Raw genomic sequence first — 57671 nt, forward strand, 5'->3', positions numbered from 1 at the left:
GCCTCCCATTTCTTGTGTCCAAGAAATGGGAGGCAGTTCAGAATGGGCTGTGGGGTTTTCCTTTACCCGTCGAGCTAATTCACGCAACAAAAAGGACTGCTCCGCATCTCATCCTAAGAGAGATACGGAGCAGTCCTGCAATTACATCTAATAGCAGAAGCGTAGATTAGCGACGGGCAGCCTTCACAAGCTCGGCGACCTTGGCGACGACCTCGTCGATCGCCACATCCTCGCGCTCACCCGTGGCACGGTCCTTGAGCTCAACGGTGCCATTCTTAAGGCCACGCTTACCCAGAACGACCTGAAACGGGAAGCCCATAAGGTCGTTGTCGGCAAACTTAAAGCCGGGACGCTCGTCGCGGTCGTCGACGACAACCTCGATACCCTCGGCGCACAGGCCATCAACGATCTGCTCGCAGACGGTAGCGCACTCCTCCTTCTTGGGATCGAGCGGAATCACCGCGACCTCGTACGGGGCAACGGAGACCGGCCAGACGATACCGTGCTCGTCGTTGTGCTGCTCCACGACGGCAGCGAGCGAGCGGGACACACCAACGCCGTAGCAGCCCATGATGAGCGGCTTCTCCTTGCCGTCCTCGTCCATAAAGGTGGCACCCATGGCCTCGGAATACTTGGTGCCCAGCTGGAAGACCTGGGAGACCTCGATGCCGCGAGCAGCGGAGAGCGGCTTGCCGCAGTGCGGGCAGGGATCGCCGGCCACAACGGTTACCAGGTCGGCCCACTCGTCGACGGTAAAGTCGCGCTCGGGGCAGGCACCGGTAAAGTGATAGTCGACCTCGTTGGCGCCGCAGGCCCACTGCTTAGACTCACGCAGGCTCTCGTCACACACCAGGCGGATGCCCTCGGGCAAGTTAACCGGTCCGATAAAGCCCTTATGCAGACCATAAGTCTGGAGCTCCTCATCAGTCATCATTCGATAGCCCTTGCCAAAGACATGCTCGGCCTTGCAATCATTGAGCTCGTGGTCGCCCGGAACAATGGCCACGACTGGCTTGCCCTCGGCGTCAATGAGAGCCAAGGACTTGCGTGTACCGTTCTCGGGGAAGCCGAAGAACTTTGCAACGGCCTCGATGGTGCCCATGCCCGGAGTCTCGACCTTGGTAAGCGTACCGTCGCCAGGACCCTCGGTCACGACGACCTTGGTGCTTGCCGCCTCGTCATCGGCAGCAAAGCCGCAATCGTCGCAGTAGACCAGCGAAGCCTCGCCAGCGTCGGCCAAAGCCATGTACTCAACGGAGGTATCGCCACCGATCTCACCAGAGTCGGCAACAACAGGCAGGGCCTTGATGTAGCAGCGCTCGCAGATGTTAGCGTAGGCCTGCTTCATCTTGTCATACTCCTCCTGCAGGCTCTCCTGCGTGGCGGAGAAGCTGTAGGCGTCCTTCATGATGAACTCGCGACCGCGCATCAGGCCAAAGCGGGGACGGAACTCGTCGCGGAACTTGTCCTGAATGTGGTAAAGGTTGACAGGCAGCTGCTTATAGGAGCGCAGCTCGTTGCGCACCAAGGCCGTGACGGTCTCCTCGTGCGTGGGGCCCAGGACGAACTCGCGACCATGACGGTCGTCAAAGCGCACAAGCTCCTTACCATAGGCGTCGATGCGGCCGGACTCGCGCCACAACTCGGCGTCGACCATGATAGGCATCATAAGCTCCTGGGCGCCGGCGGCGTCCATCTCGTCGCGCACGATGTTCTCGATCTTGCGAATCGAGCGCCAAGCAAGCGGCAGGTAGGAATATAGACCGGCGGCCTCCTTGCGGATCATGCCGGCACGGAGCAGCAGACGGTGGCTGGCGAGCTCAGCGTCCGCCGGATCCTCTTTAAGCGTCGGCGCATAAAGCTTAGACATATACATTGCTCGGGTCATTTATTTCTCCTCAATAAGCTTGTCGACCTCGGCCATAAGCGCGTCGACAATTTGGTCCTCAGCTACTTTACCAATGATCTGGCCATGCGAAAAGAGCAAGGCCTGACCACGTCCGCAAGCAACGCCCAGATCGGCATCAGAAGCCTCGCCGGGGCCATTAACGGCACATCCCATCACAGCGATCGAAAGCGGCGCGGAGTAGTTCTTAAGCCGCTCGGTAACCTCCTCGGCAATGGGAATAAGGTTAACCTGGCAGCGGGCGCATGTGGGGCACGAGACAATCTCGGGGCCACGGCGACGCAGGCCCAACGACTGCAGAATACCCCAGGCAACCGGCGGCTCCTCAACCGGATTGGCTGTGAGCGACACACGCATGGTGTCGCCAATGCCTTCGGAAAGCAAGATACCCAAGCCTACAGAGCTCTTGATGGTGCCCTGGAGCTTGGTCCCCGCCTCCGTCACGCCCAGGTGAAGCGGAACGTGGGGAATCTCACGCGACAGGGCTCGATAGGTATCGAGCGTCGTCTGTACGCTATGGGCCTTGGCGGAAAGCACTATGTTGGTAAACCCACGATCCTCAAAGTGCCGCACAAAGCGCTCGCTCGACATCACGAGCTTTTCGGGCTGCGTGAGGTCATCGCGCTCGGCGATATCCTGCTCAAGCGAACCGGCATTGACGCCGATACGAATCGCACAGCCCGCAGCACCCGCAGCATCAATCACCGCGTCGACCTTAGCCCAATCGCCGATATTGCCGGGATTGATGCGGAGCTTGGCGGCACCGGCCTCCACAGCGCCAATGGCCAGCTTGTGGTTAAAGTGGATATCGGCAACGATTGGCACCGGAGACTCGGTACAGATGGTGCGGAAACCCTCAAGCGCGGCCTCAGTGGGCACGCTCACACGCACGATATCGCAGCCAGCCTGCGCCAACGCGCACACTTGCGCAAGTGTTGCCTGGGCATCAGCGGTATCGGTGCAGGTCATGGATTGGACCACCACCGGCGCACCGCCACCGATCTGCACACCGCCCACATGCACGGGGCGCGTCAAATCGCGAGGCAAAGGATGGGATAAAGACAATCCAAACACTCCCCTACAGAATAAATCGAAGGATGTCGGAACGAAGCATATAGACAAACAGCAGCGCAAAGAGCGCGATGCCCACATAGCTCACAATCGTCTGGACCTTGAACGGAAGCTCGCGGCCAGCAATCTTTTGAATGATCTCGATGACCAGCTTGCCGCCATCGAGTGGTGGGATGGGCAGCAGGTTCATAAAGCCAAGCGAGAACGAAATGAGGGCGGCAAACGAAAGGAACGTGGCAGGGCCGGCAGCAGCAGCCTGTGAAGACATAACGCTAATGCCCACAATCGAAGAAGACTGATCGAGAATCTCCATCGTATGCTGCGGCTGGAGCAGGCGCATCACGCCCTCCGCTGTCTGCACGACATAGGAGAACGAAAGGCGAGCCGACGTGATGGGGTCTAAACGGACCACCTGCGTAGAGGCATACACACCTAGGCGCTCGTCCTCTTTGAGCGCAACCGAGGTCGAATGCTGCTTGCCGTCGCGCTCATACTCAATGGCGATATCGTCCTTACCGGCGGCCTTGCCGATAGCATCGTAAACGTCCATCCAGGTAGAGCACGATACTCCGTCAACCGAAAGGATCGCGTCGCCGCCCTCGATACCCGCCTTGGCGGCAATAGACCCCTCGTCAACCTGACCAATCACGTTGGTATCCATCGGCACGGTGACACCCGCAATAGAGTAGATGCTCATAAGCAGCAAAAAGCCCGTCAGGATATTGACGAGAATGCCCGCGAGCAGCATAAAGGCGCGCTTGAGAAAACCCTGGCCCAGATAAGTGTGCGAGCGCTCTTGCGCCAAGAAATCAGCCTCGCCGCACGGCAGCTCCCACACATCGCCCTCGGTAGTCGCATGTTCTCGATCGAAACGGCGGCCGTCAAAGGTGGTGTAACCCGCCGCGTCTCGCGGCAGCGTCTGATACTTGGTGGGATAGTAGCTCGGCGAGGGCTTCTCCCCTTCCTCATACCAAGGCGCGATAGAGCCCCAACCCAAGAGCAAGGCGCATGCCTCGAGCACAACCTCCTCGGATAGCTCGAGCTCGACAGCAAGGTCGGCCACGGTCACGCGACCATGACGATAGATAGCCGCGAGCACGCGATCGGCGCAGGAGACGTCGGTCGGATCCATACCGCAGATGGCAGCGTAGCCACCCAGCAGCAGCGGGGTCACGCCAAACTTGGTTCCAATGCGACGCGACGTGTAATGGATGTCAAAGCGGCACGGCAGGCCCAAAAAGAACTCGGTCACACGGACGCCGCAGGCACGCGCCGCCAAAAAGTGGCCGCCCTCGTGCAAAAACACGAGGACGGAAAGCATCAGCAGGCCCCAAAAGACCGATGAGAGAACGCTCAGAACAGTATCCATAAAACGAAAAAGCAATCCTTATGGGTTAGGAACGGGTTGCGGCGAGCACCTGCGCAGCCTTTTCACGCGCCCACGCATCGATGTCGCGAAGCTGCTCAAACGAATCGACCGCCTGCATATCGTGGGCATCCATGCAGGATTCTACAATGCGATCGATATCGGTAAAGCTGCAGCCATCGTGCAGGAAGGCATCGACAGCGACCTCGTTGGCGGCATTGAGCACGCACGGCATGGTGCCACCCGTCTTGCCGGCACGCTCGGCCAGTGCCAGACAGCGGAAGGTATCCATGTCGGCAGCATCAAACGTGAGCTGCCCCAGCTCGCGGAAATCGATACGAGGCGCCGGGGTATCCCAACGCTCGGGATACGAGAACGCGAACTGGATGGGAATACGCATGTCGGAAGCACCGAGATGCGCCATCACGGAGCCGTCGGCGAACTCGACCATAGAGTGAATCTTGGACTGACGCTGCACGACCACGTTAATGAAATCGAGGCCGCAGTTAAACAGATGCATGGCCTCAATGCGCTCCAGGCCCTTGTTCATGAGGGTAGCGGAGTCGATGGTGATCTTGGCGCCCATGGCCCACGTGGGATGTGCGAGGGCATCGGCACGCGTCACGCGATTGAGCTCGTCGCGCGTGCGGCCAAAGAACGGACCGCCCGAGCAGGTGAGCCAAATACAATGAGCCTCGCGCGGGTCCTCCCCCAGATAGCACTGGTAGATGGCGGAGTGCTCAGAGTCGACTGGAATAAGCTGGCCCGGTTGCGCCAACGGCATAAGCAAGTCGCCACCGACGACGAGGGACTCCTTGTTGGCAAGGGCAAGGCGCTTATTCGAGGTCAAGGCCGCATGGCTCGCCTCGAGACCGGCGGCGCCCACAATAGCAACGAGCACGCAGTCGACATCGTCGCGACGCGCGAGCTCGCAAACCGCCTGCGCGCCAACGCCGAGCTTCGTTCCCTCGGGCAACTCCTGCAGCACGGCGTCATCGCCATGAGCGACATCGGCCACGGCAACCGCCGGAACCGAGAACTCGCGGGCAGCGGCAACGAGCTCGGAGGTACTGGAGTTAACGGATAGCGCCGTCACCTGCAGGCGATCGGCATGCTGGCGGCACACATCGAGCGCCTGGGTGCCGATAGAGCCCGTACAACCCAGGATGGCAACACGGAGACGTCCATCGGGGCCATACGTCGTCTGGAAGGACATTACAGCACGCCTCCGATCATCAAAAGCAGCTGCGCGGTAATGCAGCCAAAGATAAGCGAATCGCTACGATCGAGCATGCCGCCGTGGCCCGGGATAAGGTTACCGGAATCCTTAACGCCCACACCGCGCTTGATGCGCGACTCGATGAGGTCTCCGATAACGCCCAGGACGGACACGACCACGCCGCACAGCAGCGCATAGGGCAGGCTGAGCTTGTAGAAGTGCGTCGCCCACAGGATGAGCCAAATCAAAACCGAGCCCAGGATGCCGCCGACAAACCCCTCCCAGCTCTTTTTGGGAGAGATCTTGGGAACCATCTTGTGCTTGCCGATACGGCTACCCACGATGTAGGCAAACGAATCGGAGACCCAAAGGGACGCGCAAACGCCCACCGAAAGCAGGGCGCCGGCAAAACCGGGCACGGCATCGCGCAGCAGCACGATAGCCGACAGCATAAAGCCAGTGTAGATGGGACCCATGAGCGTCACGGCCACATCAGAGATGCGGGTACGCGGCGACCAAACATACCAAATGCCCACAGCGAGCATCAGGGCAAAAAGCAGGGCATTCAGCAACATCGAATCGCCCAACGCCGACAGCGGAAAGAGTACGGCGGCAGCGATACCCATGCGCTCGTTAGCCATCTTGCCATCGAGCCTCGTCATACGGAAAAACTCATAGCAGCACAGACCGCTCATGACAGAAACAAAGATGGCCGTGGGCACAATACCCAAAACCAGGCACAGGATAAAGACAACGGCATAGACGATACCGGCGGCGGCACGGGTGATAAAGCCGGCAAGCCACGAACCGGTGCCATTCTTCGCTGCGGGCGCTCCCGCAGCGACAGCCTTGCGCTCAGATGTCTTGGGAGCAATTGCCTTGGGACGATCGGACACGATTAAGCCTCCTCGGTCTTGCTCAGACCACCAAACCTACGGTCACGGCCCTGATAGGCCAAAATGGCGTCGACAAGGCCCCAACGATCAAAGTCGGGCCAATAGGTATCGGTGACGTAGAATTCGGAATAAGCCACCTGCCACAGCAGATAGTTCGAAAGGCGCAGCTCACCAGAAGTGCGAATCACAAGCTCAGGATCGGGAAGGCCAGCGGTATAGAGGTGGGAAGCCACCATGTCGTCATCAATTGCGCCAGGATCGATCTTACCGGCGGCAGCGTCGAGTGCGATCTGACGGACAGCGCGGGTAATCTCGGCACGCGCGCCGTAGTTGACGGCAAGCGCCAGCGTCATGCCGGTGTGATTGGCGCACTCGGCAAGACCTCGCTCAAAGACATCGCGGGTCTTCTTAGGCAGTGCGGAAATATCGCCCAAAAAGACAACGCGAACGTTTTCGCGCTTAAGCAGCGGCAACTCATCGATAAACGTCTTGGCAAACAAATGCATCAAAACGTTGACCTCGTGCTGCGGACGATTCCAGTTTTCGGTGGAAAACGCATAGGCCGAAAGGACGTCGACACCCAAGCGCACGCATGCGGTAATGATCTCGCGCAGGGAGACGATACCCGCCTTGTGGCCCTCGGTGCGTGCAAGACCGCGCGACGTGGCCCAACGACCGTTACCGTCCATGATGCACGAGATATGGTGCGGAATGTTATTAAGGTCAAGGTCGGAAAAACCGACGCCCGCAGGGGCGTCGGCAAAGTACTCGACCAGTTTATGCTCGTCGTATTGCACCTTAGATCTCCATGACCTCGGCTTCTTTTTCCTTCAGAAGCTCCTCGACCTTGGCGACATACTCATCAGTGTGCTTCTGGACCTTGGCCTGCTCGCGACGGACATCGTCCTCGGTGAGCTCCTCATCGCGCTCGAGCTTGTTGTTGAAGTCGCGACGGATGTTACGGATAGACACCTTGGCCTGCTCGGCGTACTCGCGGCACTCCTTGACGAGCTCGCGACGGCGCTCCTCAGTGGGAGCCGGGAACGGAAGACGAACGACGGTGCCATCGGAGTTGGGGGTAATACCCAGATCGGAAGCGCCGATGGCCTTGACGATAGCATTGATGAGTGCCTTGTCCCACGGCTCGATGAGCAGCATGTGGGCCTCGGGGGTCTTGACGGCGGCAACCTGCGTGACCGGCGTGGGAACACCGTAATAATCGACGGTGATGTCGGACAGAATGTTGGCATTGGCACGGCCGGTACGGACCTTGGAGAAGTTATGCTTGAGGGACTCGAGCGACTTGTCCATATGGGCGGTGATGTTCTCTGCCATGCTTAATCCTCCTGATAGACGAGCGTGCCGACGGGCTCACCCGAAAGCGCGCGCTTGACGGTGTCCTCGCCATCGATGTTGAGGACCAAAATCGGCATACGGTTATCCTGGCACAGTGCCGTAGCCGTGGAATCCATAACCTGCAGACCGCGGACAAGAACCTCGTGGTAGGTAATCTTGTCAAAACGGACAGCATCGGCGCACTTGACGGGATCTTTGTCGTAGATGCCGTCAACCTTGGTGGCTTTAATCAGAATCTCGGCGCCGATCTCGCACGCACGAAGAGCCGCGGCGGTGTCGGTCGTAAAGTACGGATTGCCCGAACCGGCAGCAAAAATAACGACGTTGCCCTTGGAAAGGTGGTTGATGGCGCGACGACGAATATAGGGCTCGCAGATCTCGTTCATCTGGATAGCGCTCATCACGCGGCAGGGAACATCGTTGTGCTCGAAGGCATCCTGCAGGGCGAGCGCGTTCATAACGGTCGCGAGCATGCCCATATAATCGGCCTGAGCACGCTCCATGCCACCGGCAGCGCCGGCCATGCCGCGGAAAATATTGCCGCCGCCGACAACGACGCCGACCTCATGGCCAACGGCTAGCAGCTCCTTGACCTGCTTGGCAAGATGGTCGGTAACCTTGGGGTCGATGCCATATTGGCCGTCGCCCATCAGTGCTTCGCCGGAAAGCTTAAGAAGCACGCGTTTATATCGGATGTCGGACAAAGCGATCCTCCTTTAATTAGACTCTCAATATGATATCAAAGGCTCTGATAAGAGCCATGAAAAAGCAGGCTGTGAGTAAAACCCACAGCCTGCTCATTACCAGCTACAAGAGCTTATTTACTCGCCACGGACCAGACGGTCAAAGGCAACGACGGTAATGGTGTCGCCGAGCTCCTTGGAGACCTGCTCAGCGTACTTCTTGATGGTGAGGGAGCTGTCCTTGATGAACTCCTGCTCGGTGAGCACGGACTGCTTGTAGAACTTCTCCAGACGGCCGACAGCCATCTTCTCCTGGATAGCCTCGGGCTTGCCGGACTCGGCAGCCTGGGCCATGTAGATCTGCTTCTCGTGCTCGACGGTCTCGGCCGGAACCTGATCGCGGGTAGCGCAGATCGGGGCGACGGCAGCAACCTGAAGGGCAACGTCGTGAGCGAAGGTCTTGAAGGACTCAGCCTGAGCGGTCTCGGCCTTCTCGAAGGCGAACTCGACGAGGACGCCGATCTTACCACCCATGTGGATGTAAGAAGCGAGCGCGCCGTTCTCGGCCTTGCGGGCAGCGAAGCGGGAGATCTTCATGTTCTCGCCCATGATGTGAATCATCTCGGTGAGCTCGGAGGAAACGGTCTCCTCGCCCATCGGCTTCTCGAGCAGAGCGTCGACGTCAGCAGGCTCGGTGGTAGCGACAACCTCAGCGACCTTGGAAGCAAAGCCGGTGAACTTGGCGTTGGAGCCAACGAAGTCGGTCTCGCAGGAGAGCTCGAGCAGAGCGCCGGTCTTGCCATCCTCGGAGACGAACGCGGCGACAGCGCCCTCGTTGGTCTCACGGCCAGCCTTCTTGGCAGCCTTGGCAAGGCCGTTCTTACGCAGAACGTCGACAGCGGCGTCCATGTCGCCGTCAGCCTCGACGAGAGCCTTCTTGCACTCCATCATCGGGGAGTCGGTCATCTCGCGGAGCTGCTTGACCATAGCGGCGGTAATCTGGGCCATTGTGGTTCCTTTCAAAGAGATGAAAAAGAATTAACTAAGACTGATTTACTCGGCCTTGGGCTCAGCGGCCATCTCGGCCTCGGAGACCTGCTCCTTGCCGGAGCCAGCGAGGCAGGCGTCAGCCATGAGCTCGCACATAAGGGTGACAGCGGAGATAGCGTCATCGTTGCAGGGGATGCCGTACTCGACCTCGTCGGGATCGGAGTTGGTGTCGATCAGGGCGACGACGGGGATGTTCAGGCGCTGAGCCTCCTTGATGGCGTTCTCCTCGCGCTTGGTGTCGATGACGAAGAGAGCCTGGGGCAGACCCTTCATGTCGCGGGCGCCACCGAGGTTGGTCTGGAGCTTGGTGAGCTCCTTGCCGAGAACAGCCTGCTCCTTCTTGGGCAGAACAGCCATGCGGCCGTCCTCGACCATGGCCTCGAGCTCCTCCATGCGGTTGATGCGGGAGCGGATGGTGACGAAGTTGGTCAGCATACCGCCGAGCCAACGCTGGTTGATGTAAGGCATGTTGGCGCGCTCAGCAGCGTTCTTGACGGCCTCCTGAGCCTGCTTCTTGGTGCCGACGAACAGCACGTTGCCGCCCTTAGCGACGTTCTTGACGAATGTATAGGCCTGGTCGGCGTCGAGGATGGTCTGCTTGAGGTCGAGGATGTAGATGCCGTTGCGCTCACCAAAGATGAACGGCTTCATCTTGGGGTTCCAGCGACGGGTCTGGTGACCGAAGTGGCAGCCGGCCTCGAGCAGGGTGCGGATATTAATCTTGGTAGCCATGTTAAACCTCCTGTGGTTTGCCTCCGCGCGGGGTCATCCTCCAAAACCAACCCGGACATGTGCTACCAAAGCCCGGGCACCACGGTATGAAGTAGCCGCGCGTGCGTGATAAAAACATGTTGCCGTGAAGCAACCCGATGAATGATAGCAGGAATGCTTCTTTCTGCCAACCCGCAATCAAAACCACACACCTGAGTGCGGCGCGGGACGTCCCAGCCACTATTCGCCGCGGGGATGGGCTTGAGCCACGGCACGCTTGAGCCGATCGGGCGTGAGATGCGTGTAGATTTGCGTCGTGGACAGGCTCGCATGACCCAGCAGCTCTTGAACCGAGCGCAGGTCCGCACCGCCCTCAAGCAAGTCGGTCGCAAAGGTATGGCGCATCGCATGCGGGGCGATGTCGGCCGGAATGCCGGCGAGCGTCGCCAGCGTATGGAACCGCCGCCGGAGCATGGCGGCGCTCATGCGATTGCCACGCGCCGATATAAGCAGCGGATGCGGCCCAGTAGCGAGGTCGCGGCGCTTTGCCTGAGCGAGCAACTCCGGCCTCCCCTCCTCAATATAGAGACGCGTCACATCGAGCGCACGACGATACAGAGGGACGATACGCTCCTTGCTCCCCTTGCCCCAAAGTCGCAGCGTTCGCTCGGACCAACCAATAGACTCCACGTTGAGCGCCGCGAGCTCCGAGATTCGCGCGCCGGAGGCATAGAGCAACTCAAGCATCGCCGCATCGCGCAGTCCCGCGGGCGTCGAGGTATCAGGCGTCTTGAGCAGCGCCTCAACCTGCTGGGTCGTAAGGACACCCGGCAGGTCACGCGGCAGCCTGGGCGATGCGATCGCCGAGACCGCATCGCCCTCGACAATCCCCTCGGCAGCCATCCAGCGATAGAGAGATCGAATAGCCGACAGGTGCGCCGCAAGCGTTCGGGGAGCCACCTGCTCACGCGAAAGCTCGGCAAGATAGCGACGAATGGTGCGCACGTCGGCAGCGAAAGCATCGATATCCTCGCGCTCGCACCAGGCAGCGAAGCGCTCCAGCCTCGAGCCATAGGCCGTCACCGTGTTGGGAGAAAGTCCCTCGACGCGTGCGATATAGGCGATAAACGAGTCGACGGTGTCGTACAGGTCAAAGGCTATGACCGGTCGCCTCCAAACAAGTCGGAACGCGTGGCCAAGTAGGCATCGAGGGCCTCGAGCGCACGGTCCGCATAGGCCTGGTAGCGGTCGCGCTTGCTGCGGCGCTTACCATCCTCGAGTGGCGGCACCAGGCCAAAGTTGACATGCATGGGCTGATAGCCCACGGTGGCAGGATCGGTCGCATAGCCCACGAGCGCACCTAGGGCGCCCACACGCGGCAACTCGACGCCCGCGGCACCGATAGCCTCGGCATAGGTGTTGAGCGCCGCGAGAAGACCGGTCGCCACGGCTTCCATGTACCCCTCGGTGCCGGTGATCTGACCGGCCAGGCGCACACCGGTACCGGGCACGGCAAAGGTGCCATCGAGCACATGCGGGGCGTCGACAAAGGTATTGCGGTGCATGACACCGTAGCGGAAGAACTCAGCGTTCTCCAGGCCCGGCACCATATGGAAGACGCGCTTCTGCTCGCCAAAGGTCAAGTTGGTCTGGAAGCCAACCAGGTTATAGGCGGTCTTCTCCTTGTTCTCGGCACGCAGCTGAATTGCCGCCCAGGGGCGACGTCCGGTACGCGGGTCGGTGAGGCCGACGGGCTTCATGGCGCCAAAGCGAATGGCGTCCTTGCCGGTGCGCGCAACTTCCTCGGCAGGCTGGCAGGCCTGGAACAGATCGCCGCCCTCAAAGTCTTTGAGCACCACGCGGTCGGCCGTGGTAAGCGCCTCGATAAAGGCCTCGTACTCTTCCTTATTGAGCGGAGCGTTGAGATAGTCGCCGCTCCCCTGCTCCTCGTAGCGCGACTGCGAGAACAGCACGTCCATATCGAGCGTGGAGGCATCGACGATCGGCGCCGCGGCATCGAAAAACGCAAGGGCGTCGCCGCCGACGAGCTTCATGACCTCTTCGCTCAGCGCCGGTGAACACAGCGGGCCCGCGGCAATGACCACCTGGCCCTCGGGAATCTGCGTGACCTCGCCGTGCACGACCTCGATATTGGGACGAGCGGCAACCTCGGCCTCGACAAGCTCGGAAAACTTGACGCGGTCGACCGCCAAGGCGCCACCGGCGGGAACAGCCGCGCGATGGGCGCAATCGAGCAGGACTGAACCCATGCGCTCAAGCTCGGCCTTCAGCAAACCAGCCGCGGAATCCGGACGGGTCGACTTAAACGAATTGGAGCAGACGAGCTCTGCCAGGTGATCGGTATGGTGGGCCGGGGAGCTCACCTGGGGGCGCATCTCGCACAGCTTTACGGCAAACCCGCGATCTGCCAGCTGGATCGCGCACTCCGAACCCGCCAGACCGCCACCGATAACTGTCACCTGATCGAACTGCATCTGCAAACACCTTTCTAATTGACACGTTTTCCATTGTGACCGAAGGGCGTCTGGGCGTGAAGGGCAAACTTGGAGGGCGCATACCTTCCATCCATCATGCGCTCGATAAGGCCCTCGAGTTCAAGCGAACCCAAGAGTTTGAGTACGCCAACTGCATCGAGCGAGACGAGCGCCGCGATGTCGTCGACCTTGAGCGGAGATGCGATGAGCGCATGCATCACGGTCTGCTGCGTTGGATCCAGGTCGGCAATGCCGGGAGCATCGGGGCGCGAGTAGCGCAGGGTTCCGTAGATGCGTGAGATAGCCATCTCGATAGATTCCTCGTCGATGATGCAGCAGGCACCGTTCGCAATGAGGTAATTCGTGCCACGCGACTCGGGCGATAGGATCGACCCCGGCACGGCAAGAAGTTCGCGCCCCAAATCCATAGCAGCCTCGGCTGTAGAAAACGTCCCAGAAGGCATACCCGCCTCGGATACAAAGAGGGCTTGCGACAGGGCCGCGATCACGCGATTGCGGCGCGGAAAGGCGAACTTGCGCGGACCCATGCCCCACGGAGAGATCGACACGACCGCGCCACCCGTATCGAGCGTGCGAGTAATAAGCCCCGCGCTCGAACGCGGGTAGACCACGTCGGCGCCCGTCCCCAGCACCACGACGTGTTTGCCGCCGGCGTTGACCGCAGCCCAACCCGAGGCCTGGTCACAACCGACCGCGCCGCCCGAAACTACCGTCACTCCCGCCTCGACCGCCACCTTTGCCGCAAGCTCTGCCACGGCAAGACCATACGGCGAGGCCTTACGCGCGCCGATGATGGAGAGCGCGGGCGTCGAAAGCACCTCGGGGTTGCCACACACATAGAGCGTCTGGGGTACATCAGAAAGCTCCAAAACGGTCTCGGGATACAATGCATCACCTGGATGCAGCTCAAAGGTCCCCTCGGCCATCATTGGTCCCTCCTTCCCTGGTACATCGCCGCCTCGAGCACGTGGTCCTGCGTCACTTGCTCGCTCTCGGCGACGTCAGCGATTGTACGCGCGATACGCACCAGGCGTACGATGCCGCGGCCCGTGAGATGCGTGCGTTTGGATAGGCCGAGTACGCATTTCTCGGCAGCATCATCGAGCTCGAAGGTCGAAACGACGCCGTCAATGGACCGCGTCTCGTCATCCTCGGCCTCGGCATCCGCATCGTCCATACGGGACTCGCGCCAAGCGCGAAAAGCGCGACCGCGCACAACGTAGTCACGTAACTCGGCCGACGACATACCCTCTGCGCCCTCGATAATCACTTGAGGGTCGGGACGGGTCACATCGATCATCATGTCGATACGGTCGGCCAAAGGACCGCGCAGTTTAGACCGATAGCGCTCGACCATCGCCGCCGAGCAGCGACACGGTACCTCGCGATCGCCCAAAAAGCCGCAGGGGCAGGGATTGCTCGCAGCCAGCAGCTGAAAGCGCGACGGGAAGGTAAAAGCCCCATCGACGCGTACGATCCTCACGTAGCCGCGCTCGATAGGCTGTCTGAGCGTCTGCAGTACACCCGTGGGAAACTCGGCAAGCTCGTCCAAAAAGAGCACGCCGCCATGAGCAAGGCTGATCTCACCCGGGTGCACCGGGCGCCCGCCGCCGATAAGGCCTGCGGTCGAAATACTGTGGTGGGGACTGCGGAAGGGGCGGTGCCCCGCCAACAAGCCATCAATGTTCTCACCCAAAACCGAATGGATGCACAGTGCCTCCTGCTGATCCTCAACGGAAAGCTCGGGCAGGATGCCGGTCATACGGCGTGCGAGCATCGTCTTGCCCGATCCCGGAGACCCGATCATGAGCAAGCCGAGTTCTCCTGCCGCCGCAAGCGCCATGCCGCGTTTAGCGACTTCCTGCCCCAGCACGTCGGCATAGTCGAGCTCAGGCTCAAAGGTCGCTTCGACGCCCTCGGAATCCAAGTAGTGCCGCGCGGCATCGCCCATACCATGAGCAAGCTGAGACAAATGATCGATGAATCCGCAATCCACGCCCGCGAGTGGCACATGCTGGTCTGACCTGCCGGCGATAAAGGACAGCCCCAAATCACGCGCCAATAACTGAAACGCCACCTCGCCCTTGACAGGAAGCACCGTACCGTCCAAGCCAAGCTCACCAGCGATAAGACAACGATCGAGGTTGTCGCGGGGAATCTGCCCATCGGCCGCCAATACCGCGATGGCGATGGGCAGATCAAAGCCGCTACCGGTCTTGCGGATATCGCCGGGCGCCAGATTGACCGTAATGCCCGAGCGCGGGATCTCGAACCCGGCGGAGCGCATCGCGCAGCGAATACGACCGCGCGACTCCATCACCTCCATACTCGGTATGCCGAGCATCTGGATGCCCGGAACGCCGCCGGCAAGCGAGACCTCGACCGTGACGGGAATCGCCTCGACGCCGCGGATGCAGGCCGCGTGAACGGCAAACGTCTCGAACGCCATCACGACACCTGCCAATCGAACGCGTTGTACTGGTGCTCGATCTCGGCGATATGCCCGCCGCGAATGGTAACGCCCACGGCATCGAAGCGAATCGCCTTGAGCGGATAATGCTCCATGAGATAGCAACTTGCGATGCGGCGGTAGCGACGTTGCTTTTGGGCGTCCACGGCCTCCTCGGGAAAGACCCGCGTGCTGCAATCCAGCGCAACGCGTCTGGTCTTGACCTCGGCCATCACCACGACATCGTCGAGCTCATCGAGCAGCACCAGGTCGGCCTCGCCCTCGGTGCAACGATAACCCTGCTCCAGCAAGGTGTAGCCGCGCTCGTTAAAGTAGTCGATGGTGATCAGCTCGCCCAGCATGCCCAGCTCGCGAGGACTGAGTCCCTTGATAAACTCGGGCGTCATCGCCCCGCAGTCGAGCTTGCCGTTTTCCCAACACTCCTTGAGCTGCTGCGTCTTACTCTTTTTGCTTGCGGCACTCATGGGGTCTCCTTTCCCGCACACTGCATTGCCCCGATGATGAGAGCACCTTTCATGCGGGTAAGTACCGGAAGCAAACCAAAAGCTGACCAAATGCCGTCAAAAAACGGGCCGTACGCAGCAATGGTGTTGCATACGGCCCGCTACCAGCAGGTTTATAAAACCCCAGAGGTCCCTGTCTCCACAATTGACCTAGAAAAGGCGCTCAGTCTGCAGAAAGTTTCCGCAAAAGCTCACGCGGTGCAGCGGACAAAGTCCATGTTTGCGAATGGCCTCGATGTGCTCGGGGCTCGCATAGCCCTTCGACTCGGCCAGATGGTACTCGGGGTACTCGGCGTCGTACTCGACCATCATCTCGTCACGCGTGACCTTGGCCATGATGGACGCCGCGGCGATACAGGCGATCTTGGCATCGCCCTTCACCACGTCGCGCTCATTGGGAACGGCGCCCAAGGGGTTGCCATCCATGAGGACGCAGTCGGGTTCAAGTCCCGTATCGGCCACGGCGCCCGCGACGGCAACGCGGATGGCGCGGGCCATACCCATCTCATCGATATCCTTAGGCGCGATATGGCAAAAACCAATCGCCGTCGCCACCTCGGCAATCTTCACAGAGAGCAGCTCGCGGCGCGCCGGCGTGAGCTTTTTGGAATCGTTGATGCCCCAGACGCGCGGCTCCATGGGAAGGCACACGGCACACACGGTTAAGGGACCCGCTACCGAGCCACGGCCCACCTCGTCGACACCAACGACCACCCCATCGCCGCCAAGCTCATGCATAAGCTCGTACATGCCATTGACGCGCTCGCGCTCGGCAACCTCTTTGGAATGGCGTTTGAGGGCGCGTTCACAAGCCTTGATCACCTGCTGGCGCGGGTCCTCGCGATAATGCTCCACGAGGGCGGGGATCTCCTCAAACGTTGCGCTCGCCAGCTCTCCGGCAACCTGCGATGCCGAAACCGAGCTCGTCATATTGGCCATACCAGGCCCTCCTTGCATGCAAATCAGATAAAAAGAAGGGCCACCCGAAGGTGACCCTTACGTCCAAACGAGTGGACAGACGCTGCGATCTTCTTAGCGCTTCTCGGGGATGCGAGCAGCCTTGCCCACCTTGTCGCGGAGGTAGTACAGCTTGGCGCGACGGACGCGACCGTGACGAACGACCTCGAGCTTGGCGATCTTGGGGCTGTGAAGCGGGAAGGTACGCTCAACACCGACACCGAAGGACATCTTGCGGACGGTGAAGGTCTCGCGGGCACCGGCGCCGGCCATGCGGATGACGTCGCCCTGGAAGACCTGGATGCGCTCGCGGTCGCCTTCCTTAATGCGGTAGTGAACCTTGACGTTGTCGGCGACGCGAACCTGAGGAATGTCCTCGCGGATCTGCTGACGCTCGATTGCGCGGATGTAATCCATGTGCAATTCCTTACTCTTCTAGAGGTGCCGTACCACTCTGGCCGGCACGTAGTTGAACAAACGTATTCGAGTATACACGCGCGGGTTTCTGCTGCAAGAACAATTTTTTACGCAGACAAAAAGACAAAACCCGCACATGATAACCGTCCGCCTCACGAATGAGACGGACGGCATGAAGGGGGGCTACGTTAGGCGTCTGAACCCAAAACGTTAGGCGGAGCGCTTCGCCTCGAGCTTGGCCTGGGCGGCAGCCAGGCGTGCGAGGGGCACGCGGTAGGGCGAGCAGGACACGTAGTCCACGTCGGCCACATTAAACAGACCCTTGATGGACTTGGGGTCGCCGCCGTGCTCGCCGCACACGCCAAAGTGCATGTCGGGGTTGGTGGCGCGGCCCTTCTCGACGGCCATGCGCACCAGCTCGAGCACCGCCGTGTCAATGGTCTCGAAGGGGTTGTCCTTCAAGATCTTCTTGTGCATGTACAGCGGGATGAACTTAGCCTCGGCATCGTCACGAGAGAAGCCGAAGGTGGTCTGGGTGAGGTCGTTGGTGCCAAAGCAGAAGAAGTCGGCATGACGCGCGATCTCGTCAGCGACCATGCAGGCGCGTGGCAGCTCGAGCATCGTGCCCACGGGAATATTGAGCTCGACGCCCTCCTCGGCAGAAACCTCGGCGATTACCCGCTCGATGACCTCGCGGGTCTGGACATGCTCCGCCGTGATGGAGACGAGCGGAACCATGATCTCGGGTCGCGGGTCGACGCCCTCCTTGATAAGGCGGGCAGCAGCCGTGGCGACGGCGCGAACCTGCATGAGTGGCAGATCGCTAAAGACGACGGACAGGCGAACGCCGCGCAGGCCGAGCATGGGGTTCGACTCGACCATGCCGTCGATACGACGCAGGCGGGCGCGCAGGGCTGCAAGCTCTTCCTCGCTGGCGCCGGCGGCTTCCTTCTTGGTGATGGCGACCTCGAGCTCGCGAGGATTATCCAGGAACTCATGAAGCGGCGGATCGAGCAGGCGGACGACCACATCGCGACCGGACATGGTCTTGAACATCGCCAGGAAGTCCTCGGTCTGAACCTTGAGCAGGTCGGCCAGGGCCTGCTGCTTCACGGCCTCATCGTCAGACAGGATAAAGCTCTGGATGATGTTCTTGCGGTCGCCCAGGAACATGTGCTCGGTGCGGCACAGGCCGATGGCCTCGGCGCCAAACTCGAGCGCAAGCTCGGCATCCTCGGGATTGTCGGCGTTGACGCGCACATGGTTGGCATGGCCACAGGTCTCGTCCAGGCGAATCTCGTCGGCCCAGGACAGGATGGTGTCCAGATCGCCGGTAAGCTCGGCGGAGACCAGGTCGACGGCGCCGTCGACGACGATGCCCTGGGTGCCGTCGATGGAGATGACATCGCCCTCGCGCAGCACGCGGTCGCTGCCCTCGATGCGCACGACCTTCTCGGCGGCGTCGATATGGAAGCGCTCAACGCCACAGACGCAGGGCGTACCCATGCCGCGGGCGATAACGGCGGCATGACTCGTCTTGCCACCGTGGCTGGTCAGGATGCCCTCGGCGGCGACCATGCCCTTCAGGTCGTCGGGGTTGGTCTCCCAACGAACCAGAATGACCTTGTGGCCCTCGGCGGAACGCGTGACGGCGTCGTCGCTCGAGAACACGACCTCGCCCACGGCGGCACCGGGGCTGGCGTTCAGACCGCTGGCCAGCGCCTCGTACTTCTTGGAGGCGTCAAACTGCGGGTGCAGGAGTTGGTCGAGCTGCGCGGGATCGATGCGGCTCACGGCCTCCTCGCGGGTGATCAGGCCCTCCTCGACCATTTCGATAGCGATGCGCAGGGCGGCGGTGGCGGTGCGCTTGCCCACGCGGGTCTGGAGCATCCAGAGCTTGCCCTGCTCGATGGTGAACTCGATATCGCACATATCGCGATAATGATCCTCGAGCGTCAGGAACACGCGCTCGAGCTCCTCACCTGCGGACTCGAGGCCCGGGGTGGTCTTGAGGTCGGCAATGGGCTCGGTGTTGCGGATGCCGGCGACGACGTCCTCGCCCTGGGCGTTAACCAGAAAATCGCCGTAGAACTCCTTGGTGCCGTCGGCCGGATTACGCGTAAAGGCGACGCCCGTCGCAGAGGTCTCGCCCTTGTTGCCAAAGGCCATGGCCTGCACGTTGACGGCGGTGCCGAGGTCGTCGGAAATGCCATGCTGCTTGCGGTAGATGCAGGCACGCTCGTTCATCCAGCTGCCAAAGACGGCCTGGATGGCAAGGCGTAGCTGAAGCTCCGGGTCGTGCGGGAAGACGGGCTTGCCGTCAGCGACCTCGAGCTCGGGATACAGGGAGGCATCGACGTTCTCGGAGAAGATGCCCTTAAAGGTCTCGACGAGTTCCTGCAGGTCCTCAGCCGAAAGCTCGGAATCGACGCGAACGCCGGCGACCAGACGGGCCTGGGTCAGGGCGTTCTCGAACAGGTCGGCGTCAACGCCCATAACGACGTTGGAGAACATCTGAATAAAGCGGCGGTAGCTATCCCAAGCAAAACGCGGATTTTGCGTCTGGGCGATGAGCCCCTGAACGGAGTCGTCGTTGAGGCCTAAGTTGAGGACCGTGTCCATCATGCCGGGCATGGAGAACGGAGCGCCCGAACGAACCGACACGAGCAGCGGATCGGAGGCGTCGCCGAGCTTCTTGCCGCAGCGGGCCTCGAGGTCCGCCTCGGCAGCAACGATCTCATCGAGTGCGCCCTCGGGCCACACGTTGCCGGCACCGGAGTACTCGACGCAAGTCTGGCAGGTAATGGTAAAGCCACCGGGAACCGGCAGGCCGATGCGGCTCATCTCGGCAAGGTTTGCGCCCTTGCCGCCAAGCACGAAGTTCATGGACTTGTCGCCCTCAGTGACACAGGTGCCCTGGGCGTCGGTTCCAAAACGGTAAACCCTCTTGCAATCGCTCACGATACTTCCCCTTTCATGCACTTACGCGCACGACCGTGGTAACGAATCGACCCGCCAAATGCGGGCCGTGAGGGAACTATACGGCGGGTTTTGAGCGGGCTTAAGCAGAGGATGCGCGGTTTGGTAAACGTGCTAAAACTGGCGGTAAACGGTAGGTAAAGGTGGTTACCTTATGAATATACCACTGTAAGAAAGTGCAGGTCAGATGCGATATTTTTGCTAAATCGCTTTATCAAAATGCTGCTACTATTAGGCTCGACGGGCGGCGCGGCGGGCACGGGCTTCTTGGATTTCCTCCAAGTGGCTAATGATCTCGGCTGCGCTTTCCTCGATGGCCTTGCCGTCGGTACGCACCACAAAGCAGCCTAGGCGCTTCATGAGCGCACGGGCTTCCTCGAGCTCGCTGTGCACGCTCTCAGGCTCGGCATAGGAGCCGGCAACGGCACGAGCGTAGTCATCGCCCAAGCGGCTATCGCGAATTTCGGAAATCACATCGACGGTCGAAATCAGGCCGAACAGGCGCATCGGGTCGACCTCGTAAATCGACTTGGGCGGCTCCATGCCATGCGCCAGTGGGACATTGGCGACCTTGTAGCCCTGATAGGCCAAATACATCGACAGCGGCGTCTTGGACGTACGCGATACGCCCAGCAGCACGATATCGGCACCCGACAGATCGTCGCAGCCGCGCCCGTCATCGTGCTCAACGAAATACTCCATGGCCTCGATACGATGGAAATAGCGGTCATCGGTCTTGTGAATCACGCCCGCAACGCCCTTGGGCGGCACACCGATGAGCGACGACAGCACAGCGAGCGTCGGGCCGATCAGGTCGACCGAACGGATATGCAGCATGCCCAGGTAATCGAGCACACGGGCGCGAAGCGCCGGATCGACAATGGTGTGGAACACGGCAATATCGCGATGATCGGCATCGACGCGCGGACCCACAAACGACTTGACCTGCTCCACCGAGTTCACCTTGGGCAGGCGCAAGAGACGAAAAGCCCCTTCATCAAATTGCCCGGACGCCGCAAGCACCACCTCACAAGCGGTATCACCGAGCGAGTCGGAGATAACGATAACGGTGGGACGAGCGGTGACCGGGCAATCCATGCGGGGCTCCTTTTGCGCTTACACGCAGGCTGGCTTACTTTTTACGAGCAAGCTCACCGATGTTGGCGATGCCGGAGAAAACGGCCTCGAAGCGGTTGAGCAGCTTAAGGCGATTATCGCGGAGCTGCTCGTCCTTGTCCATGACCATGACCTCGTCGAAGAAACGGTCGATGGGCGCGCGCAGGGCGGCGAGGGCAGCAAATGCGGCCGGATAATCCTCGGCAGCAAGGGCGGCGTCGACAGCGGTCTGAGCAGCCTCGGAGGCATCGGCAAGCGCGAGCTCGACCTCGCCCATCAGGGCGCGGTCGTACTCCGCGCCCAGCTCGGGCTTGGAGATGTGCGCGGCGCGGGCATAGGCGGTCGCCAGGTTATCGAACGTCTCAGCGTCGTTCTTGCGGGCCTCGTCGAGGGCGGCGCAGCGGGCGAAGAAGACGGACGGGGCGATGATGTGCACCGCGGAGACGGCGGCAACGGTATCGGCCGGGATCTTTTCGTCGCGGGTCATGCTCACCAGACGGCCGTGGAAGAAGTCGCGAACCTGCTGAGCGACCTCGGCGGCGTCGAACTCGATACCCTGCTCGCTATAGAGCTCAAGGGCAAAGTCGATAAGCGACGTGGGATCGATCGGCAGACGGTCGCGCAGGATGTTGATGATGCCGATAGCGGCACGACGCAGCGCGTAGGGATCGGAGGAGCCGGTCGGGGGCTCGCCAATGGCAAAGATACCGGCGATGGTATCGAGCTTGTCGGCGCAGGCCACGATGCAGCCAGCGGTGCCCTCGGGCAGCTCGTCACCGGCAAAGCGGGGACGATAATGATCGCGAATGGCGTGGGCGACCTCATCGTTCTCCCCCATCGCGGTGGCGTAGTAACCGCCCATCACGCCCTGCTGGCTCGTGAACTCGACGACGGCGTTGGATACCAAGTCGGCCTTGCACAGGTGCGCGGCGCGAGCGGCATCGGCTGCCAGGTGAGCACCCAGGTGTGCCTCACGGGCAATAGCGAGCGCGAGCTGCTCGATGCGCTCGGACTTGGCGAGCACGCTACCGAGCTTCTCCTGGAAGGCGACCTTGGCCAGACGCTCGCGGAACTCGTCGAGGGAGATCTTCAGGTCCTCCTCGTAGAAGAACTTTGCATCGTCCAGACGGGCACGCACAACGCGCTCGTTGCCGTCGATCACGCGCTCGGCGTTCTCGGGCTTGCTGTTGGAGACGACCACGAACTCACGCGTGAGCTTGCCCTCGCCGTCATAGATCGGGAAGTAGCGCTGGTTGGTGAGCATGGACTCGCAGATGATCTCGTGCGGGACCTTGAGGAACTCCTCATCGAAGGTCCCGACGAGCACCGTCGGCCACTCGCAGAGGTTGATGACCTCCTCAAAGACCTTCTTGGGCGTATCGACATGGCAGCCGGGACGGGCAGCCTCGACCTCGGCGATACCGGCAAGGATGGCCTCGCGACGGCGCTCGGCAGAAAGCACGCCGGCGTCCTCGAGCACCTGCTCGTAGACGGCGGGGCTGGCGACCACATGGTCACCGGGGCCAAGCACGCGATGACCACGCGTGGTGTTGCCACTCGTCACGTCGGCAAACGACACGGGCACAACGTCCTCGCCCAGAAGGCAGCAGATCCAGCGGACCGGACGAACAAAGGTCGCATGCTCGTGACCCCAGCGCTGAGAGCGGTAGTTGGGCCACTGCAGGCCAGCGATAGTCTTCTCGCACAGGGCCGTCAGGATCGGGGTGGCCGGGGCGGAAGGGATGTTCTTCTCGGCAAAGACATACTCGCGACCGTCGGTGTCCTCGCGACGAACCAGATCCTCGGCAGCCACACCGCACTTGCGGGCGAAGCCCTGGGCGGCCTTGGTGGCGTTACCATCGGCATCGAAGGCGATGTTGGCCGCGGGGCCGCGCTTGACCTCGTGAACCTCGTCGGTCGCGGTGGCGACGTCGGCAACGAGCGCAGCCAGGCGGCGCGGGCTCGAGATCACACGGACCTCGCCGTGGGCCAGACCGGCCTCGTCGAGACCCTTGGCGATCATGGTGCCAAGCTGCTTGACGGCATTGTTCAGCGGTGCGGAGGGCATTTCTTCCGTACCGATCTCAAACAGGAAATCCTTAGCGTCTGCCATGGCTTACGCCACCTCGCCTTCCTGATCGGCATTCTCGTTGACTCCGGCGACCTCGGCCATGTAGGCCTCGCAGCACGCCTTGGCGACGGCGCGGACGCGCAGGATGTAGTTGGCACGCTCGACCGCGGACAGGGCGCCGCGAGCATCGAGCAGGTTGAAAGCGTGGCTGCACTTCATGACGCAGTCATATGCCGGCAGCGGCAGCTTGCGCTCCAGGCAGGAATGGCACTCGGCCTCGTAGTCGTCAAACTTCTGACGCATCATCTCGACGTTTGCGACCTCAAAGTTATAGGCACTGAACTCGCGCTCGTTCTCGAGGAACACGTCGCCATAGGTCATGGGCGTGCCGTCGGGCAGGTAGCTCCACACCAAGTCGTAGACCGAGTTAACGCCCTGCGCATACATGGCAATGCGCTCTAGGCCATAGGTGATCTCGACGGGCACGGGGTCGACCTCGATGCCGCCTACCTGCTGGAAGTACGTAAACTGCGTGACCTCCATGCCGTTGAGCCAGACCTCCCAGCCAAGGCCCCAGGCGCCGAGCGTCGGGCTCTCCCAGTCGTCCTCGACAAAGCGGACGTCATGGTCGTTGGGGTCCAGACCGATAGCGGCAAGAGACCCCAGGTAAAGCTCCTGGGCGTTGACCGGTGAGGGCTTGATGAGCACCTGGAACTGATAGTAGTGCTGCATGCGGTTGGGGTTCTCGCCGTAGCGGCCGTCGGCGGGACGGCGGCAAGGCTGCGCATAGCAGGTGTGCCACTCGGCGGGACCGAGCGAGCGCAGCGTGGTCGCGGTATGGAAGGTACCGGCACCGACCTCGGAGTCATAGGGCTGCATGATGACGCAGCCCTGCTCGCCCCAGTACTGCTGGAGGCGCAGGATGATGTCTTGGAAGGAAAGCGATGAAGCGTTCATGCCTCTAATATCCCCTCGTCGAAACGATTACACGGTTAGGTACTGTACTATAGCGGTTTTTAGTCGATAGCGCCCAGACGGTTGAGCGGCCAGTAACGCACGAGCGCCACGGCGATCAATTCGGAGCGGTCGACCGGGCCAAAGTAGCGGGAGTCAGCAGAGTTCTCGCGGTTGTCGCCCATCACCCACACGCACCCGTCGGGAACGGTGTAGGGATAGCTTACCTGAGCGCCGGGCGCTTGGACCGAAAGTGGCCAGCTCATGCCCGTCGTATAGTCCTCGTCGAGCGCTTGGCCGTCAACGACCACCTTGCCATCCTGCAGGTCGACCGTCTGCCCGGCCGTGGCAATAACACGCTTGACAAGAACATCATGCTCGGAGGTGCCATCGGGGTTGTGAAACACCACGATATCGCCCTGCTTGACGGGCTGACCGAGCTCGAGGCTCACCTTTTGTGCCAGGATCTGGTCGCCAATCTCGATCGTGGACTCCATGGAACCGGTGGGTACCACAAAGGGTTCGACCACAAACGAGCGAATCAAGAAGGTAGCGACCAGTGCGATCGCGACGACCACGATCCACTCAAACGCACCCTTTAGCACGGAATGCTGCGATGGAACCATCCTCACTCCTCGCTCTGCGAATACGAAGCGTCCAGAATCTCCTGCGCGTAAGCGCGCTCCTCGGGCGTGAGCCGCGCCGTCTCAATCAGATCGGGACGCCAACGACAGGTGCGCTCGATGGCGTTCTTACGACGCCACGCATCGACCTTAGCATGATCGCCGCTCACAAGCACCGGAGGCACGCCCTCGCCGTTGAACTCGGCAGGACGGGTGTACTGCGCGTACTCGAGCAGGCCTCCATCCTCGGCGGTCGAGAACGACTCGTCCACGTTGCTCATCTCGTCGCCCAGGGCGCCGGGAATCAGGCGTACGACGGCATCGGCAACGACCATAGCGGGAAGCTCGCCGCCCGTAAGCACGTAGTCGCCGATCGACAGACGCTCATCGGCATACGCATACGCGCGCTCGTCGACGCCCTCGTAGCGACTGCACACAAACAGCAGGCGCTCACTTTTGAGCAGGCGCTCGGCCACATGCTGCGTAAAGGGCTCGCCACAGGGGGTGAAGAACACAACCGTGGGCTTGGGACCCTCTGCGCTAATGGCCTCGATGGCCTCTGCGATAGGCTCGACCTTCATGAGCATGCCCTGCCCGCCGCCGTACGGCTCGTCATCGACGGTACGATGGCGGTCGTGCGTCCAGTCGCGCAGGTTATACGCCTTAAAATCAAAAAGGCCGGCCTTGCGGGCGCGGCCCAAAATCGATGTGGACATGACGGGCTCAAACATCTCGGGAAAGACCGAAAGGGTCTCGATCAGCATGTTGTCCTCCCTACTTGTCCATATCGATCAGGCCGTCCATAACATGGACGGAAATTGTTCCTGTGTCGGGAAGATCGAGCACGACCTGCTCGATCACGGGAATCAGTACCTCGCCGTACCGATCGCCCTCGACAACCCAAACATCGTTAGCGGGCGTCGACATGATCTCGACGATCGTGCCGAGCGAACCGAAGCGCTCGTCGACCACCTCGCGACCCATCAGGTCGGTATAGGCAGCGTCGAGCGAATCGAGCTCAAAGTCGTCACGATTTGCCAGCACGTAGCATCCCGTGATGCCCTCGGCGGCCGTCAAGTCGTCAATGCCCTCAAACGAGACCAGATCGCCATCGCCCGTATCGGTGACGGACACGACCGTGCAAAAGCGGTCGCGCTTGAGCGCCGGCGGCGTCAGGGCGACGCGCATACCCGGCTCTAATACAGAAGGAAGCCCCCGCAGCGGCTGCGCGAGGACCTCCCCCTTCCTTCCGTGCGGCTTGACCACACGGGCGATGTTTTTGTACTGGGACCTCAAGGTCCTAGCCCAGAACCTCTACCTCGACAGCAGTGTCGAGGCGAGCAGCCAGTGCACGGGCGAGCGTGCGAATGGCCTTGATGGTACGGCCACGACGGCCGATGACCTTAGCGACGTCATCCTCGGCGACCGAAACCTCAATCGTAGAGGCGTCATCACCATCGATGACCTCAAGGCTCACGGAATCCGGGTCGTCGACGATCTGAACAACGAGATATTCGACGAGATCGGCGATGCGATCTGAGAGCATTGCCTCACCCTCGAGCTGTGCAGCGTCAACCTCAGGCACGATTTACTCCTCGGCGCCCTCAGCGGCCTCAGCGGCAGCCTTAGCGGCCTCGGCCTCTTTGGCGAGCTGCTTCTTGGACTTCTTGACGACGGTCTCGGTCTTCTCGCCCTCGTTGGCGGCCTTGACCAGAGCGGCGACGGCGTCGGTGAGCTGAGCGCCCTTGGACTGCCAGTCGGCGATCTTCTCGAGGTCAAGGTTGATGGTCTTGGGGGCGGTCATCGGGTTGTAGCGGCCAACCTCCTCGATGATACGACCGTCACGCGGGGCGCGGGAATCGGCGACGACGACACGGTAGTACGGACGCTTCTTAGCGCCGTGACGAGCAAGGCGAATCTTGACTGCCAAAGGAAACTCCTCCAACCAAGCAGCTTTAGGCTGCAACTACAAACAAACAGTTGAACATAATACGCCATCGACGCGGGCAGGTGAAGTCCGTGAGACCAACTTCTTCGGTGTAGTCGAGGGCAAATCCATATCTTAGACAAGAATTCGGGATTTGCAAGCACATACACGCACCCCACATGAGCTGCGCGGTATACTCATGACATGGAAAGACGCGAACATACATACGGTTATGAGGATGCCATGGGCGTCACGCCGCCTCCCTGGACGGGTCCGGCGGTGGGTCTGATGGACCTTGATGCGTTTTTTGCGAGCGTGGAGATGCTCGATCATCCCGAATGGCGCGGAAAGCCGCTCATCGTGGGCGGAGACGCCGATTCGCGTGGCGTCGTGTCCACGTGTTCGTATGAGGCACGTCGCTTTGGCGTGCACTCCGCCATGCCCTCAGCCGAGGCGCGGCGCTTGTGCCCGCAAGCCATTTGGACGCACGGGCACTTTGATCGCTACCGCGAGGTGAGCGCGCACGTTATGGCAATTCTCGCCGACGAGACCCCGCGCGTTGAGCGCGTATCCATCGACGAAGCCTTCATCGATATCACACCGGGTCGCTTTGCGCCCGAAGACCCGCTGCTGGTTGCGCGGCGTATAAGCGGTCGCGTGGCAGAGCTGGGAGTGACGTGCTCCATTGGCGTGGGCTGCAACAAGACGGTCGCAAAAATCGCAAGCGAGCGGGATAAGCCGTTTGGGCTGACCATCGTGCGCCCCGGAACCGAGCAGCGCTTTTTGGCCGCGCTGCCAGTATCTGCCATGAGCGGCATCGGGCGCTCGGCCGAGGAGCGACTGCGCCGCATGCGCATCTACACCCTCGGCGAGCTATCACGTGCACCGGAATCCACCTTGGCCTCTATTTTTGGCGTCAACGGCGAACGCATGCGCCAGCGTGCGCAAGGACTCGAAATCTCCGAAGTCACGAGTCTCGATGAAGAGCGCGAGGTCAAATCGGTCAGCAATGAACGCACCTTTGCGAAAGATTTGACTGAGCGTGGGGATATTGAGGCGGCGATTGCGCTGTTGGGAGAGTCAGTGGGACGCCGCCTGCGCCGTCAGGGGCTGACGGGTGCCACGGTAACGCTCAAGCTTAAGTATTCGTATGGCAGCGGGCGTACGGCACAGCGCCGGCTGCCTCATCCGACCGACGATGAGAACATCTTCGTGGCGGTTGCACTCGAACTGCTCGACAACATCTGGCAGGATGGCATGCATGTTCGCTTAGCGGGCATCGGCATGAGCGACTTCGACCACCAAGGCGGCATCCAGACTGACCTGTTCTGCGAGATCGATGACCGCGGAGCCCAATCCAGCGACCGCCGCGACCTCTCCGTCGCCATCGACGCCGTCCGAGACAAATTCGGCGACACCGCCCTTTCCTTCGGCCGCCAATCCCGCTTCAACGATTAACCGCCTTTGGGCAAAAAGAAAGCCGGGCAGGTGCGGAAACCGCACCTGCCCGGCGATATGCGTGAGGGTAGCTAAACCCCGTCTCAAATGAGCTACTAGAGGAGGTTGAGGGGGAGCTGGGGGGCGTCACCCCAGAGCTTTTCGAGACGGTAGAAGTCGCGCGCCTCGGGAGTGAAGACGTGGACGACAACCGAACCGTAGTCCATGAGCATCCAGGTCTTCTGCTCGCGGCCCTCGATGGAGAACGGATGCTCGCCGCAAGCCTCGGCGACCTTCTCCTCGATCTCGTCGACGATCGAATCGACCTGGCGGTTGTTGGTACCGGTGGCGAGCACAAAGTAGTCGCACACATCGGAAAGCTCGGTCAGGTCGAGCACCTGAACGTCCTCGCCCTTCTTGTCGTAGGCGGCCTGCGCGGCGGCGCGGGCGACATCCTCGGCGGCGACACCGCTCGCGGACAGCGAGGCGGCAGTGCGGTCAGACGTGGCGGCGAAGCTCTTGTGCTCCACACCTTCAAGAATCTGCTCGTCGGTCATGGTCTCGTCGGCCATGGAATACCTCTTTCTAGTCAGCCCGAGCTAGCGCAGCTGGGCGTAATGGTTGTAAATCGAAATAGCCGTGGGATAAAGATAGCGCCCGGACTGGATCACATAGACCAGACCCTGCGCAAAACAGGAGAAGAACAACTCGTCGAGTGAGGACTTCCCCACCATCTTGCGCAGCGCATGGGCATAATCGCCGTGGCGGTTGGGTTCGATGGCATCGGCCACAAAGACCACCATATCGAGCGGCGTCATGTCGCAGTCACCCACGGTGTGACGGTCGACAGCCTGGAAAACGGCCGGCGACAGTTCGGGAAAAAGCTGCGGAAGTTCATAGGCGGCAACAGGGCCATGCAAAAGCGGCGTCGCGGCGGAAGGAGAGCCGGCAATCTTAATGCCGTAATGCAGAGCGCGCGTGACCAGCTCGTCGTCGGAGAGCACTTTGTCCCAGTCATGGATCAGGCCGGCGGCAGCGGCATCAAAGCGGTCAACGCCGTAGACCTCGGCCAGATGAAGTGCGGTCTCGGCAACACCCAGCGAATGCACATAGCGCTTGCGCTTATCCTTCATGCGAACATCGAGCAGCTCTTGAATGCGCTTGAGCAGCGCGCGCTCATCGCCCTCAAACTGATCCTCTACCGACAACGTAGACCCCCATCACTCAAAATCTTCTTGGCCCAAATCGGCATATAGCCTGCGTTTGCGAATGTAGCCGAGCACGGACTCGCTCGTAAGATAGCGCACGCTCATACCGCGGGCAACACGCTTGCGAATGTTCGTCGAGCTGATCGCCAGCGCCGGAATCTGAATATAGCGCACGTCGAACGGCAGCCCCGACTCTTTGATTCGGGCACGCGCCGTATCGATATCAAAGCCCGGTCGCGTCGCCGCAATAAAGGTAGCAAGCTCAGCGATTCGTTCGGCATCATGCCAAGTCACAATATCGATAATCGCGTCGGCGCCCGTAATAAAGTAGAGCTTTACCTGCGACGGGTAAAAGTCGCGAAGGGCATGAAGCGTATCGGCCGTATAGGTTACACCCGGACGGTCGATCTCGAACCGGCTCGCCAAAAAGGCCGGGTTCGCGGCGGTGGCGAGGACCGTCATGGCATAACGGTCCTCGGCAGGCGTCACCGGCTTGTCAAGCTTAAAGGCAGGAGAGCCCGCCGGCATAAAGAGCACAGCGTCCAAGTCGAGCGACTCGCGCGCCTGCTCGGCGGTCACCAGGTGCCCGTAATGGATGGGATCAAAGGTGCCACCCATAATGCCGAGCCTAAACTCCTGCCCGTCCTCTAGAGGAAGCTCGGGCAGACCGATTCCACCGCGCAGCGACATGGCTTACTCGCCCTCCGAGGTCTCGGCATCGCCCGCGGCATCCGCCGCATCGACAACCTCGACTCCCTCATCCGCAGCATCGGCCACGTCAATGGCTTCAACGGCAACGTCCTCGCCAGCATCCTCGAGCTCCTCGTACTCCGAGAAGTCCTCGGCGCCCTCAAAGTCAAAGGCGCGCTGGCAAATGCGGACCTCGTCGCCCGCACGGCAACCGGCCTTCTCGAGCGCGTCGTCAACACCCATACGCGCAAACTTATGCTGCAGGTAAATGACGGCTTCCTCGTTTTCCCAGTCGGTCTGGATGACCATGCGCTCGATGGCACGACCGACCACGCGGAAGGCACCGGGCTCTTCCTGAACAATGCGGAAACGCTTCTCACGCTGCAGGCGACGGCGCTCCCACTCATCGTCGCGCAGAACGACCGGCTCATCCGAGACAGCCAACTCGGCGCGCAGCTTAGCCACCTGCTCGCCCACGGCAAGCATCAGCGTGTTGAGGCCGGCGCCCGTCACGGCAGACACGGCAAAGAACATATGTCCATCGTCGAGCGCTGCGCGCTTGAGGTCGGCAATCTTGTCGGCCGTGCCCGGCGCATCGCACTTGTTGGCAACGACGATCTGCGGACGCTCCGAAAGCTCGGCGCCATACTGCTCGAGCTCGCGGTTGATGATGTGGTAATCCTCGACCGGATCGCGATCCTCAAAACCACCCGTCATGTCGACGACGTGCATGATCAGGGCCGTACGCTCAATGTGGCGCAGGAACTGGTGACCCAGGCCCTTACCCTCGCTCGCGCCTTCGATAAGACCGGGGACGTCGGCAACGACGTAAGAATATTCACCGGCACGCACCATGCCGAGGTTCGGCACGAGCGTGGTAAACGGGTAGTCGGCAATCTTGGGACGGGCGGCACTCATGCGCGCGATGAGCGATGACTTACCCACGGAGGGAAAGCCCACGAGCGCGGCATCGGCCATAAGCTTCATCTCGAGCTCGATCCAGTGCTCCTCGGCCGGTTCGCCCAACTGGGCAAAGGCCGGAGCGCGACGCACCGACGTCACAAAGTGCGTGTTGCCCAGACCGCCGGCACCGCCGGGCGCCACGACGACGCGCTCGCCGTCGTGCACCAGGTCGGCAATCTCAAACATCGGGGTCTGCGTCTCGGGATCGAGCTCGCGCACCACGGTACCCATAGGGACCTTGAGAATCAGGTCCTCGCCGCTCTTGCCGTTACGACGGGCACCCTGCCCGTGCGTGCCGCGCTCGGCGCGAAAGTGATGCTTAAAGCGGTAATCGATCAGCGAAGACAGCTGAGCATCGGCCTGGATGACGACATTGCCGCCACGACCGCCGTCGCCGCCATCGGGGCCGCCCTTGGGGACAAATGCCTCGCGCCTAAACGACATGCATCCGGCTCCGCCGTCGCCGCCGCACACGTTAATGCGGCTGATATCGGTGAACTGTGACAACAGAATCGCCTCCTACAAAAAAGAGGGAGACCCTTGAATCCTAAAACTCAAGTGCCTCCCACATATGTGCTCTATGAAGGGTGAATTACGCGTTCGCGAGCGGGCGTACGCTGACCCTGTGCTTGATACCCTTGTGGAACTCAACGGTACCGTCGACCAGCGCGAACAGCGTGTCGTCCTTACCACGGCCAACGTTCTCACCCGGGTGGATGTGCGTGCCGTGCTGACGGACGAGAATCGTGCCCGTGGTTACCGTCTGGCCGGCATAGCGCTTCGTGCCAAGGCGCTGACCGCGGGAGTCACGGCCATTACGGGAGGAACCGAGTCCTTTTTTGTGTGCCATTGTGTATACCTACTCTTTCGTTACGAGTGTAATCTACTCGGCGACGGGAGCCTCGGCAACAGCCTCAGCCTCTGCCTTGACAGCCTTCTTGGCGCGGGAGGTAGCCTGAACCTTCACGATCTTCAGCTTGGTGAGCTGCTGACGGTGACCCTTCAGACGACGATAGCGCTTGCGCTTGTGGAACTTGAAGACCAGCTGCTTCTCGCCCTTGAACTGCTCAACGATCTGAGCGGTAACCTTGGCCTTGGCCAGCTTGTCGGGATCGGTGACGATCTTCTTACCATCGTTGAGGAAGATAACCGGCAGGGTGACCTTGTCGCCCTCATTGCCCTCGATCTTCTCGACGGTGATGACATCGTCGGTGGCGACCTTGTACTGCTTGCCGCCCGTGTTAACGATTGCGTACATGTTTACTTGCCCTTCATGCATCAGTTAGTGCAACAGCCGAATATAGTAGCAGGCGAAAATACCCCCGTCAACGAGTATGTGGAGCAAATCCACAAGTTCGCACAGGTATGGGGCTGACGAGTCGGCCCTCGTCGTCCTCGCATGCTTGATTCTGACGCTCGACATCGTAGGAGCAGATGGTCACGAGGTCTTGCATACCGGTGGAAACAATAGGTGCATCCACGCCCGGGGTCAAGCCCTGCAACAAAACATCAGCAGCAGAAAGCAAAATTTCCGGACGCATGGAGCCCTCGTTGTCGGCATGGGTGTCGAGCATGAGCACCAAATGGTCCGGGCGCTCCCCCGCCGTGAGCTCATAGCCCACGAGCGTGTGATCCAAATCCAAGCGCTTGCTCTTTTTGCCGCGCGCGTAGTCGATGCCGTGGCCCGCGCGCAGCGTGTCGATCGCACGACGCACCTCGTCGGCGCTTACGGGCGCCTCGGGATCCAAGTGCAGGTCGATGCGATACGACAGGCGCGTGAGCTGCGCCGTCAACGCCGGCGTGCGCACGTCGATGTACGCCGCCTCGATGGGCGCCAGATCGGCCGGAGACGCCGCAGCCAGGCGCCCAAATGCCTCGTCGTGCGCCACGAACTCGGTCATAAACAGGTCATACCACTCGCAGGTCGACGACGTACCCACCGGCAGCGCCGAAGAGAAGCCCACGCGCATGTGCGGAGAGAAGCCCTGCGTGACGGCATAGGGAAGTCCCGCACGGCGCACGATGCGCTCAATGGTATGGATTACTTCGAGATGGCCCAGGTACTTAAGGCGATCGCGCTTGCCATAGCGAACACGAAGCCTAAAGAGCGAGGGGTTGTCGGTCAGGCGCTCACTCATGCGCGATCACCCATCAATACATTCTTGGCGTGGAGCGTGGGGCAGATCCCGCAGCCGGTGCACGACGTGCGGGTACAGTCGGGAGTCGTGACGCCCTCGAGCGAGCGACGGTACTCGCGCTCGAGGAAGCCGCGCGTGCAGCCGGGGCTCACGTGCTCCCACGGCAGGCGCCAGTCCAACTCGTAGGGCAGGTGCACGAGCTCATTGAGGTCGATGCCGTTTTTGGCAGCAGCTTCCTTCCAGTTATCGAGCGAGAAATGCTCTACCCAGGCGTCAAAGCGAGAGCCCGAGCGCCAAGCATCGATGATGACGGGCGTCATGTCACGACCGGCGCGGGAAAGCGCGGCCTCGATGAGCGAGGTCTCGGCATCGTGGTAATGCACGCGGACGGCACGGTTGCGAACGCTCGTGATAAGCAACTTCTGGCGACGCTTGACGTCGTCGTAGTCGAGCTGCGGGCACCACTGGAACGGCGTGGCAGCCTTGGGGATAAAGACCGAAACCGAGATGGACACCGAGATCGAGCCGCGACGAGCCTTGGGCACCACGGAACGACCGAGCTCCAGCACGTGATCGGCCAGATTGGCGATGGCCACGATGTCCTCATCGCGCTCGCCGGGAAGGCCCATCATAAAGTAGAGCTTCATGCGGTTCCAGCCGGCCTCGAAGGCCGCCTTGGCCGCACGGTCCAGGTCCTCCTCGGTCACGTTCTTGTTAATGATGTCGCGCATGCGCTGGCTGCCGGCCTCGGGCGCGAACGTCAGGCCGCCCTTCTTTTCGCCGGCGACCGACTCGGCCATATCCACGCCAAACGAATCCAGGCGCTGCGACGGAATAGACACGCGTATACCCGTATCCTCCAGGCGACGGTTGAGCCTGCCGAGCACGTCGCGAATGCAGGAGTGGTCGGTCGTGGAAAGCGAGGTCAGCGACACCTCGTCATAGCCGGTCTTTTCCAGACCCTGAATCACCGACGAGACGATCTGGTCGGCCGAGCGCTCGCGCACCGGGCGATACGTCATGCCGGCCTGGCAAAAACGACAGCCGCGGGCGCAGCCGCGCAGGATCTCGATAGACAGGCGGTCGTGAACCAGCTGTGCATAGGGCACGCACGACTGCGACAGCGGATTCGTGGCGCCGAAATCCTCGACGACGCGCTTGTAGACCACGGTCGGCGCATCCTTGCCCTCACGCGGCACGGTGTAGCCATGCGGCGAGCAGGGCTCGTCGTGACGAACCTCATAGAGCGACGGCACGTAGTTGCCGGCAATGGATGCAAGCTGCTCGACAATCTGCGCGCGCGGGACCCCTTCGTCACGCAGGCGGCGATGCAGCTGGCAGGTCTCGAGCAGCGATTCCTCGCCCTCACCGATGAGGATGGCATCGAAGAAGGCCGCGTACGGCTCGGGGTTGTACACCGAGGGACCGCCGGCGATGATGATTGGGTCGTCTTCACCTCGGTCGGCCGCTAACAGCGGAATGCCAGCGAGGTCCAAAGCCTCGAGGAAGTTCGTCACCGCCATCTCGTGCGGCACATGCAGACCGACGATATCAAACGAAGCGACCGGCGCTGCACCCTCGAGCGATAGCAGCGGAATACCCGCCTCGCGCATGGCGTCGCCCATATCGGGCCACGGCACATAGCCGCGCTCGCAGGAGATGCCCTCGGCCTGGTTAAGGATGTTGTAGAGGATGGCGATACCCTGGTTGGGCAGACCGACCTCGTATACGTCCGGATAGATCAGACAACAACGGTAATCGGCATCGGCCTTGAAAAGCGTGCCCCACTCGTGATCGATATAGCGACTCGGCTTCTCGACCTTGGCGAGCAACGGCTCAATTAAATGAAAACAGTCTTGGTATGCAACGCGCAACGGAAAACCCCTAAGCAGCGAGATCTGATGCGTCCTGATAGGACGCCATAGGACGGGTAGCGCCCACGACCGTGGTCACCAGATCGCGAACGCGGGAGAACGTGGCAGTGACCACCTCGTTGGCACGGCTGTAGTCGACATCGCGCTCGTAGAGCGAAACGAGCGCACGGCCCATGCCATAGGTGCCCGCGGCAGCAGTGAGCGCCTTGACGGCAAACCCAATATGCGGCGTCTGCTTGACGAGCGCGCGGGTGACCGCGCGGATCACAAGACCGCCGGCAAGCACGCCCGCGACCTCGTAGCCGCGCTCGGGCTTAATGCCGCGTCCAAAGACGGCAGCGAGCTCAAAGAGCATGCCCACCTGCGCCAGCGCCATAACGGGATAATCGGCGCCCGGCAAAAACACCAGCGCACCGGTCGCCATATTGGTGAGCGCGCACGAGGTGATGATACGGTTGGCCGCCGCGATGCGCATGAAGGCAAAGTTCGCCGCAAAAGCCGTTTCCTTGTCGGTGCGATCGAGAATCCAGCGGGCAAGCGTCTCGAGCAGATACGTCTTATCGATTGCCGCTACCACGCCGAGCATGGGCGTGGACTCCTCGATAAACGGCACCTCCACAGCAGACTCGGCAAGCACGCACACGGGCGCGCCGGCGATCACGAGCTCCTGCACGGCACTCTCCAAGCGGTCGGAACCACACGAGAGCACCAGCACCACATCGGTATCGGTCTTTGGAGCAATTCGCTCCTCCCGCAGACGCTCGACGCGCACAATGCCCGAGGTCGTCTGCGGCACAAAGGCGTCACGCACCGTCTCGGCCAGAAAGCGCGAGGCGGACGAATCCAGATAGACCGAGACGCGCACCGGCGTATCGGAATCCTTCTTAACGGACGCGCCCATCTTAAAAGCGCGGGTCAGCTTATCTACGGGAATTTTCATAGCAAACCCCTCCAGCGGTTACGCGGCGCCCGAACGATGCCGCCATATGGATTGTACGATACCCACCGTCAGCAGCTGAATCATCATCGAAGACGAACCGAAGCTAATAAACGGTAGCGGAATACCGGTAATCGGCATCATGCCGATGCACATGCCGATGTTTTCGAAAGTCTGGAACGCCCACATGCCAACGATGCCCACACACGAAAGACGCAAAAACAGCGACTCGCACTTAAAGGCGACGCGAATCGTCGAAAAGATCAGCAGCACGTAGAGGCACAGGAGCAAAAAGGAACCGCAAAAGCCAAAGGTCTCGGACAGGAAGGCGAAGACGAAGTCGGTGTGGAACTCAGGCAGAAAGCCGCCGGCCGACTGCGTCGCATGCCCCAGGCCCTTACCAAAGAAGCCGCCCGAGCCAACGGCGATAAGCGACTGCTGCAGGTTGTAGGCATCGTCCAAATCGGCATTATCGGGGTCGATAAAGACCGTCAGACGGTTCATCTGATACTGCTTGATGAGCACATCGTGGCCGAGCAACGAATCAAAGACCGAATCAAGCGCCAGGACGAGGGCCACCAGGCCCACGAGCAGGGCCAGGGTCGACAGCACCCATTCGCGGCGTGCACCGCTCATGCAGATGACGATGGCGCCCGAAACCAGCACGACCAGGCCCGAGCCCAGGTCACCCATGGCAACGACGGCCAAAAACGGAATGGACAGCATGCCGCAGAGCTTGACGTAGTCGCGAACGGTATCGATGCGACCGTTATACTGCGAGCCAAGCGTAGCAATAAAGAAGATGGTGATGAGCTTGGCAAGCTCAACCGGCTGGAATGTCAAGCCGATACCGGGAATCTTGATCCAACCCGTCATGCCCAGACCGCCCGTATAGGACAGACCCGGAATCTTGGGCGAGAAGATCACGATCAGGTCGATGACGAGCAACGCCGTCGAGAAATTGGAAATACCGCGCAGGTCGGTTCGCCAGACGAGCACCGCCAGCACCGCTCCGATACCAATTCCCAGCAGATGGCGTGAGAACGAAGCATCGGCCTTAAACTGCGAAGCCGACCAGATAATGATGGCACCGTAGGCGACGAGCGCCACAGTAGCCACGAGCACACCGATATGCACCTTTTGGCGAAACGTGCCGCGCGAGGCCGAAAGTTGCTTGTTGACGCGGTCCAGGCTGCTGCGAGAGCCGGTCTTGGTTGAACGGAACAGATCCGCCGGAGAAAAATCCATCGCAACCTCCTATCGAACCGAAGAATCGCCCGAGGCCGAAGAGGTATCGGGCTCGTCATAAATCACACCGAGCACGTCGCGCACGACATGCATCGCGGTATCTGAGCCGCCGCCGCCCTGCTCCAGGACAGTAGCGATGACATACTTGGGATCATCGGCCGGTGCATAGGCGCAGAACCACGCGTATTCGTCCTCGCCGCTTTTCTCGCCCGTGCCCGACTTGCCGTATACCTGGGGCGTCAGGGTGCCAAAGTGAGCCGCCAGGGACGTCGATGCCGTGTAAATCACGTCGTGCATGCCGTTGCGAACAAGAGCCAAATCCGAATCGCTGTTGATCTTGGCCTCCAGGCGCTTCTTCTTGCCCTTGCCGTTGTACTTATAGGCATCGCCGTCGCCATCGCGCGACACGGCAGACAAAAACACGTGAGGCACGTACTGTTTGCCGCCGTTGGCAAGACCCATATAGGCGCACGCCATCTGCAGGGGCGTCACCAGGATGTCGCCCTGGCCGATGGCAATATTGGTCATATCGCCGGCATTCCACTTGCGGTCCTCGGCAGAGGCGTCGGTGAAGTACGACTCTTTCCACTCGGCATCGGGAATACGGCCCGCGCCCTCACTCGGCAGATCGATACCGCAGGTCTTGCCTAGACCCCAGCGACGAAAGACCTCCTGCAGGCCCTCGGGATGTTGCTCGTCATAAAAGAACGCCTTGCCCATGTCGTAGAAGACGGGGTCGCACGAGTTGGCGATACCCGACTGCAGCGTCATGGTGCCGTGGCCAGACGTCAACCAGCAGCGCTTGCCCCAAGCCTTGCCCAGGCCCGTCCAATAGCCCGTGCAGTTGGTTGTCTGCGTTGAAGTGTAGGTTCCAAACTCAAGACCGGCCAGCGCCGAGAGCGGCTTGATGGTCGAGGCCGACATGTACTGTCCGCTAATGGCGCGGTTGAGCAGCGGGTGCGAACCCTTGTCATCATTGAGCTCGGTCCACACGTCATTTGAGACGCCGCCGATAAAGACAGACGGATCGAACTTGGGCTCGCTCGCCATGCCCAGGATCTCCCCATTGTTGGGATCGAGACACACCACAGCGCCGTTACCGGCATTGCTGTAGCCAGTGGTCTTGGCAAGCTCGATAGCGCTCGCCAGTGCCGTCTCGCAGGCCTGTTGGATCTTAAGGTCGAGCGTGAGCTTAATGTCGGAGCCGGCCTTCGCGGGCACGGCGCCGGCCTGACCGGTCACATTGCCTGAGGCATCGACCTTGACGGTCTGCTCGCCACGAATACCCTGCAGCAGATTTTCGTAGTAGCTCTCAACGCCCGCCTGGCCCACGATATCGCCCGACTGGTACGTAATCTTGCCAGCAGAAGCATCATCATCGCCAGAGGTTTTCTTATTCTGAGCCTCGAGCTGCTCGGAGGTGATGGTGCCGGTATAGCCCAAGATATGGCATGCCGTCTCGCCATATGGATACTGGCGCTCGGTACGCTCGGCAATCTTGACGCCCGGGAACTCGCCGGCGTGTTCCTTGATATAGGCAACCGTGGAGCGACGGACGTCCGTCGCGATGGTATGCAGGCTCTGGGCGCCCTCTGTATTGTCCTGAATATTGCGAAGGACCGCCACGTAAGGCATTCCAAGCACGTTGGCAAGATGGCGAACCAGAACCTCATCCTCGGCAAGGTCGCGGTAGGCCACGACAGCAAGTGAGGGACGGTTCTGGACAAGCGCCACGCCATTGCGGTCGAGGATGCGGCCGCGCACAGCGGGAGTGGTAACGGTGCGAGTCTGATTGCTATTAGCCTGCTTCTCGTAATAGTCCGACGAGACCATCTGCATGCCCCACAGCTTGACGGCGAGCGCCGCAAACATCGCGCCCACACCCGCGGTGAGGATGGAAAAGCGGCCCTTAAAGGCGGTCGCCGCTGTATTGCCCTCGCCCTCGGTGGCGCGCGGGGCCGTTCCATGCTGCGTATCGTAGGTAAAACGGGAATCGCCGCGACGCATGATGACCAGCGCGACCACGATGGCCACAACCAGCACGATACCGGCGATAATAACCGTCAACTGGGAAGACATCTACGGGCCTCCCCTATTTGAGCTTGCGGGTCTTGGGCTTAAAGCGCATGCCCGTCTGGCGTCCGCCACGTGCGGAGAATCCATAGCCGGACTGCGGCACGACGCCGGACATCAAAAACGGAATGGCAACCAGACCCGACAGGATCGAGGACGGTAGCGCATGGCCGAAGATCGCCACGACAAAGCTCGTCTCCAAACCCATAAACAGCAAGATGATGCTGTAGATCACATTAATGACGAGCGCGAAGGCGCCCACAGTGACGCCGCGCGCACTCGGGGTACCGCCCGTCTGACCGACGGCGCTGTGCACCAGGGCAAAAGAACCCACGGTCAGCAGGAGCGACATAACGCCCACCGGCACGGCAGCGGACAGGTCATAGAACAAGCCGCTGCAAAAACCGCACACGACGGCACGGGTCGGGTCGCCCGAGAACACGCTTAGGCACACCAGGATAATCATGAAGTTGACGCGACCGCCCGCAATGGAGATCTGCGGTGCCAGGCCTGCCTGCAGCAGCACGCACACGATGGCGGCGATTACAAACGTACGGGAGCTCATCCCCTGCTCGTGTAGATCCATGGACATGCCCCCTATTCGCTCGAGCCGGAATCGGTCGTCTCGGACGCGTCGGAACTGTCATCCGAACTCTCGTCCTTCGTCTTGGTCGCAGCGTCGCGCGACGTTCCCTGCGGCGTGCTATTTGCGGTGCTCACGTCCTCATCCGAAGCCGACTGTTCGTCGGTCAGCGAGGTAATGACCAGCACTTCCTCGTTGTTCTCGGCCGTGGTCTGAGCGCGCACCACAATGGTGTAGTACACGTCGTTTGCCGACTTCTCAACCGACGAGACGGTGCCGAGCGGTAGACCCTTGGGGAATACACCGCCAATGCCCGAGGTCACGATGATGTCGCCAACCTTAACATCGGAGTCGACGCTCACGTACTCAAGACGCAGCGTGCCGTCAGCCTGACCCTGCAGCATGCCCTGGGCGCGCGTGTCCTGTACCATGGCGGACACACCCGAGTTCTCGTCGCCAATAAGGCGCACGGTAGAGGTCTTGGCCGATACCTCGATAATCTGACCGATAACACCGGCAGAACTCGTCACGGGCATGTTGATGGTAAGGCCGTCGGCAGAGCCCTTGTCGATGGTTACGGTCGAGGTCCAGGCATCGCCCGAGGCACCAACGATACGAGCAGCGGTCGATTTGAGGTTGTAGGTCGACTGCAGGCCGACCAGCCCCTCCAGACGCTCGGCGGTCTTTTGAGCCTCGGAGAGCTCAGCAACCTTAGAGGTCAGCTCCTCGTTTTGCTTCTTAAGCTCGTCAAGCGTGTCCTGCGACGCCGTAAGGTTAGAGAACACGTTGCCGATCGCATTGAAGGGGGCCGCCACAGCCGAGCCCACAAAGCGCACCGGCGAGGTAATCGTCGTCACGCCCGAACGCACGGCATGAATCGGTCCTGCCTCGCCCTCGCGGATGTAAAACGTGAGCAGCAACACCGAAATCAGGCTGAAAACAATCAACGGGCGCATACCCGTTGATTGTCGCTTGGTATTCAGATTTGTGGAGAAACCCGAAGATCGTGCCAAATGGAATCCACCTTTTGGAAATTAAGCATTGGTCTGGACGAAGCCGCCATCAAACGCATTGGCCTCGAGCACGCGGGCACAGCCGTTAACGACGTTATCGAGCGCCGTGGGGCTGACGTTGACCGAAACACCGGTCTCATCGCGCAGGCGCACGTCGAGACCGCGCAGCAGCGCGCCGCCACCAGTCAGCAAAATGCCGTAGTACATAAGGTCCGAGGCAAGATCGGGAGGCGTAGCGTCGAGTGCGTCCTTGACGGCCTTGGCCATCTCGTCGAGCGGCTTGTTGAGCGCGCGACGAATCTCCTCGCTCTCGATGCGCACGGTCTTGGGCAGACCGGTGATCACGTCGCGGCCGTTGACCTCGACGTCGAGCTCGTCCTTGAGCGGCACGGCGGAGCCGACCTTGATCTTGATGTCCTCTGCCGTACGCTCGCCGATGGCCAAGTTGTAGGCATCACGAACGTGCGTGAGGATGGCCTGATCGAACTCGTCGCCGGCAATACGGATGGACTGCGAGACGACGATGCCACCCATAGCGATAACGGCAACCTCGGTGGTACCGCCACCGATGTCGATGACCATGGAGCCGGTGGGTTCCTCGACGGGCAGATCGGCGCCGATAGCGGCAGCCATGGGCTCCTCGATCAGGTAGGCCTGGCGAGCGCCAGCCTGGATCGTGGCCTCAAAGACAGCACGCTTCTCGACCGACGTGACGCCGGAGGGAACGCAGACGACAACGCGCGGACGCGGGGTCCACGGATAGCGCTTCTCGGACGCCTTGTCGATAAAATAGCGAAGCATAGCCTCGGTAACATCGAAGTCGGCGATGACGCCGTCCTTCAGGGGACGAACGGCCACGATGTTGCCGGGCGTACGGCCGAGCATGCGCTTTGCCTCGATACCGACCGCTAGGATGCGCTCGTCGTTCTTGTCGATGGCGACTACAGAGGGCTCGCGAATGACGATGCCCTTGCCGCGCACGGAGACAAGCGTATTTGCGGTGCCGAGGTCGATGGCAAGATCGCCCGCATAGCTACCGAAGAACATATCCATCAAAGAAAACAACGCAACTCCTGATGTGTTGGATGATTGCTGGAAAACTACTAGCTCATCATACTAGCGCAAGCCCGGCACCTCACTTGCGGTGAAGCGCCGGGCAAAGCTAAATCCCATAAGGTCACTACTGGTTGTCAGCAGCCGAGAAATCCATATCGAGCGAGGAAACGGCCCAGCCGATATGGTTGTCGGAGCGCACGAATTTGACGGTGTACTCCTGCTCGCCGCCCTTGGACAGCGATGCCTTCACCTTAGCGGTCGTCTCGGTCATGGACTGATCCATGCCCTCGACGGACACGGTGGCACCCTGCGGAATCGAGGAGATGATCATCGACTTAGCGTCCTCGGACAGGCTCGATGCCAGGCAAGACTCGGCCTTTGCGGTGTCACCGTCGCCGGCAGCCTGGAACAGATCGGTAACGACAGACTCCTGGGACGGGAAGCCAAAGCCGCGCGTGTAGGCAAAGCCCAGACCGCCCGCGGCGATCAAAATGAGCAGAAGCAGCACGATGAAGACTTTGAGACCCGTGTGGCGATGGCGACGACGGACCTTGGCCTGCTTACGATCCTGACGGTCCTGCTGAACCATCTCGGACTCGGACAGCGTAAAGAAGCCGGTGTCCGAGGGATCGGGCATAAACTGACCGGTCGCGCCCGTAGGATCGAGCGGATCGACGGCAGGAGCGTCCATCGCGGGCGCCGGAGCCGTGGCCATAGCCGTCTGGGCAGACAGCGCGGCAAGCGAATCGTGCACGCGGGCAAGCTCATCGGCCTGCTCGGAGGTGAGCTGGTAGATGCCATCGGCAGTAGCGGCGTTAAAGGCGTCGAGTGCGTCGGAAGGACGGCCGGCGGCAGAAAGCGCCTGACCCATGCCGGCGTTGAGCGCACGCGTGTCGTCGCGGGGGCCGGCAAAGTCGATAGCCGTGCGGTAGGTCTCCACGGCATCCGCCGGACGGCCGAGCTTGATGAAGCAACGACCGAGCTCGCCGAGCGCGGCGGCAGGAGCCGGATTGGCGCCATCGATGGCAGCCTGACGGAAGGCAGTACCCGCGTTGGCATAGTCGCCCGACTGGAACAGCGCGTTACCCAGGCCCAGATAGGCCTTGAACGGCGTGGCATAAGAAGCGTCCTGCGTAGCAGCAGAGAACGCCTGAGCGGCCGTCGTGTAGTCGCCCACGGCGGCGAGCGCCTTGCCGCGGTTGGTGAGCAGCGCGCCGCGCTTGCCATAGGTGCCGTCGTTGAGGGCGGCGGCGTAGGCCTCGGCGGCCTCGGCATACATGCCCAGGTGCATCAAGGCGTTACCACGAAGGTGATCGGCCTCGCCCATAATCTCATCGGGAGTCTTTGCCGCCCCAAGCATCTGGGCTGCAGCGGAAAAATCACCCGCGCGGTAAGCGGCGCGGCCCTGTTGGATCAGCTGGCTATTCAAGGAAATCCCCTTTACTCGTGAACGATCTCGACATGGACGATCTCGTCGCCGGCACGCAGCTGCGAAATCACATCGAGACCCTCGACCGTGGTACCAAAGACGGTGTAACCGGAATCGAGGTTATGCTGGGCGCCCAGGCAGAAGTAGAACTGCGAACCCGCGGAATCGGGGTCCATGGAGCGTGCCATGGCAAGGGCGCCATCGACATGGCTGTTGCGCGGATTGGTGGCAAACTCGCCCTTGATGCAGTAGCCGGGGCCACCGGTACCGGGCATGCCATCGGGGCCCTCAAGACCGGCAGCGACGTCGGCGCCGGACATATCGCGGGTATTGGGGTCGCCGCCCTGAATGACAAAGCCGGGCACATAGCGATGGAACTTAAGGCCATCATAGAAACCCATCGTGGAAAGCTCGCAGAAGTTCGCGACATGAATGGGAGCGCCCTCGCCGTCAAACTTGACCTTGATGGTACCCTTCGACGTCTCGATAACGGCGCACTCGTCACCGGCAAGCTGATACTCGGGCGTGTAGAGCTCTTTCTTAAAACCAAACATGTGGTTCCTTCCTCGTGCGTTTAAAGCATATTTGTACGAATTGTAGCAATAAGCATGGGCTTACATCAATTGCGCACGTAGGTTATGCCGACTATGGCGAACTAATTTTAGGAACGCTGCTGCGGCTTCCAGGAGCCCACGTTGGCGTCGTACTGGTTCAGCGCGCTGTTGCCGCCCTGCGCGATGGGAGCCAGGATCTCGCTTTGGTGGGGACTCATCGACTCGCCATCGGGAATGGCCAGCGAGATGTCCCAACTCTGGCAGATCACGTCGACACGCTCGTACATCCACTCGGCAAGCTGCTTTAAGTGGGCGATGTCATCCGCATAGACCGTATCGTCCTGGTACTTAAGGTTGTTGAGCTCATCTTGCGTCTTTTTGATCTGGTCGCGCAGGGCGTAGGCACTCTGCGACAGCTCCTGACGGGTGGACAGCGGCGTTCGGAGATAGCCGTTGTTAAAGGAATCGATGACCTCGCCGATCTGGTCCTCGTCACCGTAGGACACGATGGTCTGATACAGACCGTCGAGCCTGGTATAGAGCTGATCATCGGTCAGCACGGTTTCTTCCTGGACCACCTCGGCAGAATCGTCTTGCTTGGTATCGTCCTCAGTCGCCTCGCCCTTTTGGCGCGTGGGGAAGGTGGTTTGTGCAGCTTGGCCAAACTGGTCGTAGAAGCCAGGCATGACACCCATGGGATCGGTCGTCACGAACCAATAGGCACCGCCGCAAACGACGGCAAGTACCGCGATGACGATGAGCGGCTTGGGGATATGACGCTTGTGCTTGTGATAGGCGTCCTCGTCGGGATGCACTTTGCGCTTGGGTTTTTGAGCATCGTCGTGCAGGGAAACGGGCGTGGGAATATCGACCTTGGGGATACCGAAATCCTTATCGAAAGCCGGCAGCACGCAGGTCTCGTTAGGATCGGCGGCGTCCGAAAGAACCGCGGCAGCCGAGGCGGGCGCATGAGGCACCTCGGTATCGATCTGCTCTTGCGTTAGGCGCGGAAAGCCCGCCGTGTGGCCCGCTGCCAGGTCGGATGCGGCCGCGTCCTCGGAGAGGATACCCGGAGCGGGGCGTCCGCATTTGGGACACGTACGATCGTGCGGAGAAAGACGGGCACCGCAGCCCTCGCAGAACACGAACTCGGTGTGCTCGGGGCCATCGCCCGGACCCACATAGGCGTTGCAGTAGGGGCAGAACGAGGCGCCGTCCTCGATAGTCTTAAGGCAATGCGGGCAGATCACGGCATCCTCTTTTCGAAGCAATTCAAACAATCGAGGTTAGAGCATAACATCGCCACGGCCCCACAGGAGCAAGGCACCAATTCAACATCGCCAGGGCGCGTAGTTACTTCTTCTTTTTGCTTGGCATCGAGACTTTGATGCCTTGGGCGGACTTGGTCACGCGAGAGCGCTTGGCTCCGGTACTCCTCTTTTTCTTGGGCTGGGCCTGGGCCACGCCCTCGAGTGCACGGGCCTCGGCCTCGCGAGCGGTGCGATCTTCGCGGCGCTGCGCCATGTCGGCGGCGACGCGCTTGGCAAAACGCTCGGCCGTCGAACCCGTCGAGCTCACCTTGCCGCCACCGCGACCCAGGTGGACGCGCACACCACGGCCAAAACCAGTTGCGGCATGACGACGACGCGGCTTGAGCGAATCCATCATCGTGGCGAGCTTAAAGAACACCGAGCAGGTAAAGACCACGATAACAGCCAAGATAACCATCTGGCCCATCGACAGGTTGGCAATAGACAGCAGCTCCGGGAATCCGATAACGCCCACCAGGATGCCGGCGACTACAAACACAAAGAGCACCACACGTAAGGGCGTGAGAGGCTGCGAGATGCGCCAGATTAGGCTGACGCTCGCCGCGCACGACGTAAGCAGGCACATCGTAGACAGCGTGAGCTGGCTAAAGCCAAACACGCGCGCCACAAAGATATCGAGCGCCGCAGCCAAAATGACCGCAATCGACGCCGGCAGTGCACGCTTGAGTACGTTGCTCAAAAACGCACCCTTCACACGAGCATTGTTGGGCTCCAGGCCCAACACAAAGCCCGGCGCGCCGATGCAGAAGAAGTTAATGAGCGTCATCTGGATGGGCTCGAAGGGGTACGGCGGCAGCGCGATACACAGCGCCGCCAGGCCCATCGAGAACAGCGTCTTGGTCAGGAACAGTGAGGCCGAACGCTGCAGGTTGTTGATGGAGCGACGGCCCTCGGCCACCACGGCGGGCATCGAGGCAAAATCGTTGTCGACGAGTACGATCTCGGCCACGTTGCGCGCGGCATCGGAGCCGGCCGCCATGGCGACGGAGCAGTCGGCCTCCTTGAGCGCCAGCACGTCGTTGACGCCGTCGCCCGTCATGGCCACGGTGTGCTCGCGGCGCTTGAGCGCCTGCACGAGCTCGCGCTTCTGCTGCGGGGTCACACGACCAAAGACATGGTAGCGGTCCACTGCGGCATCGAGCTTGGCCGGCGTATCGAGCGTCGTGGCGTCCACATAAGCGTCCGCCCCCGGCACGCCCACCACGCGCGCGATCGACGACACCGTACGTGGGTCGTCGCCGCTGATCACGTTGAGGGTCACGCCCTGCTCGTTAAAGTAGCCGATGGTCTCGGCCGCCGAGGTACGAATCTCGTCGCGGATGGTCACAAATCCCACGGGCTCGGCCTCGCCCACCATATCCCCATCGGGCGTAAAGCCGTCCACGCGCGCCACCACGAGCACGCGGCAGGTATCGGCAAGCTCGGCGACACGGTTCTCGACCTGCGAAAACACACGCTCCGAAAGCACAAACTGCGCGGCGCCCATCACATAGGAGCCCTGCGCAAACGAAGCGCCGCTCCATTTTTTAGACGACGAGAATGGAATGACCGACAGCGGCTCGGACACCTCGACCGGGCGATCGGCGTAATAGTTGAGCAGCGCCTGGCATGTCTCGTTGGCATCGGCCGAGGTCGCACGTGCCACGTTAGCCAGCGCAAAATCGAGCACTGTGGTATCGACGGGAACAGCCGCCTCGTCCGAGTCCACGCCAAAGCCAACACCCTCAACAGGCAGCGGGTAGGTGCCCTCGACCTCCATACGACCCGAGGTAATGGTGCCCGTCTTGTCCAGGCACAGTACGTCGACGCGAGCGAGCGTCTCGATGCAGTAGAGCTGCTGCGCCAGCACCTTGCGGCGGGCCAGGCGCACCGTGGCGATGGCGAGCACCGACGAGGTCAGCAGCACCAGGCCTTGCGGGATCATGCCCAGCAGGGCGCCCACCGTGGACAGCAGCGCCGACGAAGGCACATGACCAGCCAACAGCTCGGAGAAGCACCATGAAAGCGCACTATCGCCCGGGGTTCCCGCGGCATCCCACAGCTCGCTCACACTCGAGGCAAACAACGCCAAACCGAGCGGGATCATGATGATGCTCGCAAAGCGCACGATGGCGTTAAGCGCGTTCATGATCTCGGAATTGACCTTTTTGACGTACTTCGCCTCGTTATTAATTTTAGCCACGTAGTTGTCGGCGCCGACATGGATCACGCGGGCGCGCAGCAGGCCCGAGTCGATAAAGCTGCCGCTCATGAGCTCGGAACCGGGCTGTTTCTTAATAAGGTCGCTCTCGCCCGTCAGCAAGCTCTCGTTCACGAGCGCCTCGCCCGAAACCACCACGGCGTCAGCGGGAATCTGGTCGCCGCGCCCCAGGCGGATGATGTCGTCGAGCACGATCTGGTCCAAGTCGAGCTCCACCTCGGCACCGTCGCGCACCGCGATGGCCTTCTTAGAGGTCAGCAGCGTGAGCTTATCGACCATCTTCTTGGACCGCATGGATTGAATGACGCCAATAGCGGTATTGAGGAACACCACAAACAGGAACGTCAGGTTCTTAAATGAACCGGTCAAAATGACCAGGAAAGCCAAGATCACGTTGATCAAATTGAACAGCGTGCAGAGGTTCTCGATGATGAGCTCTTTGACCGACTTGGTCTTGAGCTCCATGTTGCGGTTGATCTTACCGGCGGCGATGCGCTCCTCGACCTCGGCGGTCGAGAGTCCGCGCTCGATATCCGTTGCTGCCATACCACGTCCCATCACGTCGCGTCGGTATAAGAAAAACCGCCCGGACCATGCGAGGTTCGGACGGTCTTACGTTCGATGGTGCCCCATGTTGGATTCGAACCAACGGCCTTCTGCTCCGGAGGCAGACGCTCTAATCCCCTGAGCTAATAGGGCCAATGTTTGCCATTATACCCAAGTGCACCACAGGCTATCAAAATAAAAGAAAAAGCTTTGCAATTCCGAGGAAGACGAGGCGCAACGGCCCACTTTAGAAGGCAAAAGCGAGTCAGATAGTATAAACTCACATGCACCATATATACACGGCTCGCGATGCGGGCCGTTTTTGCAAAAGTTATCCATCGAGGTGAGAGGCACACCATGATTGCAATTTTAAAGCAGAGCGCCAGCGACGATGCCGTAAGCCATATCGTCAGCTGGATTGAGAAAAAGGGGCTGAAGACCGATGTCTCGCGCGGCGAGAACGAGGCGATCATCGGCCTGGTGGGCGATACGACCAAGATCGACCCGTTCCTGCTCGAGTCCATGGATGTCGTCGAGCGCGTGCAGCGCGTCTCCGAGCCGTTCAAGCGCGCAAATCGCAAGTTCCACCCCGAGGACTCCGTCATCGACTGCGGCCACGGCGTCAAAATCGGCGGCGACCAGTTCCAAGTCATCGCCGGCCCCTGCTCCGTCGAGGGCGAGAACCTCATCCGCATCGCACGCCGCGTAAAGGCCGCCGGCGCCACGATGCTGCGCGGCGGTGCCTACAAGCCCCGCACCTCCCCCTACGCCTACCAGGGCATGGGCCCCGCCGGCCTCGACCTGCTGTGCGAGGCGTCTGCCGAGCTCGACATGCCGATCGTCACCGAGATCATGGACCCACGCGACGTGCAGGTCTTCTTGGACAAGAAGATCGACGTCATGCAGATCGGCGCCCGCAACGCCCAGAACTTCCCCCTGCTCAAGGAGGTCGGCAAGACCCAGACCCCGATCCTGCTCAAGCGCGGCATGTCCGGCACGATCGATGAGCTGCTCATGGCCGCCGAGTACATCATGAGCGAGGGCAACGACAACGTCATCCTGTGCGAGCGCGGCATCCGCACCTTCGAAACCCGCACCCGTAACACCTTCGATCTCAACGCCGTGCCGGTGCTGCACCACCTGTCGCACCTGCCTGTCGTTGCCGACCCCAGCCACGCCACCGGCTACACCCGCTACGTTGAGCCCATGGCGCTCGCCGCGACCGCCTGCGGCGCCAACGGCCTGGAGATCGAGGTCCACGACGAGCCCAGCCGCGCATGGTCCGACGGCGCTCAGGCCCTCACCCCCGACCAGTTCGACGACACCATGCGCCGCATTCGCGCCATCCGCGAGGTCGTCTGCCAAGAGACCATGGAGTAGCCCATGGGTACGGTGAGAAACGCGCGCGTTAACCAGGGCGGTCCCAAATGCGCGGGCATCGTTGGCCTGGGCCTCATCGGCGGCAGCTTTGCCCGCGGCTATGCGCAGGCGGGCGTTCGCGTGCTGGCCTGGGACCCCGATGATGATGTCATGACGGCCGCCAGCATGGGCACTGTCGCCGGAGAGCTCAACGACGAGACACTCGGCGAATGCGACATCATCGTCCTTGCCTGCTACCCCGAGGCCTGCATCGAGTGGCTCGAGGCGCATGCCCGGGCACTCGCCGACGCCACCGACACCGAGGCCATCATGGGCCCCGTGGTGATCGACACGGTGGGCGTCAAGGGCATCGTGTGCGAGCGCGCCTTTGAGCTTGCCCGCGAGCACGGCTTTTACTTTGTGGGTGCGCACCCCATGGCAGGCACCCAGTTCTCGGGCTACGCGCACTCCCGCGCCGACCTGTTCCAGGGCGCCCCGCTCGTGCTCGTGCCACCCGCGGTGGACGATGCGCTCAAACTGGAGCTCTTGGGGCAGGTGCGCGAGATGGTGCGCCCCTTGGGCTTTGGCAAGTTCAGCGTGACCAGCGCCGCCGAGCACGACCGCGTCATCGCCTTCACGAGCCAGCTTGCGCACGTGGTGTCCAACGCCTACGTAAAGAGCCCGACCGCCCAGGTCCACCACGGCTTTTCGGCCGGTAGCTACCGCGATCTCACCCGCGTGGCGCACCTCAACCCGCAAATGTGGTCCGAGCTCATGATCGACGACGCCGACGCGCTTGCCTTCGAGATCGACCACCTGATCGACTCGCTCGGCGCCTACAGCCGTGCGCTCAAGGACCGCGACCAGCGCTATCTGGAGAATCTCCTTGCCGAGGGCGACCGCATTAAGCGCGCACTCGACGACGAGGCCTCCCACTAGACCACCTATCACGCCAGGTCGAAAGGACCATAGCTTATGGCGATTACCATCGATATCGACACCGCACGCCCCTACCAGGTGCATGTTGGCACGTTTTTGCTGGAGCAGGCGGGACCGCTCGTGCGCGCCACTGCCGGCGGCACCAAGGCCGTCATCGTGACGGACACCAACGTAGGCCCGCTCTACCAGATGCCCGTTAAGCAGAGCCTGGAGGCATCAGGCTACGAAGTGAGTATCTGCACCTTCGAGGCCGGTGAGGCACACAAGCGCGCCGAGACCTACGTTGCCATTTTGGAGTTTGTGGCCGAGCACGAGCTTTCGCGCTCCGACGTGATCGTGGCACTCGGCGGCGGCGTCGTGGGCGACGTGGCGGGCTTTGTGGCCGCCACCTACATGCGTGGCTGCAAGTTTGTGCAGATCCCCACGAGTCTGCTCGCCATGGTGGATTCGTCGGTGGGCGGCAAGACCGCCATCGACCTGGCTGCCGGCAAGAACCTGGCCGGCGCCTTTTGGCAGCCGAATGTGGTTATCGCCGACGTGGGGTGCCTGGCCACCCTTACGCCCGAGCAGTTCGCCGACGGCTGCGGCGAGGTCGTCAAGCACGCCGTGATCGCCGACCCAGAGCTTTTCGCCGAGCTGGAGAAGACCCCGCTCACGCTGGAGCTGCTCAACCGCGATGTAGCCCGCGTAGCGCTCATCATCGCCCGCAATATCGACATCAAGCGCGCCGTGGTCGTCGCCGACGAGCGCGAAACAAACCAGCGCAAGCTGCTCAACTTTGGACACAGCGCCGGACACGCCGTCGAGGCCTGCGAGCACTTTGAGCTCGGACACGGCAACTGCGTGTCGATCGGCATGGGCATCATCACGCGCGCCGCGGCCCTGCACGGCGTTTGCGATGCTGCACTGCCCGGTCGTATTGAGGAGCTCTGCGCCCGCCATGGCCTCAAGACCCGCTGCGACCTAGATGCCGACGCCGTCTTTGCCGAGGCGCTGCACGACAAAAAACGCGTGGGCGACACCATCGACCTGGTAATTCCGCACGGCATTGGCCGCTGCAGCATCGACCGCACGCCGCTTTCCACTTTCCACGAACTCATTGCCGAGGGCCTCGGCCAGAAGGGAGACGCATCCGCATGCTAGCCCGCATCACCCCGTCCCCGCTCAAGGGCACCGTTCCCGCCATCGCGTCCAAGTCGATGGCGCATCGCCTCATCATCTGCGCTGCGCTTGCCAACGGCGAGACGCACGTTACCTGCAACACCACCTGCGCCGACATCGAGGCTACGGTGCGTTGCCTTACGGCCCTGGGCGCTCGCATCGAGACCGTCGAGGACGGCTTCCAGGTCCACCCCACCATGAAGAGTGTTGAGTTTGGCCTGCTCAAGGCACTTGCGGGCGGCACGCTCGACTGCGGCGAAAGCGGCTCCACGCTCCGCTTTATGTTGCCCGTCGCCTGCGCGCTGGGCGCAGAAGCAACTTTTGTGGGTCAGGGACGCTTGGGCGCCCGCCCGCTGTCCCCGCTCTCGGACGAGATCATCGCCGCCGGATGCGACCTACAGGGTCTGGGCGGTTTTCCGCTCAAGACGAGCGGCCGCATGCGCCCGGGCACCTTTGTGCTTCCGGGCAACGTGAGCTCGCAGTATATCTCCGGCCTGCTGCTGGCGGCCCCGCTACTGGCCCAGCCCTCCTGTGTGCAGGTGACCGGCCTCATCGAGAGCCGCCCCTATATCAACCTGACCATCCAGGCCATGAAGGCCTTTGGCGTCGAGGTCAACGTCGAACGTATTCCGGCCAAGGACGGCCAGCCCGAGGTCACGAACTTCCGCGTGAGCAGCGGCTCGTACCGCACGCCCGGCAACGTGGCCGTCGAGGGTGACTGGTCCAACGCTGCCTTTTGGCTGTGTGCCGGCGCCATCGGCACCGACCCCATCACCGTCGAGGGCGTGTCGCTGAGCTCTGCGCAGGGCGACCGCAACGTGCTTGCGGCGCTTTCGCGCTTTGGTGCCCGCATCGTGCGCTCCACCAACGCCGCCACCGTGCAGTCCGACAAGCTCGCCGGCTTTGAGATGAGTGCCCACGACATTCCCGACCTGGTGCCCGTTATCTCGGCCGTGGCCTCGCTGGCACAGGGCCGCACCTTTATCCGCGATTGCGCCCGCCTGCGTATCAAGGAATCCGACCGCCTGGCCACAACCACCCGCGAGCTCACCGCGCTGGGCGCGCAGGTGCGCATTGCCGGCGACGACCTCATCATCAAGGGTGTCGATGCCTTTACCGGCGGCGAGGTCGATTCGCACAACGACCATCGCATCGCCATGATGGCCGCCATCGCCGCAAGCCGTGCCACCGGCGAGGTCGTGATCCACGGCGCCGAGGCCGTCAACAAGTCCTATCCCGATTTCTTCGACCACTACCGCCTGCTGGGCGGCAAGGTCACACTCGAGGAGGAATAGCATGTCCTCGACCTTTGGCAACGTCTTGCACTTAAGCATCTTCGGCCAATCGCACTCCCCCGCTATCGGCTGCTCACTCGACGGCATCCCGGCGGGCATCGCCGTGGACCAGGAGAAGCTGCAGGCCTTCCTCGACCGTCGCGCCCCCGGTCGCGACGAGACCGCGACCAAACGCCGCGAGGCCGACGCCGCCCACATCATCGCCGGTGTTGTCGATGGACATACCACCGGCGCGCCCATCGCCGCGATTATCGAGAACACCAACACGCGCTCCAAGGATTACTCCGAGCTGCGCCGCAAGCCCCGCCCCGGACATGCGGACTTCCCTGCGCGCGTGAAGTATCACAACATGCACGATGTCGCTGGTGGCGGGCATTTCTCCGGCCGCCTAACGGCACCCTTATGCATCGCCGGCGGCATTGCGCTGCAGGCACTCGAGGCCCGCGGCATTCAGGTCATGGCCCACGTCGCGCAGATCGGCGGCATCTCCGACCTGCCGATGGACGATATGGTCTATCGCGAGGCCGACCGCAAGGCGATCCTTACGAACGATCTGCCGTGCATTGACGCCGCCGCAGCCGGCCGCATGCGCGAGGAGATTCTGGCCGCGCGCGACGAGCTCGACAGCATCGGCGGCATCGTGGAGTGCGGCATTTACGGGCTTCCCACGGGCATAGGCGACCCCATGTTCGACGGCATCGAGAACCGCATCGCGCAAATCGCGTTTGGCATTCCCGCCGTAAAGGGCGTGGAGTTTGGCATGGGCTTTGCCGTGGCCGCCATGCGCGGCAGCGAGAACAACGATCCATATCGCATCGATGCCGAGACCGGCGAAATCGAGGTCGAGTCCAATAACGCCGGCGGCATCCTGGGCGGTATTTCGACCGGCGCGCCCGTCATGTGGCGCATGGCCGTAAAGCCGACGCCCTCAATTGGCCGCGAGCAACAGACCGTGGACATGGACGCCATGGAAAATGCCGAGCTCTCGGTCCACGGCCGCCACGATCCCTGCATCGTCCCGCGCGCCGTCCCCGTAGCCGAAGCAGCCGCCGCCCTCGCCATCTGGGACGCCCTCCTCGAGGACGCAGGCCAGCTCTAACCCGACTCACCTGAGTTGCCCGTCAACTCTGCCATTACGCGAAAGGGGCCTCCATGGACCTTGCCGATATTCGCCAAGCCATCGATGGCATCGACACCACGCTCCTCAACAGCTTTGTCGAGCGCATGGACATTGCCACCGAGGTCGCCAAATCAAAAATCGAGATGGGCAAGGCCGTCTTCGACCCCGCCCGTGAGCGCTCCAAGCTCAACAACCTCGCCAGCCGCGCGCCCGAGCGCTACGAGGCGCAAACTATCACCCTGTTCCGTCTCCTCATGAGCATGAGCAAGGCCGAGCAGCAGCGCTACATCAACGAGCTCAGGGGCATCACGGTCTCGCAAAAGGCCCATGCCACGGCCGCAGCCTGTGACACGCCCTTCCCCCAGACGGCCACTGTCGCCTGCCAAGGCGTCGAAGGCGCCTACAGCCAGATCGCCGCGTGCAAACTCTTCGACGTGCCCGACATCGCGTTTTTCGAGACCTTCGAGGGCGTCATGCGCGCCGTGCGCGACGGCTTTTGCGAGTTTGGCGTACTGCCCATCGAAAACTCAACCGCCGGCTCGGTAAACGCCGTCTACGACCTGCTCGCACAGTTCGACTTCCATATCGTGCGCTCGCTGCGCCTCAAGATCGACCACAACTTGCTCGTCAAGCCCGGCACCAAGCTCGCCGACGTGCGCGAGGTCTACAGCCACGGCCAAGCCATTGCCCAGTGTGCGAGCTTTATCGAGTCCCACGACCTGCACGCCACCAAGTACCCCAACACCGCCATGTCGGCCGAGATGGTCGCCAGCTCCGGGCGCACCGATGTTGCCGCCATCGCATCGCGCAGCTGCGCGACACTCTATGGCCTGGAGGTGCTGGAGTCCAACATTCAAGACTCCGACAACAACTACACGCGCTTTGTCGTCATCAGCCGCGAGCCACGCGTCTATCCCGGTGCCAACCGTACCTCGCTCATGATCACCACGGCCAACGAACCGGGCGCCCTTTATCGCGTACTCGAGCGCTTCTATGCGCTCAACATCAACCTCATCAAGCTCGAAAGCCGTCCCATCCCCGGTCGCGACTTTGAGTTTATGTTCTACTTTGATCTGGACTGCCCCTTTGGCAGCAAGGCCCTCGACGACCTGCTCGATTCGATCGACGACGTGTGTGAGAGCTTCACCTACTTTGGCAGCTACACGGAGGTGCTCTAGATGACCGATACCGCCGCAACCCGCCCCTACGGCGTACTGGGTCGCGTGCTGGGCCACAGCTACACCCCGACCATCTACAAGGAGCTCGCTGGGCTCGAGTACGTGCGATTTGAGCGCGAGCCCGAGGACCTCGCGGCTTTTATGACAGGCGACGAGTGGGAGGGCACCAACGTGACCATCCCCTACAAACGTGCCGTCATAGAATACCTGGACGAGCTGAGCCCGCTGGCCGAGCGCATGGGCAACGTTAACACTATCACACGCCTGCCCGATGGCCGCCTGCGCGGTGACAACACCGATTACTTTGGTTTCCAGTGTCTGGTCGAGGAGCTGGGGGTTGAGGTTGCCGGCAAGAAGGCCCTCGTGCTCGGAGCCACCGGTGGTGCCGGCACCACGGCAAGCATGGTGCTCGGCGACCTGGGCGCCACCGTGGTGCCCGTGGGCCGCACAAGCGAGGTCAACTACGGCAACATCGCGCAGCAGTCCGACGCCGCCCTACTCGTCAACTGCACGCCCGCCGGCATGTTCCCCCATTGCCCCGACGCACCTTGCACGCTCGAAGGGCTCGATGCGCTCGAAGGCGTTATCGACATTGTCTACAACCCCGCCCGCACGGGCCTGATGCTCGAGGCCGAGCGCCACGGTATCCCTTGCATCGGCGGCCTGCTCATGCTTGTGGCACAGGCGGCGCAGGCCGTTGAGCGCTATACCGGCCAGGTCACCCTGCGCGAGCGCATCCTGGATGTAACGGAGCGCTTGTCACGCCGCGAACAGAACATCGCGCTGATCGGCATGCCGGGCTCGGGCAAGACCCGCGTGGGTGAGCAGATTGCCCTGCTCACGGGTCGCGAGCACATCGACCTGGACCGCGCCCTCGAGGAACGCCTCGGCATGCCCTGCGCCGACTTTATCGTCAAGCGCGGCGAGGCCGCCTTCCGCGAGCAGGAGACGGCGGAACTGTCCGACATCTCCAAGCGCAGCGGCCTGGTGCTCTCCACCGGCGGCGGCGTGGTCACACGCGACGAAAACTATCCGCTGCTGCACCAAAACAGCCAGATCGTGATGCTCAACCGCAAGCTCGACGAACTCGCCCACAAGGGCCGCCCCATCACCGCGCGCGACGGCATCGCCAAGCTGGCCGAACAGCGTATGCCGCGCTACCGCGCCTGGGCCGACTACATCATCGACTCACGCGACTGCGCCGCCAACACCGCGCAAGCCCTTCTCGACACCCTCCCACCCACTCTCTAACCAAATCCATCACAAAGGGGACAGGCACCTTTGTGATGGATTTCCAACCGCAAAGGAAGCAGCCATGAAAGCACTCGTCATCAACGGCCCCAACCTTAATATGCTCGGAATTCGCGAGCCGGGCATCTATGGCAGCGACAACTACGACCGCCTGGTCCAGATCTGCCAGGAGGCAGGCGCCGCGCAGGGTTTTGACGAGGTCGAAGTCTTCCAGTCCAACCACGAGGGCAGCATCGTCGATAAGATCCAGGAGGCCTACGGCAAGGTCGACGGCATCGTCATCAATCCGGCGGCCTACACGCACACGAGCGTAGCGATCCTCGATGCCCTCAAGGCCGTCGCTATCCCTGCCGTCGAGGTACACATCAGCGCTGTCGAGACCCGCGAGGACTTCCGCCAGGTGAGCTACGCACGCCTAGCCTGCTTCGCCACCATCACCGGAGAGGGCCTGCAAGGCTACGCCCACGCGCTGGAGCTGCTGAGGGAACGCCTCGAAAAGTAGCCTCGCGAGCAAATCCATCAACGCGATTCACACGCTAATAATGCCAGTGCCGCCAGCAGCAACCTCGCTACTGGCGGCACTTTATTACTGGCATATAATCGTTGCAGCCACACAACGTCTGGAGACTCGCATGCTAAGCATCCATCTGGGAGATTACCCCGGTTCCATCTACGATACCGAGACCTACTTTAGGAACTCATACTTGGACTCATGGTTCGAAGACCCTATGGCCGCACAGATCATTAAAAGCGTGGACGGATCAGAGCTCATCGGCCCCCACAACATCGTAAGCAAGCAGCTGGGCTCGATCACCCCACTCGAACTGTCCGGCGGCGTTAAGACGCTGCTGCTGGTGCGCAATCTACCAAACATGGTGTTCAATGCATCCACTTGCGGAGATAACTGCGCCCGCTGGCTGCTCAAAATTGGCAAAGAGCAGGATGTGCTGGTGACCCTTTACCACATCATGAAATTTCCCTGGAAGCGTTTTGAGATTCGCATCAATAACGACGGCCGCATCGTCAGGAACATGCAGGAGTTCGTCGGTGCCACCAATGATTTTCTGGATGTTGATGAGTAATGAAAGGATCACACACCGTTGTCGTGGAGCGCGCAAAAGTCAAATACACGCTCACCTTTAAACGCAATATTTCCTTCATCCGCGGCAACAGCGGCACGGGCAAAACGACGCTCATCTCGATGATTCGCGACTACAACGACCGAGGACCGGAAAGCGGCGTTGCACTCAGCTGCGACGTGCCTTGCGAAACGCTTTCCGGCAGACGCTGGGAGCGC

Annotated in this window: 55 protein-coding genes and 1 tRNA gene (1 of these 56 running past the window's edge); 11 read left to right on the forward strand and 45 right to left on the reverse strand. The window is 61.4% G+C overall.

Annotated features, from left to right (window positions below; genetic code table 11):
- Positions 1 to 166: 166 nt before the first annotated feature.
- From DWY51_RS07180 to rpsP, 26 genes are all read right to left on the reverse strand, one after another.
- On the reverse strand, positions 167 to 1888 hold the full coding sequence (locus DWY51_RS07180; protein ID WP_233504655.1) for a proline--tRNA ligase: 1722 nt from the start codon (positions 1886 to 1888) through the stop codon (positions 167 to 169).
- Positions 1889 to 2971 (reverse strand): flavodoxin-dependent (E)-4-hydroxy-3-methylbut-2-enyl-diphosphate synthase, encoded by a 1083-nt coding sequence (gene ispG, locus DWY51_RS07185; protein WP_117770360.1) that lies wholly within the window; start codon positions 2969 to 2971, stop codon positions 1889 to 1891.
- A gap of 13 nt (positions 2972 to 2984) precedes the next feature.
- A complete protein-coding gene (locus DWY51_RS07190; protein ID WP_117770361.1) occupies positions 2985 to 4346 on the reverse strand; it encodes an RIP metalloprotease in 1362 nt (453 codons plus the stop codon).
- A 25-nt stretch (positions 4347 to 4371) separates the two neighbouring features.
- Complete coding sequence (dxr, locus tag DWY51_RS07195; RefSeq protein WP_117770362.1) at positions 4372 to 5559, reverse strand: 1-deoxy-D-xylulose-5-phosphate reductoisomerase; 1188 nt, start codon at positions 5557 to 5559, stop codon at positions 4372 to 4374.
- Positions 5559 to 6458, reverse strand: coding sequence for a phosphatidate cytidylyltransferase (locus DWY51_RS07200; RefSeq protein ID WP_233504656.1), 900 nt, complete (start codon positions 6456 to 6458; stop codon positions 5559 to 5561). The genes dxr and DWY51_RS07200 overlap by 1 nt, the downstream gene beginning before the upstream one ends.
- Before the next feature lie 2 nt (positions 6459 to 6460).
- Positions 6461 to 7255, reverse strand: coding sequence for an isoprenyl transferase (locus DWY51_RS07205; RefSeq protein WP_055309876.1), 795 nt, complete (start codon positions 7253 to 7255; stop codon positions 6461 to 6463).
- Between the two features lies 1 nt (position 7256).
- Positions 7257 to 7793, reverse strand: a complete 537-nt coding sequence (gene frr / locus DWY51_RS07210) for a ribosome recycling factor (RefSeq protein ID WP_006236112.1) — start codon at positions 7791 to 7793, stop codon at positions 7257 to 7259.
- A 2-nt stretch (positions 7794 to 7795) separates the two neighbouring features.
- Positions 7796 to 8518, reverse strand: a complete 723-nt coding sequence (gene pyrH, locus DWY51_RS07215) for a UMP kinase (RefSeq protein ID WP_035138557.1) — start codon at positions 8516 to 8518, stop codon at positions 7796 to 7798.
- A 117-nt stretch (positions 8519 to 8635) separates the two neighbouring features.
- A complete protein-coding gene (gene tsf, locus DWY51_RS07220; RefSeq protein WP_022094736.1) occupies positions 8636 to 9505 on the reverse strand; it encodes a translation elongation factor Ts in 870 nt (289 codons plus the stop codon).
- A gap of 45 nt (positions 9506 to 9550) precedes the next feature.
- Positions 9551 to 10279, reverse strand: coding sequence for a 30S ribosomal protein S2 (gene rpsB, locus DWY51_RS07225; protein WP_006236109.1), 729 nt, complete (start codon positions 10277 to 10279; stop codon positions 9551 to 9553).
- 219 nt (positions 10280 to 10498) lie between these two features.
- Entirely contained in the window at positions 10499 to 11419 is a 921-nt protein-coding gene (locus DWY51_RS07230) for a tyrosine recombinase (RefSeq protein ID WP_117770363.1), read from the reverse strand.
- Positions 11416 to 12753 (reverse strand): methylenetetrahydrofolate--tRNA-(uracil(54)-C(5))-methyltransferase (FADH(2)-oxidizing) TrmFO, encoded by a 1338-nt coding sequence (gene trmFO / locus DWY51_RS07235; protein ID WP_117770364.1) that lies wholly within the window; start codon positions 12751 to 12753, stop codon positions 11416 to 11418. Before trmFO ends, DWY51_RS07230 begins: the two co-directional genes overlap by 4 nt.
- Positions 12754 to 12767: 14 nt before the next feature.
- The gene (locus DWY51_RS07240) at positions 12768 to 13703 is read right to left on the reverse strand and encodes a DNA-processing protein DprA (RefSeq protein ID WP_369832483.1); all 936 of its coding nucleotides are present in this window, start codon (positions 13701 to 13703) and stop codon (positions 12768 to 12770) included.
- Positions 13700 to 15223 carry a YifB family Mg chelatase-like AAA ATPase gene (locus DWY51_RS07245; RefSeq protein WP_055309873.1) on the reverse strand — a complete coding sequence of 508 codons (1524 nt, stop codon included), beginning with the start codon at positions 15221 to 15223 and terminating at the stop codon, positions 13700 to 13702. Before DWY51_RS07245 ends, DWY51_RS07240 begins: the two co-directional genes overlap by 4 nt.
- On the reverse strand, positions 15223 to 15708 hold the full coding sequence (locus DWY51_RS07250) for a YraN family protein (RefSeq protein WP_055309872.1): 486 nt from the start codon (positions 15706 to 15708) through the stop codon (positions 15223 to 15225). Before DWY51_RS07250 ends, DWY51_RS07245 begins: the two co-directional genes overlap by 1 nt.
- A 189-nt stretch (positions 15709 to 15897) precedes the next feature.
- On the reverse strand, positions 15898 to 16686 hold the full coding sequence (locus tag DWY51_RS07255; protein ID WP_055309871.1) for a ribonuclease HII: 789 nt from the start codon (positions 16684 to 16686) through the stop codon (positions 15898 to 15900).
- A gap of 93 nt (positions 16687 to 16779) precedes the next feature.
- A complete protein-coding gene (gene rplS / locus DWY51_RS07260) occupies positions 16780 to 17121 on the reverse strand; it encodes a 50S ribosomal protein L19 (protein WP_006236098.1) in 342 nt (113 codons plus the stop codon).
- Positions 17122 to 17331: 210 nt separating this feature from the next.
- Positions 17332 to 20082, reverse strand: coding sequence for a pyruvate, phosphate dikinase (ppdK, locus tag DWY51_RS07265; RefSeq protein ID WP_117770365.1), 2751 nt, complete (start codon positions 20080 to 20082; stop codon positions 17332 to 17334).
- 249 nt (positions 20083 to 20331) lie between these two features.
- A complete protein-coding gene (locus DWY51_RS07270) occupies positions 20332 to 21198 on the reverse strand; it encodes a pyruvate, water dikinase regulatory protein (RefSeq protein ID WP_117770366.1) in 867 nt (288 codons plus the stop codon).
- Between the two features lie 34 nt (positions 21199 to 21232).
- Complete coding sequence (glyS, locus tag DWY51_RS07275) at positions 21233 to 23329, reverse strand: glycine--tRNA ligase subunit beta (RefSeq protein ID WP_117770367.1); 2097 nt, start codon at positions 23327 to 23329, stop codon at positions 21233 to 21235.
- A gap of 3 nt (positions 23330 to 23332) precedes the next feature.
- Entirely contained in the window at positions 23333 to 24244 is a 912-nt protein-coding gene (locus DWY51_RS07280; RefSeq protein WP_117770368.1) for a glycine--tRNA ligase subunit alpha, read from the reverse strand.
- Positions 24245 to 24303: 59 nt separating this feature from the next.
- On the reverse strand, positions 24304 to 24867 hold the full coding sequence (gene lepB / locus DWY51_RS07285) for a signal peptidase I (RefSeq protein ID WP_055309866.1): 564 nt from the start codon (positions 24865 to 24867) through the stop codon (positions 24304 to 24306).
- Positions 24868 to 24869: 2 nt separating this feature from the next.
- Entirely contained in the window at positions 24870 to 25628 is a 759-nt protein-coding gene (gene trmD, locus DWY51_RS07290; protein ID WP_055285126.1) for a tRNA (guanosine(37)-N1)-methyltransferase TrmD, read from the reverse strand.
- Between the two features lie 10 nt (positions 25629 to 25638).
- Complete coding sequence (rimM, locus tag DWY51_RS07295; protein ID WP_226812527.1) at positions 25639 to 26130, reverse strand: ribosome maturation factor RimM; 492 nt, start codon at positions 26128 to 26130, stop codon at positions 25639 to 25641.
- Positions 26131 to 26164: 34 nt separating this feature from the next.
- Positions 26165 to 26410: a KH domain-containing protein gene (locus DWY51_RS07300; protein ID WP_171021534.1), complete on the reverse strand. Its 246-nt coding sequence runs from the start codon at positions 26408 to 26410 to the stop codon at positions 26165 to 26167.
- Between the two features lie 42 nt (positions 26411 to 26452).
- Positions 26453 to 26794 carry a 30S ribosomal protein S16 gene (rpsP, locus tag DWY51_RS07305; RefSeq protein WP_022094749.1) on the reverse strand — a complete coding sequence of 114 codons (342 nt, stop codon included), beginning with the start codon at positions 26792 to 26794 and terminating at the stop codon, positions 26453 to 26455.
- Positions 26795 to 26995: 201 nt separating this feature from the next.
- Between rpsP and dinB the strand changes: the two genes are divergently transcribed.
- On the forward strand, positions 26996 to 28249 hold the full coding sequence (dinB, locus tag DWY51_RS07310; protein ID WP_195544404.1) for a DNA polymerase IV: 1254 nt from the start codon (positions 26996 to 26998) through the stop codon (positions 28247 to 28249).
- A gap of 95 nt (positions 28250 to 28344) precedes the next feature.
- Here dinB and rsfS read toward each other — a convergent pair whose 3' ends face one another.
- The 19 genes from rsfS to DWY51_RS07405 form a co-directional block, all read right to left on the reverse strand.
- Positions 28345 to 28800, reverse strand: a complete 456-nt coding sequence (rsfS, locus tag DWY51_RS07315; protein WP_022094751.1) for a ribosome silencing factor — start codon at positions 28798 to 28800, stop codon at positions 28345 to 28347.
- Between the two features lie 27 nt (positions 28801 to 28827).
- Entirely contained in the window at positions 28828 to 29361 is a 534-nt protein-coding gene (gene yqeK, locus DWY51_RS07320) for a bis(5'-nucleosyl)-tetraphosphatase (symmetrical) YqeK (RefSeq protein WP_172677985.1), read from the reverse strand.
- A gap of 87 nt (positions 29362 to 29448) precedes the next feature.
- Positions 29449 to 30126, reverse strand: a complete 678-nt coding sequence (nadD, locus tag DWY51_RS07325) for a nicotinate-nucleotide adenylyltransferase (protein ID WP_022094753.1) — start codon at positions 30124 to 30126, stop codon at positions 29449 to 29451.
- Between the two features lie 3 nt (positions 30127 to 30129).
- A complete protein-coding gene (gene obgE / locus DWY51_RS07330; RefSeq protein ID WP_022094754.1) occupies positions 30130 to 31596 on the reverse strand; it encodes a GTPase ObgE in 1467 nt (488 codons plus the stop codon).
- An 85-nt stretch (positions 31597 to 31681) separates the two neighbouring features.
- Positions 31682 to 31939, reverse strand: a complete 258-nt coding sequence (gene rpmA, locus DWY51_RS07335; RefSeq protein WP_006236075.1) for a 50S ribosomal protein L27 — start codon at positions 31937 to 31939, stop codon at positions 31682 to 31684.
- A 33-nt stretch (positions 31940 to 31972) separates the two neighbouring features.
- Complete coding sequence (rplU, locus tag DWY51_RS07340; RefSeq protein WP_035138585.1) at positions 31973 to 32347, reverse strand: 50S ribosomal protein L21; 375 nt, start codon at positions 32345 to 32347, stop codon at positions 31973 to 31975.
- Positions 32348 to 32414: 67 nt separating this feature from the next.
- Positions 32415 to 33227, reverse strand: a complete 813-nt coding sequence (locus tag DWY51_RS07345; protein ID WP_117770371.1) for a TIGR03936 family radical SAM-associated protein — start codon at positions 33225 to 33227, stop codon at positions 32415 to 32417.
- Positions 33224 to 35101, reverse strand: a complete 1878-nt coding sequence (locus DWY51_RS07350; protein ID WP_117770372.1) for a TIGR03960 family B12-binding radical SAM protein — start codon at positions 35099 to 35101, stop codon at positions 33224 to 33226. Before DWY51_RS07350 ends, DWY51_RS07345 begins: the two co-directional genes overlap by 4 nt.
- A 10-nt stretch (positions 35102 to 35111) precedes the next feature.
- Positions 35112 to 36041, reverse strand: coding sequence for a YcjF family protein (locus tag DWY51_RS07355; RefSeq protein WP_117770373.1), 930 nt, complete (start codon positions 36039 to 36041; stop codon positions 35112 to 35114).
- An 18-nt stretch (positions 36042 to 36059) separates the two neighbouring features.
- Positions 36060 to 37286: an FtsW/RodA/SpoVE family cell cycle protein gene (locus DWY51_RS07360; protein WP_117770374.1), complete on the reverse strand. Its 1227-nt coding sequence runs from the start codon at positions 37284 to 37286 to the stop codon at positions 36060 to 36062.
- 9 nt (positions 37287 to 37295) lie between these two features.
- Entirely contained in the window at positions 37296 to 39365 is a 2070-nt protein-coding gene (gene mrdA / locus DWY51_RS07365) for a penicillin-binding protein 2 (protein WP_117770375.1), read from the reverse strand.
- A gap of 13 nt (positions 39366 to 39378) precedes the next feature.
- A complete protein-coding gene (locus DWY51_RS07370) occupies positions 39379 to 39945 on the reverse strand; it encodes a hypothetical protein (protein WP_117770376.1) in 567 nt (188 codons plus the stop codon).
- Positions 39946 to 39956: 11 nt separating this feature from the next.
- Positions 39957 to 40898: a rod shape-determining protein MreC gene (gene mreC / locus DWY51_RS07375; RefSeq protein ID WP_117770377.1), complete on the reverse strand. Its 942-nt coding sequence runs from the start codon at positions 40896 to 40898 to the stop codon at positions 39957 to 39959.
- Positions 40899 to 40976: 78 nt separating this feature from the next.
- Positions 40977 to 42008 carry a rod shape-determining protein gene (locus tag DWY51_RS07380; RefSeq protein ID WP_006236061.1) on the reverse strand — a complete coding sequence of 344 codons (1032 nt, stop codon included), beginning with the start codon at positions 42006 to 42008 and terminating at the stop codon, positions 40977 to 40979.
- Between the two features lie 127 nt (positions 42009 to 42135).
- Complete coding sequence (locus tag DWY51_RS07385) at positions 42136 to 43440, reverse strand: tetratricopeptide repeat protein (protein ID WP_055309859.1); 1305 nt, start codon at positions 43438 to 43440, stop codon at positions 42136 to 42138.
- Positions 43441 to 43451: 11 nt separating this feature from the next.
- Complete coding sequence (locus DWY51_RS07390) at positions 43452 to 43994, reverse strand: peptidylprolyl isomerase (RefSeq protein WP_006236059.1); 543 nt, start codon at positions 43992 to 43994, stop codon at positions 43452 to 43454.
- 107 nt (positions 43995 to 44101) lie between these two features.
- Entirely contained in the window at positions 44102 to 45244 is a 1143-nt protein-coding gene (locus tag DWY51_RS07395; RefSeq protein ID WP_158556926.1) for a zinc ribbon domain-containing protein, read from the reverse strand.
- Between the two features lie 103 nt (positions 45245 to 45347).
- Positions 45348 to 48071: an HAD-IC family P-type ATPase gene (locus tag DWY51_RS07400; protein ID WP_117770379.1), complete on the reverse strand. Its 2724-nt coding sequence runs from the start codon at positions 48069 to 48071 to the stop codon at positions 45348 to 45350.
- A gap of 76 nt (positions 48072 to 48147) precedes the next feature.
- Positions 48148 to 48224 (reverse strand) — tRNA-Arg (locus tag DWY51_RS07405).
- A 204-nt stretch (positions 48225 to 48428) separates the two neighbouring features.
- Here DWY51_RS07405 and aroF point away from each other — a divergent pair.
- The 10 genes from aroF to DWY51_RS07455 all read left to right on the forward strand — a co-directional run.
- Entirely contained in the window at positions 48429 to 49451 is a 1023-nt protein-coding gene (gene aroF / locus DWY51_RS07410) for a 3-deoxy-7-phosphoheptulonate synthase (protein ID WP_117770380.1), read from the forward strand.
- A gap of 3 nt (positions 49452 to 49454) precedes the next feature.
- Positions 49455 to 50369, forward strand: coding sequence for a prephenate dehydrogenase/arogenate dehydrogenase family protein (locus DWY51_RS07415; RefSeq protein ID WP_117770381.1), 915 nt, complete (start codon positions 49455 to 49457; stop codon positions 50367 to 50369).
- Positions 50370 to 50405: 36 nt separating this feature from the next.
- The gene (gene aroB, locus DWY51_RS07420; RefSeq protein WP_117770382.1) at positions 50406 to 51512 is read left to right on the forward strand and encodes a 3-dehydroquinate synthase; all 1107 of its coding nucleotides are present in this window, start codon (positions 50406 to 50408) and stop codon (positions 51510 to 51512) included.
- Positions 51506 to 52825 carry a 3-phosphoshikimate 1-carboxyvinyltransferase gene (gene aroA / locus DWY51_RS07425; RefSeq protein WP_117770383.1) on the forward strand — a complete coding sequence of 440 codons (1320 nt, stop codon included), beginning with the start codon at positions 51506 to 51508 and terminating at the stop codon, positions 52823 to 52825. Before aroB ends, aroA begins: the two co-directional genes overlap by 7 nt.
- 1 nt (position 52826) lies before the next feature.
- Complete coding sequence (gene aroC, locus DWY51_RS07430; protein WP_117770384.1) at positions 52827 to 53924, forward strand: chorismate synthase; 1098 nt, start codon at positions 52827 to 52829, stop codon at positions 53922 to 53924.
- Positions 53925 to 53977: 53 nt separating this feature from the next.
- On the forward strand, positions 53978 to 55123 hold the full coding sequence (gene pheA / locus DWY51_RS07435) for a prephenate dehydratase (RefSeq protein ID WP_117770385.1): 1146 nt from the start codon (positions 53978 to 53980) through the stop codon (positions 55121 to 55123).
- The gene (locus DWY51_RS07440; protein WP_117770386.1) at positions 55124 to 56374 is read left to right on the forward strand and encodes a shikimate kinase; all 1251 of its coding nucleotides are present in this window, start codon (positions 55124 to 55126) and stop codon (positions 56372 to 56374) included. It abuts the gene before it with no gap.
- Positions 56375 to 56438: 64 nt separating this feature from the next.
- Positions 56439 to 56876: a type II 3-dehydroquinate dehydratase gene (aroQ, locus tag DWY51_RS07445; RefSeq protein ID WP_055309849.1), complete on the forward strand. Its 438-nt coding sequence runs from the start codon at positions 56439 to 56441 to the stop codon at positions 56874 to 56876.
- Between the two features lie 130 nt (positions 56877 to 57006).
- Entirely contained in the window at positions 57007 to 57456 is a 450-nt protein-coding gene (locus tag DWY51_RS07450) for a DUF4869 domain-containing protein (RefSeq protein WP_117770387.1), read from the forward strand.
- 23 nt (positions 57457 to 57479) lie between these two features.
- Positions 57480 to 57671: the 5' end (the start) of a translation initiation factor 2 gene (locus DWY51_RS07455; protein ID WP_117770388.1), read on the forward strand. 786 nt of this gene lie beyond the right edge of the window; the window shows 192 of its 978 coding nt (coding positions 1-192); it begins with the start codon at positions 57480 to 57482; its stop codon lies beyond the right edge, outside the window.

It is taken from the genome of Collinsella sp. AF25-2LB, from assembly GCF_003458415.1.
Taxonomy (GTDB): Bacteria; Actinomycetota; Coriobacteriia; order Coriobacteriales; family Coriobacteriaceae; genus Collinsella.

What these genes read in the sequence shown, in the direction of transcription:
- DWY51_RS07180 (WP_233504655.1), bottom strand. Translation starts at nt 1,888, where the DNA reads ATGACCCGAGCAATGTATATGTCTAAGCTTTATGCGCCGACGCTTAAA.
- DWY51_RS07190 (WP_117770361.1), bottom strand. Translation starts at nt 4,346, where the DNA reads ATGGATACTGTTCTGAGCGTTCTCTCATCGGTCTTTTGGGGCCTGCTG.
- dxr (WP_117770362.1), bottom strand. Translation starts at nt 5,559, where the DNA reads ATGTCCTTCCAGACGACGTATGGCCCCGATGGACGTCTCCGTGTTGCC.
- frr (WP_006236112.1), bottom strand. Translation starts at nt 7,793, where the DNA reads ATGGCAGAGAACATCACCGCCCATATGGACAAGTCGCTCGAGTCCCTC.
- tsf (WP_022094736.1), bottom strand. Translation starts at nt 9,505, where the DNA reads ATGGCCCAGATTACCGCCGCTATGGTCAAGCAGCTCCGCGAGATGACC.
- rpsB (WP_006236109.1), bottom strand. Translation starts at nt 10,279, where the DNA reads ATGGCTACCAAGATTAATATCCGCACCCTGCTCGAGGCCGGCTGCCAC.
- trmFO (WP_117770364.1), bottom strand. Translation starts at nt 12,753, where the DNA reads ATGCAGTTCGATCAGGTGACAGTTATCGGTGGCGGTCTGGCGGGTTCG.
- DWY51_RS07240 (WP_369832483.1), bottom strand. Translation starts at nt 13,703, where the DNA reads ATGATGGCCGAGGGGACCTTTGAGCTGCATCCAGGTGATGCATTGTAT.
- DWY51_RS07245 (WP_055309873.1), bottom strand. Translation starts at nt 15,223, where the DNA reads ATGGCGTTCGAGACGTTTGCCGTTCACGCGGCCTGCATCCGCGGCGTC.
- DWY51_RS07250 (WP_055309872.1), bottom strand. Translation starts at nt 15,708, where the DNA reads ATGAGTGCCGCAAGCAAAAAGAGTAAGACGCAGCAGCTCAAGGAGTGT.
- DWY51_RS07255 (WP_055309871.1), bottom strand. Translation starts at nt 16,686, where the DNA reads ATGGCCAATATGACGAGCTCGGTTTCGGCATCGCAGGTTGCCGGAGAG.
- rplS (WP_006236098.1), bottom strand. Translation starts at nt 17,121, where the DNA reads ATGGATTACATCCGCGCAATCGAGCGTCAGCAGATCCGCGAGGACATT.
- DWY51_RS07270 (WP_117770366.1), bottom strand. Translation starts at nt 21,198, where the DNA reads ATGGATTGCCCGGTCACCGCTCGTCCCACCGTTATCGTTATCTCCGAC.
- glyS (WP_117770367.1), bottom strand. Translation starts at nt 23,329, where the DNA reads ATGGCAGACGCTAAGGATTTCCTGTTTGAGATCGGTACGGAAGAAATG.
- DWY51_RS07280 (WP_117770368.1), bottom strand. Translation starts at nt 24,244, where the DNA reads ATGAACGCTTCATCGCTTTCCTTCCAAGACATCATCCTGCGCCTCCAG.
- lepB (WP_055309866.1), bottom strand. Translation starts at nt 24,867, where the DNA reads ATGGTTCCATCGCAGCATTCCGTGCTAAAGGGTGCGTTTGAGTGGATC.
- trmD (WP_055285126.1), bottom strand. Translation starts at nt 25,628, where the DNA reads ATGCTGATCGAGACCCTTTCGGTCTTTCCCGAGATGTTTGAGCCCGTC.
- DWY51_RS07300 (WP_171021534.1), bottom strand. Translation starts at nt 26,410, where the DNA reads ATGCTCTCAGATCGCATCGCCGATCTCGTCGAATATCTCGTTGTTCAG.
- dinB (WP_195544404.1), top strand. Translation starts at nt 26,996, where the DNA reads ATGGAAAGACGCGAACATACATACGGTTATGAGGATGCCATGGGCGTC.
- rsfS (WP_022094751.1), bottom strand. Translation starts at nt 28,800, where the DNA reads ATGGCCGACGAGACCATGACCGACGAGCAGATTCTTGAAGGTGTGGAG.
- yqeK (WP_172677985.1), bottom strand. Translation starts at nt 29,361, where the DNA reads ATGAAGGATAAGCGCAAGCGCTATGTGCATTCGCTGGGTGTTGCCGAG.
- nadD (WP_022094753.1), bottom strand. Translation starts at nt 30,126, where the DNA reads ATGTCGCTGCGCGGTGGAATCGGTCTGCCCGAGCTTCCTCTAGAGGAC.
- rpmA (WP_006236075.1), bottom strand. Translation starts at nt 31,939, where the DNA reads ATGGCACACAAAAAAGGACTCGGTTCCTCCCGTAATGGCCGTGACTCC.
- rplU (WP_035138585.1), bottom strand. Translation starts at nt 32,347, where the DNA reads ATGTACGCAATCGTTAACACGGGCGGCAAGCAGTACAAGGTCGCCACC.
- DWY51_RS07345 (WP_117770371.1), bottom strand. Translation starts at nt 33,227, where the DNA reads ATGAGTGAGCGCCTGACCGACAACCCCTCGCTCTTTAGGCTTCGTGTT.
- DWY51_RS07355 (WP_117770373.1), bottom strand. Translation starts at nt 36,041, where the DNA reads ATGAAAATTCCCGTAGATAAGCTGACCCGCGCTTTTAAGATGGGCGCG.
- DWY51_RS07360 (WP_117770374.1), bottom strand. Translation starts at nt 37,286, where the DNA reads ATGGATTTTTCTCCGGCGGATCTGTTCCGTTCAACCAAGACCGGCTCT.
- mrdA (WP_117770375.1), bottom strand. Translation starts at nt 39,365, where the DNA reads ATGTCTTCCCAGTTGACGGTTATTATCGCCGGTATCGTGCTGGTTGTG.
- DWY51_RS07370 (WP_117770376.1), bottom strand. Translation starts at nt 39,945, where the DNA reads ATGGATCTACACGAGCAGGGGATGAGCTCCCGTACGTTTGTAATCGCC.
- mreC (WP_117770377.1), bottom strand. Translation starts at nt 40,898, where the DNA reads ATGCGCCCGTTGATTGTTTTCAGCCTGATTTCGGTGTTGCTGCTCACG.
- DWY51_RS07380 (WP_006236061.1), bottom strand. Translation starts at nt 42,008, where the DNA reads ATGGATATGTTCTTCGGTAGCTATGCGGGCGATCTTGCCATCGACCTC.
- DWY51_RS07390 (WP_006236059.1), bottom strand. Translation starts at nt 43,994, where the DNA reads ATGTTTGGTTTTAAGAAAGAGCTCTACACGCCCGAGTATCAGCTTGCC.
- DWY51_RS07400 (WP_117770379.1), bottom strand. Translation starts at nt 48,071, where the DNA reads ATGGCAGCAACGGATATCGAGCGCGGACTCTCGACCGCCGAGGTCGAG.
- aroF (WP_117770380.1), top strand. Translation starts at nt 48,429, where the DNA reads ATGATTGCAATTTTAAAGCAGAGCGCCAGCGACGATGCCGTAAGCCAT.
- DWY51_RS07415 (WP_117770381.1), top strand. Translation starts at nt 49,455, where the DNA reads ATGGGTACGGTGAGAAACGCGCGCGTTAACCAGGGCGGTCCCAAATGC.
- aroB (WP_117770382.1), top strand. Translation starts at nt 50,406, where the DNA reads ATGGCGATTACCATCGATATCGACACCGCACGCCCCTACCAGGTGCAT.
- aroA (WP_117770383.1), top strand. Translation starts at nt 51,506, where the DNA reads ATGCTAGCCCGCATCACCCCGTCCCCGCTCAAGGGCACCGTTCCCGCC.
- aroC (WP_117770384.1), top strand. Translation starts at nt 52,827, where the DNA reads ATGTCCTCGACCTTTGGCAACGTCTTGCACTTAAGCATCTTCGGCCAA.
- pheA (WP_117770385.1), top strand. Translation starts at nt 53,978, where the DNA reads ATGGACCTTGCCGATATTCGCCAAGCCATCGATGGCATCGACACCACG.
- DWY51_RS07440 (WP_117770386.1), top strand. Translation starts at nt 55,124, where the DNA reads ATGACCGATACCGCCGCAACCCGCCCCTACGGCGTACTGGGTCGCGTG.
- aroQ (WP_055309849.1), top strand. Translation starts at nt 56,439, where the DNA reads ATGAAAGCACTCGTCATCAACGGCCCCAACCTTAATATGCTCGGAATT.
- DWY51_RS07450 (WP_117770387.1), top strand. Translation starts at nt 57,007, where the DNA reads ATGCTAAGCATCCATCTGGGAGATTACCCCGGTTCCATCTACGATACC.